Here is a 49,198-nt window from a genome sequence, read left to right on the forward strand (position 1 = left end):
CTACTTCGTTCTTCTTAGTTTTTATTTTCTTGTATGTGCATTTCCAATTTTCGTTATATATGTGCTTGGTGACTTAANATTAGTATATCATTGCAGCTTCTTCTTTCACTTCTCTTTTCGCGGTTTCTATTGCTGTTTCATCGTATTCTTTATGTCCTCCTAGCCTTACTACACCTAATGTATCGCCTTTACTCGTTGGACCAACTTGAAAAATAAATAGATTATTATAAAGAACATACGCGCCAGATGTTCTTACGTTTCTATTAATATCTATCAAAATTCCCCCTCCAAATCATTAAATCATTATGAAAAACTACCATTTAGTTTCATATGTATAATTTTTAGTTTTTGTATTTGTAACTTCTATTAGGCTTGTTCGAACCATTGTACATTCCTTTTATATAAGCTTCTTTTTCCCTTGAAAATTTTACTATTTTTTGATAACCTATTAACATTTCTTGCTTTGTAAAACCAGCCATTTCGATCCTCATTCCTATCTCTCTCTATTTTATACAAAATTAACCTTTTAAAATTATGATTCAACATATTCTTATAGAATTCTATATTTAATAAATGTGATACACGCAATTGTGAAATTGAAACATGCAAGAGTGTTAATTTGTCTTGATATTTACGGGCAAGTTTATAATAAAGAAAAAAGGCATAATTTATACGCCTTTTTCTTTATCATTATTTAATTGGATATGACACCTCTGTAACACAATTATTTTTCTCTATAAATTATCTACCTCGAATCTCAGCTTCAGCTTAAACCAAATATGTGAGAGTCGACTATTTTTAATGATTAAAATAACAATTAAATATATTATTTTTACATAATTAAAACTATATATTTTCATCCTTTTAACTACTCGATTTAATCATTATACTAGTTCTTTCGTTTAATTATTTGTCTCCAGACATTCATAAACTGCCATCATTTCTCGCTTATTCAACTCACGAATTCGATTAAATACTAGAATGTCTGCAACATCCTCAGTTCGTAAGCTTTCATCCACAACATCACTAACTTTTCCAGTTAACCATGTTTGTACATCTATGCCATCAACAATTTCTTTAAGCCCTTCATCATTAATACCACTTGCATTACAAGTTATACATGGAATTGTTAATTTAAACACGCCATCATGTAGATTATCTTCGGTTATAACTTTTTTTCCGTTACAGAATGGACATTGGTTGCTTTTTTTAATTTTATTAATTTGGGTAACTAATTTTTTATACCCAAATGCTTCATACACATATGTTAATTTTTTATATTTTCCATTTGTGAAATACTTATCTATGATAGTTTCTCTTGTTTCATTGATATTTTGGAAATCACAAATAGTCACTTTATTATTATTGCTGATTGATTCGATATTACCTTTAATTTCACCCCAGAATGGTAAAACATTTTGTAATACCATTTCATAGTTTGAAAAGCTTGCTTGTTCTAATTCAAACATTTTCAGTGCGACTTGTGTTTTCCTAGGCAGTAAAGAGACATCTTCTGTCATAATCATATTGTCACCTACGATAGATTTCAATTTGATGAGTACAGGTAAATCTCCTACAATTTTTATTATTTCATTAAGCGGCTGATTGATAATTTCACGAATATCTGTATCTCTAAATTTAAGTGGTTTATGGTGTTTTAATACAGTACCCTCGCAAATTGGACATGTCATCAATTCTTTAGACGTCTTAATTTCTTCTTTAATAGCTGTTTTTGAGATAACAATATATCCGCCAATAATTGTGCTAAATCCTACCCATGTTCTACGTGTCTTGCCTTTCTTATCATAAAATGACTTATCAAAATAGCCATACCAAAATGTATGCTTTTCTTCCTCAGACATATCATTATAGCTCTTTGACAAATCATGGCCAAGTTCATTTTTAATTTCTTCAAATAGAAATTCTATTTTTTCATATTGATAAAATTTTAATACTTTCATGATTTCCGGATCGAATAGACCATCCCAAAATGGAACATTTTTATCTTGAATTGTAATTTCTTTATCAAAAACTTCAATTTGAAGACGTCCCGAACATGATGGGCAATGATTGTCCTGGAAATAGAAATCAAAACTTCTCGTATCTTTATTAGTCGGATGAGCAGCTACAATATGATTGATCAATCCACCAATTTCATATAAGAAACTATATTGACTATACAAATGTCTTTCGAGATCAATAGCAACAACAGGTGCAATTGTATCAGATTCGTATTCACCGTAAATTAAACGAGCCATTGATGATAAGCTTTTTAATATGCCACCCTTATAGATGTTTTCTGCATTTTTAAAATAATCAATATTATTTCCTTCTAAGTAATTAATTCCATTTTGTTGATTCAGTGTTGAAGAAATATATATTTGCTCAGTATTATTCACACTGCTTTTTTGACGATAATAATCCTCATGACTTACTACATCAAGATGCTCTATAGATTCAAGCTGTCTTTTTCCAAAATCGACAATATAATCAGAGCTTTCTAACATGTAACTATTATGTTCAATCATAATGATAGAGACTGATTCATCTTGCAATATCCCTCTAACACTATCTATAAATTGATTTAAAATATTTTGTGATAAACCTTTTGAAGGCTCATCAAAAATAAATAATGTATGTGGGTTTCTTGTTTTTGCAAATAACTCAGAAACTAAATGAACACATTGAAACTCACCCGTTGATAATGTTTGTGTTTTTCGTTCTAATGTTAAATAGCCCAGTCCTAATTTAATTAGTAGGCTCAAGCGTTTATACGCAATATCTTCATTTGAAATTTCATCAATAATATCCTCAATTGAGCGCTCAAAAATATCATCAATTTCTTCACTATACTTTGTCAGTTTCTTTTTAATATCTAGGAAAGTTGCTACAGTTGATCGACTTGTAATCGATTGGTTTCGATCTTGTCCTACCATAACAAGTTTGTCTTTTGGATATCGCTTTTGAAAATCTTTAGCGATACATTCATTAACAAGTGTAGATTTCCCGCATCCAGATTCCCCTGTAACAGTTACAAGTCTATTTTTAGGAATCTGAAACTCAGTCATTTGGATATTTCGACAATATAATTCATGGAATGTATAATATTCTGTTGGCATTTCTTTATTTCGATCCCACAGTATTGGTTTTGGCCTTGGTGATTCTTTTACAATTTTCCCACCATATTTTCCACTACCAGGTCCGAAGAACATTTGCTCATCCGTTGTATCCAGTACTGTATCTGAATGATCAATGAGCCAAATTTGATTTTTGCACCCTAATTTTTTGATCTCTTCTAATATTTGTAACAATGTTTCGTGGTCAAGCCCCACGGAAATCTCATCAATAATAATTACGGCATTTTCACTTACTGCCATGAATTCAGCTAAGTAAAGTCGTGTTAATTCTCCACCTGACAATGTACCCATAATTCGATTTAATGTTAAATAGCCAATGTTCATATTGATAATATTTTGCAATATATGTTGTTTTGCTTCACTAATATTTAATTCTTCTGCCAATAAAAGAATAGATTCAACGCTTAAATCGTTAATATCCGAAATTGTATGTGATTTAGCAAATAACTCAATAGTACGTTGTTCAACTTCTTCACTATAACGTTTCCCCTTACATTTTTTACACTCAATATTTTTAGTAGTACCACGCCCTTTACAGCCAGCACACCAACCTAATTGATTATTAAATGAAAAGACTTCAGGAGAAAGATTAAATTCTTCCGCTAGTTTTTCACGAATCTCTTTAAAAACACCTGTATGGGTACCAATCGTCGAACGCGGATTGGAAGAAATTGATGATTTTCCTAAAAAAAGTACTAAAGGCATTTCTTCCATTTTAATTGCGCTAAAATTAGTTTCCATAATATTAGGAAATAAATATTGATATTCAGCCTTTGGCAATAAGGAAACTAGGCGCTTCTTTGATTCTTCACCGATTGTTTGACAAAGAGTTGTTTTTCCAGATCCAGATAAACCAGCAATACCAAGTGATTTATTAAACGGAATAACAGTATCAAGTTTATTTATGTTATTTGCAATTAGTTGATTTACTTTCATATTAACCTCTATTCTTATTTTTCCGAAAAATCATTTTTATAATATATTAATTACATAATAAATATTACCTATTATACAATTACCCTCTCACTTCATGAATCTTATCATTGTATTTTTCGAACCATTTTCTCCATTCGTTTTTAGAAAATTCTTTCTCTTCACCTTCTAAAACGGAAGAAAAAAGATCTAAACAAATATGCCAACCAGCTATATCTTTCGGTGTATGATCAGTTAATTCATGAATGTATTCTTTAAGAAGTAAAAGAGAACCATTTTCCTCTTTATGTATTTCAAATCGGACACGATCTTTATCCCATGTGAATTAGTACTGAATTTAGTTGGCACTCTAAAATATCAATATTTAAAAATGAACCATCCATCATGTCGAACTTTATAATTCCACCTGTTTTAAGGTTTTCAATCTGTAAATTAGACATCCATTTTTTAAGCTTGCCGTTTTCAGTTAAAACAGACCAAACTTCCTCTATTTTATTGGGAAATTGGCGTTCAAATTTTATAATATAGCCATCAGTTTGTTTCTCTATTTGAGCTAACATATTTATTGCCTCCTATTCTTATATAGAATGTATGTTCTTGTTTTATTTTACATGAATTTATGTATAAAAGAAATCTCTATGGGAATGAAATATTAATTTAATGTGTGAATGGTAACTTGAACATTGATTGATTGATTGATTTATTATATATTCTCTCCATGTGTTTATTACAATAGGCGTACCTCAACATTTTCACAAAAAAATTCAACATGAGAAAACGTAGATTTATTTACTTTATATGATTTTCCCATTAAATATTTGAAAGCAATTTCCTTTAAGGTAAATGGTGTTAAGAAGCGCTAATATAGTATTCAAATCAAGTTATGTAATGTTCAAAATAACTTATTATGTATGTCTGCTTCCTTGTTAAACATAGGATTACATCACAAATAAAAAAACGCATTTGCGACTAATGAAATGATAGAACTAACACCTACTTTAGGTGAATGACTTACCTTTTAATCGCGTCAACAATTAGCGATGGAAAACCAAGTTTATCGCCTCTATTTCTAGAATCATACCTTTTCGAACGGAAAATAACACCATCGTTTGCATCCCATTCATTGTAATAAAATTTACCATTTTCATCACAATATTCAAGTAAAACTACCTCGAATCCAGCGATTTCAAACATTTTCATTAATGTTTTATAATTATGAACGATTTTATGGCTTGCAGCTGGGTGGTCTTTCGGACCAGGTCCACCTATTTGAACTATATTTTGGTAGGTTTCATCTCGGAAAAATGCATCAGGGACTCCGCACCGAATATGACCTGATGGTTTTAAAAATTTATAACAAATTTCAGCTGCTTTTACACCCTCTTCAAAAGTAAGATGTTCCCATACATGCTCAGCTAAAATAGCTGAAATGGAATTGTATTCAAATCTTGCTTCCCAAGTGGTATTGTCTAGTAAATTAAGTTCATCTTCTTGAGTTTGAACCCAACCTGGATTATTATTAAATACTCCAGCTCCGACTACTACTTTAATTTCGTCTTGCTTAATTGCCATCACTTTCACCTCATAAATCTTTTTATGCATTAATATATTCTATGTTTACTATATATTTTCCTTTTTCAACTAAAGTGTCAGTTAGCTCAATAAGATAGGTAACAAAACTTCTGTTGTTTTTGCTTATCGCCCCACATGCAGCAAAAACGTTTATAGTGCAAAATAAAAAGCGAAAAGAATAATTCCTTCTGCTTTTTATAGCAATAAATACATTTCATATTGCGCTAAAGAATTCTTTTCAAATCCAGATTTCTTTAAAAACCCTTCCAGTAAATTGTTGTTTGGAAACCCAATTGATAAACTTGATAACTTTAATTCTTCACTTGCTACCTGTAATAATTTCGTCCCAACACCAATATTTCTATAATCTTTGTCTATGAAAATAAAACTAATTTTTCCTTGTTCATTTACACATACAGAACCTTTTATATCACTATCAACATATGCACCGTAAAATGTATGATTTGTTTTTTCGATATAATCAATATCATTTTGCCAATTTATATGGAAGTTTAACCATTTCTGAATTTCAACTTTAAATGTTGGAAATTCTAATTGTTTTACCTCAATATTTTTATTACCTTTATTCATTATTTCAGTTAAATCATTTAAATTATAATAAGAAAGATTATATACTTTTTTCATAACCTAATTTGTTATAAAAATGAATCGCCCGATCGTTTCCTACAATAACTTCAAGAAAAAGCTGCTTACATTTATTTTGTGTCGCTTCTTCTTTATGTAACTCAAATAACTTTTGACTTACACCAATGCCGCGAAACTCTGGATGAATCGCTAATGTTCCGCAGCGCATTGTTTTTATACTTTCATATACCTTAATACCACCAAGTATTACACCAACACATTTGTCACCGTCTAAAGCAAGAAAGGAGTGTTCTAACGAATTGCCTTCTGGCCCAAAAAACCTTTTTATAAAATCTTCTTTTGAAACATCCATTTTAATAATATAATCTGAAAATCCGTCCTTAAAAGCTTCGTACACTAAATCTATACTCACTTCACTACATCTTTTGTATTGAACCATATAAGTATAATCCTCCGCTTTGACTAGTTATATACTACATTCAAACACATGAAATGAATTCCCTTCACCATATCCATCCTTTATTTCATGAACAACAATTTGACTAAATCCATTAGCAATAAGTATATTTTCAAACTCTTTTAAATCATATAGTCTTATAGGAAAATCCATAATCTCAGTTTCTTCAATGTTTTCATCGTAAATGACTTCATATTTCAGTATAATTTTTAGAAGTTTTTGCGCCTTATCATATGAAACTTTTCTATACTCAACAATTAATTCATTATTAATTTCTTTTCTATTTGTCTCTATCCAATCTAGAATTTGTTCTGTCTCACGTCCTCCTTGCACAATTGTTAGAAGCAATTTTCCATTTTCCTTTAAGTTGTTTTTCATATTTTGAAGACTAATTTCTACTAAATTATCAGGTAACAGTGAAAATGAACCTATAGGAATCATAATAAGATCATATTTTTTATCACTATGGTATTCTTCTATTCTTTCTAGTGACACAACCGGTTTTAAGTTTAATTTTTCCGCTTTCTCTTTACACACTTTAAGCATATCTTCAGAAATATCGAACCCTTCAATATCCACACCATTTTGTATAAAAGGAATTAACATTCTACCATTTCCACACATCGGTTCTAACACTGTCATGTTTTTGTCTTTGGCAAAAGAAAGATAAAAATCCAATTCTTTTCCACTCGCAATTGATTTATCACTTTCATATATCTTTGTACAAAGTTCTCCATAATACGTAATCAATATTATTTCACCTCTTAATTTGAAATAAATGGACATTTCCCTACATATGTCTTACTATTTATTTGTTTTATAACAAACGGTGCAATATCTCCATTTTGGATTTTCATTCCTGGCATATCTACTAAACTCTCTTTTATATTTTCAATACCATTTCCCTCTATAACAAATGGTAATCTAACAATTGTCCAATCTACATCACTACTTTGTATAATTTCCAATTCTTTATATTTATCCCTCATCATCTTTGGAATAAATAATTGGAACAAATTAGCCCCTATTTTACTTACCATTCCCTTCTGATCCCCTTTTACATTTAAGGAGCCCCCAGAAATAAGAATATAACGTTTTATTTCATATTCCTTCATTACTTTTAAAATATGCTTCGTAACTGTACTAAAAATATAAGGCTCATTTTTTGGCTGACCTACTGCATTAATTACAGCTTTACACCCTTGAAGTAATTCCTTTATAGCTGAAAAATCACGAGCATTCCCAATGATATTCTCTATATTTTCACTAGATATCTTCATATTTTTAGGATTCCTTGTTAGTATTCGTACTTGATATCCCTTTTCTAACGCATGATTTACGATGAATTTTCCAGCTTTACCATTCGCACCAAGAATTGCTATTTTATTTGTAGTTTCCAATATTAAAACCCTCTAACTATCTACTATTTACTACAGTAATCTCATAAACACGTAAAAAAGTAATTAGATGCTCACACGCTCTTTCACACGCTAACATTTTAAAAACCTTTTGTTCTTCTTTCGTTTTATCATTCGCTTGATCTGAAGCAGCTTTTAAACATAAAAATGGTTTTTTATTTATATGACATACGTAAGCGAAAGCTGCTACTTCTTGATCAACCGCCAATGCTCCGTATACAGTATGCAGTAAATATCTCATTTCTGAACTACGAATACGTTGATCTCCAGATAAGAACGTACCGTAGTGAACTGGATCATAAGATCGTATTTTTTTTATTTTTCTTACAATTGACTTTGTTGTTTCAATAGGTGCTGTTCTGCCATCGTATAAATTAAAAACATCCTCACCTGAGCCAGCGGCAGTAACATCGTGTTGTATTGCATTAAGTGCCACTACAATGTGGCCATTTTTCACCTTATTTGATAAACTTCCGCATATCCCTGTCATAAACAACTCATCCGGCTGAAATTCACTAATTAATAATTGCACACAACTAGCACAACTTACTTTACCAACACCTGTTACAACTGATATCACTTCTAATTCATTAATAGAATGAAAATGAAATTCCCAAGCTGCTATCTTCTCTACACGCTCACTTGGATAATGTTGATGCAAATACGTAAGTTCTGGTTCCCATGCGGATACGATGGCGATACGTTTCATTACACGCTTCACTTCCCCTATTGTCATTTAAATAAGCTATCTATACTTTCTCGTTCATAATCTGGTACCCACTCTTTATACTCCTCATATAAATCCCGTATCATTTCTTTATTCTTCGCGATTACTTCACATCCTCTATCATCATAAATAAACATGATTATATCCTTTGTTACATTTATAAAAAATACATCTGGATATGAAATTTCTATTTTTCGTCCTAGGCGTGGGCGTAGGTCAGGGAAATCTTCATGATTAGCAGCTTGAATAAGCGGCTCATATTTAATATCTTCCGCAAAACATTGTAAAGAAAGTTGATATGTACAATATAAGTCAGCTTCTTCATCTTCAAATAGAAAAGGGAATGTTTCTTGTCTTATATGAAACTTTAAATCCCTCTTTTTAATAAATCTATTGTATACATTTATTTTCTGCGAATTTTTTATATTTTCCTGTTTAAATCGATAAACATTTGTGACTAAAAAGACGGTATCTTCTTTTGAAAATATATCTTTAAATAGACTTTTATTATACCTATATAGTTGTGTGAAATATTCCATATTATACGTGTTACCATCTTCTTTGAATTGATATTTATCTTTCCCAAAATCAAAATAAAGATGATTTTCCCACTGAAAGTATATGGACGGTACTAATGTAACTCCTGGGAATGTTTGATTCATATATTCTTTTAATTGCATTTTCATACCCTTTCTACTCTACAATTTCTTTTAAATGCCAATATGCTTCTTCTAGCCACGGGTGTATGACTTTTAATGTATCTTTTCTTTCCCACAAATATGAAATATATACAAAAGCAGCATGTTCTAAAGAGTTTCCTAAAGCTTTTTTTACATTTATTAAATATGTAGGTGTCCCTATTTGATCCCATTCTAATTTATCAGCAACAAATAGTACTAAATCCATCTTTGTAGCATGTTTACGCAAAGTAGTGTGGCAACAGATAGCATTTAAAACTTCTTCGTCCTCTATTTTAAATATCTCTTTTGCAATTACTCTCGATAATTTTTGATGAATAATCATTGGAAATTATCGTTCTTCTTGTAATATTTCTATTCCAAATTTTTCAGCAACTGCAATCCGCTCCTCGTTCGGAAAGATTGCACTAATATCATGTAAACACCCTACAATCACTGCTTTTTCTTCATCTTCATAAAATATTCCCGCAATTTTTCTTGCCTCATTTGCCACACGAATTGAATGTTTATATGTAAATTCTTTATTGTATTTTAATAGAAAAGCTTTAATGTCATTTTCTATTTTTCCAGTTGGAGTAAATGAATATATATCATTATATAACATAGCAAATCCCCCTTATAACTAATTTTCAATATAACGTGAAATTTAAATATCCTTCTTATTTTGTATTCGTTATAATTGTGTTAATTCCTTTTTAATACGTTACGTGAAATTTTATGTAGAAACATTACTACAAAATACATAAATGTTTGATATTATAGTAATGTTGATGATTCGCAAGGAAAGGAACTATATGATGAATAAAAACATATTAATTATTGATGATGATAAAGATATTGTAGAATTACTCGCTGTTTATTTGCGAAATGAAGGTTATAACATTTATAAAGCTTATGATGGTGATGAAGCATTACAAATGATATCTACATATGAAGTTGACCTTATGATTTTGGATATTATGATGCCAAAACGAAATGGATTAGAAGTTTGTCAAGAAGTTCGTGCAAATAATACTGTACCTATCCTTATGCTTAGTGCAAAAGCTGAAGATATGGATAAAATATTAGGACTTATGACCGGTGCAGATGATTATATGATTAAACCATTTAATCCACTAGAATTAGTTGCTAGAGTGAAAGCATTGTTACGTAGATCATCTTTCCAAAATGCTGCCACATCAAAGAATGAAGATGGTATTATTCGCATTCGTACAGTTGAAATTCATAAACATAATCATACGGTTAAAGTAAATGGTGAATATATAAAGCTCACCTCTATCGAATTCGATATTTTATATTTACTTGCGAGTAATACTGGAAGAGTATTTAGCTCTGAAGAGATATTCGAACGCGTTTGGAATGAAGACGGTTATGGTTCTAATAAAACGGTTATGGTCCATATTAGTAATTTACGCGATAAACTTGAAACCGTAATGAATGGCGAAAAACTAATTCATACGGTTTGGGGAGTAGGATATAAAATTGAGAAATGAAGCATTTGATATATTAAAAGATATACCAAAGTGGAAGATTATTTTTTGGCTTTTATTAGCTATCACTCTTACACCTATTACCGAATTAATTATATTTCGCCTCGTAACGAGTGTAATTGAGAGTTCACTTACTCTAAGCGAACTAGGTAAAGAATTCATTCGAATTTTTGGTTATGAAAAATATAGAGGGATAAAGGAATCTTTATGGATGATGATCGTTTCTTATTTGTTTTTATTTTCTATTTTCTCATCCTATCTTTACATTTTTTATCGTCATGAAAGAAAGCTTTACTATGAAACTTGTATTAAAAAAATGATTGAAGAAATTCGATATATTGCGAGTGGAAACTTTAATCATAAAGTTTCTATTGTACAGCATAATTATTTAGAAGAACTAGCAACTGGCGTTAATCAAATTGTTGAACAGTTAAAAGTATCAATTGATGAAGAAAGACAGGCGGAACAAGCAAAAAGCGAACTAATTACAAATGTATCACATGACTTACGAACGCCTCTTACATCTATAGTTGGATATGTGAATTTAATCCATCATGATAATTATAGAGATGAAGTGGAATTGCGTCATTATATACAAGTCATATACGATAAAGTAACCCGTCTCAACGCATTAATGAATGATTTGTTTGAATATACACGTGTTCAAAATAAAGAGTTAAGTTTAAATTCTGTTCCTATTGATATTGTAGAATTGCTTGGACAATTAACTGTCCAATTTCGGATACAGCTTCAAGAAGCTAATATTGAATGTCGCCCTTCTTTCCCATCTCAAAAGCTAATGGTACTCGCTGATGGGGATAAATTAGTACGTGTGTTTGAAAACCTAATCATAAACGCTATTACTTATGGAAATGATGGAAATCATATTGATATTACAGCTTACGAAAGCAATAATACGATCGCAATTGATATAACAAATTACGGACAAGCTATCCCAAGTACTGATTTACCTCATGTTTTTGAACGTTTTTATCGCGTAGAGAAATCACGATCGACAAACACCGGTGGATCTGGGCTCGGATTAGCAATTGCAAAAAGTATTGTCGAACTGCATAAAGGAACAATTGAAGTATATAGTGATGATGAAAAGACAACTTTCACTGTAAAATTACTTCCATATAAATGTTAATAAGGCATATTTTTAGGTTCAATTTCTTATCTAATAAGAAATTGAACCTTTAATTTTCCATCAAAATCCAAAATTAAAGAATTCCTTAAAATTCTTTAGAAATTCTTTACCTTTTCTTTCTTACTAATTAAGCATTCCTTCTTACAATAATATTATTGATGTAATTGTAGGAGGATCGCGTATGCAATTTTTTAAAAAAATAACAATTTTATTATTATCTTTTCTTATTACTGCACTTATCGTTTTATATTTTTATCTTTATGTAAATGGTCCAACTATCCGAGCTAAATCAGCTATTTTAATAGATACTAATTCTGGTGAAATTGTTTATAAAAAAAATGAACGTACTCCTATTCAGTCGGCCACTTTATCTAAATTAATGACAGAGTATATTGTGATGGAACAACTTCATGATGGCAAAATACAATTAGATGAATCTGTGAAAATTAGAAACGAAGTTTTTCAAACAGAAACAAGTCCGATCCAAGTAACATCGAAGGATAACACTACCGTTCGTGACTTACTTCATGCTTTGCTTTTAACCGGAAATAATCGTTCTGCGCTTGCACTTGCAGAACACATTGCCGGAAATGAAGATAATTTTACATCGTTAATGAATGAAAAAGCAAAACAACTAAAGTTATCACAACAATCTCCATTTTTAAATTCAACCGGAATAAATAGTGAAAAGAATAGACAATCAACTACAACAGCAATAGACGCAGCTGAAATAGCTGCACAATTAATAAAAAATTATCCAGATGTATTAAATATTACTAAACAAACCTCTTACCAATTTACCTTCAACGATGTTCAAGTTTTCAACACAAATAAAATGATTTATTCTCTTAATAAAAACATTAAATTAAAAGGTGTTGATGGCTTACAATCTAGTTTGTCAACTAGCGGTAATTACAGTTTTGTTAGTACAGCAAAACAAGGAGACACACGGTTTATTTCTGTAATATTAGACACCAATGAAGAAAATACGGCTTTTGTTGAAACAAAAAGTTACTTCAATACGGTTTTGAACCTACCTCATATTCTGCACTCCAAGCTTTCAAAGACACTATTACATCTTGGACCATTTTACTTCAGTTTAAAAATTTAATCATACAAACGGTTATACTCTTTTTAATCATTACGATCTTAATGTTTTTACATATACGTCAGAAAAAATCCGAGGACTTTAACTAACCGTTCTCTTTTATATAAAAAACCGACTTGCATTTAGCAAGTCGGTTTCTAAATCTATAATCCTCTTCCAATTAAATTCGCTGAAACGGGCTGAAGATTTAATTCTCTTGCCCATATTGATAGCTGACCTATATGATGAATTTCATGTACAATTACATGCCTTAAAACTTCACCGTATTTATATGTTTTATCTGTCCATGAAGCTTTCAATATTTTTGATTCGAAGTCGCCAGACCATAACTGCAAAAAGTTATCTAATTCTCGTCTATATAAATCAGATAATGCTTTCACTTTTTGGATTGATTGATAATCTTTAAACTGTGGTTCGTTATCCTCTTTTTCTTGAAGCGCACTAATCCAGCTATACTCAACATCTACAATATGGAAAAGTGTTTCTAAAATACTTCCAACACCTCCAACACGTTTGCGAAGCAATTCCTCCTCTGTAAGCTGTTCACACCACTTAAACCAATCATCTCTTACTTGCCAATTATATTGAAATAAAGTGTACACATTTATCTCTCCCTTACCTCAATGATCCACTTAATAGCATCTATGATATAATGTGGATCATCCTTTTGAATATAGTGACCACTATGTTCTGCAATTATAAATTTATTTTTGCTTGATAATTGTAATAACTCTTCTTGCAATTGTAACCATTTCATTTGTGCATCTGCTGAATAAAAAGATTTTTTACCAGCAGCTAACACGACAAGTGGAATATCACTCATTGACTTACAATGTTTATCTGCTTCACCTAGACTAAACATAAACTCTTCGTATGAGCTTTCATATATAAATTGCTTATAGTAAGCTTCTTGAAATTTAGAAGACATTATTGGCAAAAAATCCTCTTTATAATTTTCTGGTGTCGAATCAACTAAAACTACTCCCATCGTATCTTCAGGATAAAAAGTCGTGAATAAACGTACATTTATACCCCCAAAGGAATGTCCTACAAAAATATAGGGTGGCTTAAGTTGTAATTGCTTTAAGCAATCTCTTAATTCTTTTACCATTTCAGAACTAATACGTCGCTTAGAACTCTTCCCACTTTTTCCTAATCCAGCTCGATCATATGTGAGTACCGTCCCATATTCCGTCAGTCCTTCAGCAATATGATCCCATGCCTTTGAATAATCGCCATAACCTGCTTCCATTATAATAACAGGGTGCTTCTTCTTTCCTTGGAATATTTTTGTAAATATTTTAAGGTCATTAACTTGTACATATTCCTCTATACATTTAACCATTCACAATCACTTCTCTTCGATTAAGTTCCTCTATTATTTGATCAATTATTTCACTTATAGATAAAGATCCATCCAATACAATATCCGAATTCGGCTTAACAGTATGAATTGCCTCTAAATAAGCTTTTCTCGCATGTGTCATGTAATGTTTCAAATTATTATGTATTTCACTCATTGTATCTTCTTTAAAATCTCTCAAAATTCTTCTAGCCATCGCAATATCTAAAGGTGTATCGACAAATATAGTTATACCAATTAATTGTCCTATTTCTCTATTTAAGTATGCAAAAGGATAATCTACAATAATATAATCTAAACTACTATCTTGTATAGAACGCTGAATATCATTCATTAGCGGTGTAAGTACCCATTCATCGTAATTAGCTCCATCATCAATCCATTTACAAATATCAACAGGACAGTTATCAAAATTATAACTATCAAAATATAAAGCCTTTGAGTTTTTCAACTCATGAGCTAAACTTTCTGTTATGGTAGTTTTACCTCCTCCTGAAACAGCTGCAATTGAAATTATTTTAGTTTTTTATTCACGCTTCCCACCAAACCCCTTTTGTTAACATAATATAATTATAAAATACTATTTTTTATTGTTCCATTCATATTCTAACATACTCATTTCCCATAAATTCCAATACGTTTTTCCTACTCTTTTTGACTCTCTTAATAAACCTTCTTTTACAAAACCTATTTTTTCGTAACAAGAAATAGCTGACTTATTAAAGTCATAAACACCAAGAGTTACTCTATGTAGTTTTAATTCATCAAAAGCAATACGAAGTACGGCTTTCATCATATGTTTCCCTATAGAACGCCCTCTCATTTTCGTATTACCAACTAGCACTTTTCCAATTCTAGCAGACTTATTTATATTATCTATTTGTCCAAGAGAAATATGACCAATAACTGCTTTAGTCTCTTCATCTATTATTTTGAATGCCAGTGTATTTGCACGTTCTGTATATTTCTCTAATTGCTGTTCATTTAAAGGATATGTAAATGCATTTCCCGACCATTGTATTAAAAATTCTTCGGAATTAATCCAATTTATTAATTGTTTGAAATCAGATCTTTTAAAGGGCACTAATTTAATCACTCTCATTCTCCTTTCGTACATCACTCTTTATAGCCTCAAACCTATTTCTATATAAAGAATATATTCTCCTTTTATACGCAATTAAAATAAAGCCATTCATAAGAATGGCTTTACAAAAAAACAGCATAACTATGCTGTTTTCCTATGTCAACAATAGTTCAATCGCTTCAATTTTACAAACAGAAATAATTACCGTAATTACCCCAGCACTATTAGCAAGCTTTACAACATCGCAAGTTACTGAAGAAACAGTTCCTTCATAATTATTTCCTATTGTAGTAATACGCACTGCGCTGTTTACTAATTTTTTAAGTTCATCTCTAATTCCTTGTACACAGCAACAATCGCATTTTTTATTTTGTTCTTTTTTACATTCTTCGAAAGCATCCCAACAATCATCTTTTTTACATGTACACTTCTTTTTACAATTATTAAATCGAGAACCCAAAACCTCACCCCCTAATCCTTTCTATTAGTAAAGTATGTCCACAAGCTTAAAAGTGTACGAGACAAACACATAGAAAGGAAAAAACAAACAATTGTATTAGACATTCTTTTCTTTGTTAACTATAAAAATAGGCCTCTAACAATTAGAGGCTTGTTTAATGAGGGGACTTGGATTTAATTCTGCTTAATTTAAAGTTTAGACAACCTCTTTATCAAACTAATCTTTTTTTAATAAGCCAACTCCATTAAGAGTCACCAGCTTTTCCTATTACTTCACATATACATAGGCTTTGTTTGCAGTAATATAGTATGTTGTTCCTTTGGTGTTGTGAAATATACATTCAGAAAAGCGTACTCCAAAATAAGATATTATTTAAAATCATAACGTTTCCTTCAACAAGTGTTTGTTGATTAATATCATAACCAGTAGTTCTCTCAACTATCTCTTGAAAATTAGCTTAGTTTGTATGAATTCTATATCTAGCAGAAAGCACTCTATCATATACAGGTAAAATAATAGGTTAATAAACAAGCCATTCTTTCACTAAAACATAGAATAGTATGAATACTATTAAAGGGAGGTATAAAAGAATGTCCTGGAAAAATGATTGCTGGAGTTCTAAGAAAAAGCATTGTTGTGATGATGATTGGAGTTCTAAGGAAAAGCATTGTTGTGATGATGATTGGAGTTCTAAGGAAAAGCATTGTAATGATGATTGGTGGAAATCTAAAGAAAAGAATCATTGTGATGATGATTGGAGTTCAAAACGAAATAAGTGTCGTTGTAAATGTTTCTTTATTTGTTGTCATTGTAAAAGAAAAAATTGGTAATTCATTCAATGTCAACTTAAAGGAAAGAATATGTCTTTTGTGACCGATAAATACTAGAATGTAATATACAAAAAGCTGACTAAGCATAGTCAGCTTTTTGTATATTAACACGTAGAGATTTAAACAGGCATATATAATTACTGATTGAGTGGGGATTGAGAAAAAATAAGCTAACTCTTATAACACCCCTAATCTATTTTGTTAATAAAAAAGCGAAAACCAAACTACAGAGCAATATAACAATGCCCTTTCTAGTTTGATGTCCGCTGGTTCTTCCAGTAGGACTAAATGTATCATTATTATTATAGAATTTTCTCACATTTTAGTATAGTTCTTATTAAAAAAGGATTATTTTATATAGATTACTATAAGCATCCATAAAGCCAAGGCGCCAATGATAGCGAGCGCTATACGTGTAGATAGTACCCTTAATTCAAAGTCTGTTTTCTTGGAGGGTTCAGGATATGCAATTATGTAGATCCCCTTTAATAATGCAAGCCATGCAATAACCGTTAGAAACCCCTGCCCATACATTATGTAGGATTACAGTACCTAACCCTAGGAAAATCGATAGAAAACCGTACATAATACCCAATCCTCTGTCTTCAACAACTAATTTTTTCAATTCACGTAGTACTGATGGACGTACGAAAAGTATTCCCGATACGATAACCGTTATCCATCCCCAAAACAATCCTAAAAAAGCACTAGTTTCCATCATTAGTTCCCTCCCCTCAATTATTTATATTTCAGATATTCCCTCTTTTAGAACAATTCCAACACCTATATATAGGCTAAATCCTGCTCTTTTTTAATACAAACATGGCATATTCAATGCCCATTCTTAATCAACATATTTCCCTACGAAATGAAATTTTTATATCATTCATCATCTATCCGAATCAACCGAAGTCGCTATGTACTATTACCGTACACTTTTTCATAGTTTGGAGCTAATATGCACCGAAGCCGATTTAATGATTTATTCACCTTTTCACTAACCTCTAAAATTGTCCCCTCTATAATAAAATAATCACCTTGATACGATGTATACTCGTTTGTCCCCTGGAATCATCATTATTCCCCTCCCTATTAAAATAGCGTTTTTGTTGCAAATGATGCTCTCATTAATTTGGACGCATTTACCAGTATTTTAACAAAAAAAAATTCATGATATCGTTAATTAGTCGAGTACGTCATCACTTGATGATTACCGTTAGGAGCCTCGCAGACAATCGGGGTTTCTTTTATTTAAATAATGATTTTGTTTAAACTTTACAAAACTCACCTATATTAATAAAATATCTTCTAAAATTCCTATTGAACATTTATAATACTTTTAAACGGTTTAAATTCTACAATCAGTAATGGAGGCATTTTAATGGGAAACATCCCAAAAGTATCATCACAACAATCAAATCCTAAGATACCCTCACAGCAAGTGAACCCTAACACCCAACAAGGTAATAATAAAAAAACAAGACGCCGTATTATAACTACTTTAGCTTTTATATTACCTATAATTTTTGTCCTTCAATATTCTCTTAATAACCAACAAGAAATGATTAAAGAAAAACAAATCACGGTTAATACGGAGCAACAAAAATTATCTTCTTTAAAGAAGGATGGTCATACCCTTAAAAATGATGTTAAAGTTTTAACAGGTAGTGAAGAAGAAGTTTTAAAATTCGCAAGGAAACTGTATGGATTTTCTAAACCGAATGAAACTATATTTCAAATAACTGAGTAAAATTACACTGCATTATCCAAAAGGCGATATGAAGATAATCGCCTTTTTATATTTAATTTCTAAAGTAATCATACTAATCTCTCTTTCTATCAAATAACTATTTTGTTTAATTTATTAAAATACAACCGCTTGTCCATTGCACTTTGCTCTGTCAGTACATTTACTATTAGTAATACAATTTTTTAGAGGTGATAAATAATGGACGAGTTTTTATCTTTTGTTGCACTTAATCCGGGTTCTATTGGACCTACACTTCCACCTGTTCAACCCTTTCAATTCCCTACCGGTCCCACAGGTTCTACAGGAGCTACTGGTTCAACTGGACCAACCGGACCAACCGGACCAACTGGATCAACTGGATCAACCGGATCAACTGGATCAACTGGATCAACCGGATCAACCGGATCAACCGGATCAACTGGACCAACTGGACCAACTGGACCAACTGGACCAACTGGACCAACTGGACTTAATCTTCCTGCAGGGCCTGCATCTATTACCTTGACTTCTAACGACACCACAGCATGTGTATCCACTCAAGGAAATAATACTTTATTTTTTTCGGGTCAAGTATTAGTAAACGGTAGCCCTACTCCAGGAGTAGTAGTCAGTTTTTCATTTAGTAACCCTTCTCTTGCTTTCATGGTTCCTCTTGCTGTCATTACCAATGCTTCAGGTAACTTTACCGCTGTATTTCTAGCCGCTAATGGGCCTGGAACAGTAACTGTTACTGCTTCACTTCTTGATTCTCCTGGAACAATGGCTAACGTCACTATTACCATTGTGAATTGTCCGTAATGGTTTTATTTTTAAGGACTAAGCAATTTCTGATAAGATGAGCACTGATTTACAGTGCTCATCTTATCATTGGGATGTTCCTTTCAAATGAAATTTCGTAGCATCCAACGAATGGGCTCTAGTTACCACAAATAGAAATGTTCAAGTAATCTCCATTTGTTATCCGTTGTCCTTTTTGAAAGAACCTGTTCCATACAATCGGTTCTATTTAATCTACACCCTACTAAAATAATGCTTTTATTAAGAACTAACGATCTTTATATTTCTTAAGCTTACCATCACTAGTAATTTTTATAATTAGTTAATTTCTCAATATAGTTTATGTATATAAGTCCATTCAAAGATACATAATACCCACGTAACTATAAAAAGGGAAAATACTTGATAAATCCAAACTTTTGCTTTACCCTAATCTCCCTCCAGATGGCGACATATAAATATTCGCCCTTTGTCATCACCTGGTTGTAATTAGTATCTCTCCATTAAATAGACATGCCACAGTATCGTATTTTGATAAAAACTATTAAACAGACATACTTAATATTAATAGTAGAATTTTACTACTTCAAATTTACTTCTTCTCTCTTCTCTTTTTATAAAATTAAAAATGAGCTCTATTTAAATAGAGCTCATTCCTAATTTTATAATTTACTAGACTGTATCCCCTGAATATACGGAACAACTTCAGGATTTACAAGTGAAGATAAGTCTCCTAATTCTTTCCCTAAGTAAGCAGCCTTAATGACGCGTCGCATTACTTTAGAATTACGTGTTTTTGGTAAATCCTCTACAACGTGGATATCTTTTGGACATAATGCTTTTCCGATATGAGAATTTACTAAACTCATTAATTCTTTCTTTAATTCTGCTGTAAATATTACACCATCTCGTAATACTACAAAGCAATGACAAACCTCACCTTTTACTTCGTCAGGTACACCTATTGCAGCTGCTTCTATTACATTATTATGTTTCACAAGAATAGATTCATATTCAGCAGGCCCAATACGTTTTCCAGCAATGTTTAACGTATCATCTGAACGCCCCGTAATAATATATTGCTCACCGTCATAAATGACCCAGTCACCATGAACCCATTTATTTTCAAATCGTGACCAGTATGTGTTTACATAACGCTCATCATCTTCCCAGAAACTTTTCGTCATACCTACCCAAGGTTTTTCTAAACATAATTCTCCGACTTCATCACGAATCGGTTTACCTTGACCATCAAGTACAACCGCTGCCATTCCTGGTAAAGATGCGTTAAAACTAATCGGTGCAATCGGCTTAATTAGGACGTTCCCAAAAATCCCACCTGAAATTTCAGTTCCCCCTGAATAGTTACAGATTGGAACTTTCCCTTTTCCAACCGTTTCAAACAGCCACATCCAAGGGTCTGGATTCCAAGGTTCTCCTGTTGATGCGAATACTTCTAAACTCTTGAGTGAATGTTTATTTACATATTCATCGCCTTTAGCCATTAACGCACGGATTAATGTCGGTGAAATACCTAGGTGAGTAATTTCATATTTATCGACTGCCTCCCATAAACGATCTGCCTCTGGGAAGTCTGGAACACCTTCGTACATAACCATCGTTGCTCCATTAATAAGAGAGCCAAATAGTAAAAATGGTCCCATCATCCAGCCCATATCAGTTACCCACAATACACGGTCGCCTTGTTTTATATTCATTCCAAATCCTGCATCAAATGCAGATTTTAGCGGGAAACCAGCATGCGTGTGTACTGTCCCCTTCGGCTTACCAGTTGTTCCTGATGTATATATAAGCATTAATGGATCATCACTGTTCATTTCTTCAGCATGTATAAATGGTTTTTCTTTTTCTAACGTACTCCATGAAAAATCATAATTATGCGGTGTAAAATCATTTCCTGCATGACGAACAATTACAACTTTTTCAACAGTTGGGCAATGCTCACAAGCTTTATCTACTTCATCTTTTAAAGAAACAATTTTCCCGCGGCGTGAAAAGCCATCTGCGGTAATAATCATTTTTGAACCCGCTGCTTGTACACGTGTCATTACTGCATCAGCAGCAAAACCTGAGAATATTGGTGAAATAATCGCTCCAATTTTCATTACCGCTAACATAGCAACAACTGTTTCAGGAATCATTGGCATGTAAATTGTTACACGATCACCTTTTTCAATACCAGCATGTTTCAAACCGTTGGCAACACGGCTTACCCAGCTGTCAAGCTCTTCATATGTAAATGATTTCGAAGTTCCGTTTTCCCCTTCATACATAAGTGCTGCTTGTGTTTTCGTTTTATCGTCTGCAAGCCAGCGAGATAAAGCAGATTCTACAACGTTACAAGTTCCCTCAGTATACCACTGTGCAAACGGTGTACCATTTTCTAAATCTAACACTTCTGTATATGGTTTCATCCACTGATAGCCAACTGCTCTCTCAGCTTCTCCCCAAAACCAAGCTGTTTCTTCAATTGACTTATTATAAAAAGCTTCGTAATCTTCATAGCCTAATGATTTCATCCAACCAAATAAACGCGTTTTTTCTTTATATTCTTCTGTTGGAAACCAAACTGCTTGTTTCATGTTTTCCCCTCCTTGACTTTTTGAGCAAGAAAGCCCTAAATAGGGCTTTTAAACTGGATATACAGGATGTTTACGATCCGTGAATACTTGATATTTACTCATATACATTTCGAATCGTCCTTTTAACTCTTCACGTAAATTGTTTGGATGAACAATACCATCAATCACCATCTCAGATGCTAAATGATAAATATCAATATCTTTCTTATACTCTTCACGTTTTTCAGCAATGAAGCTTGCACGCTCTTCTTCTGGTAAAGCTGCAATCTTATTTGCATATACAGCATTGACCGCCGCCTCTGGACCCATTACTGCAATAGAAGCTGTCGGTAATGCTAAGCAGCAATCTGGTTCAAATGCTGGACCTGCCATTGCATATAAACCAGCACCGTATGCTTTACGAACAACGATAGAAATTTTCGGTACAGTTGCTTCACTCATTGCAGAGATCATTTTTGCACCGTGACGAATAATACCAGCACGTTCTACTTTCGTACCAATCATAAATCCAGGTACATCCGCAAGGAATAATAGTGGGATATGATATGCATCGCATAAATTAATAAACTTCGCTGCTTTATCAGCTGAATCATGGAATAAAACGCCGCCCTTCATACGCGGCTGATTTGCAATAATGCCAATTGGCTTACCGTCAATACGAGCTAAACCTGTAATTAGTTCTTGGGCAAATAATTTTTTCACTTCAAAGAAAGAACCTTCATCAATTACTCTGTTAATGAGATCTTTCATATTGAAAGGAGCATTTTGGTTTTCTGGAATGATTTCTTCTAACGTTTTATCGAACTGTTTCGGTTCTTGAGGTGTAATCAAAGGAGTCTTTTCTAAATAGTTACTTGGAAAATAAGAAATATATTGTCTTGCTTGCGTAATTGCATCTTCTTCTGTTTTACATAAAACATCTCCGCATCCTGATACTGAGCAATGCATACGTGCTCCGCCCATTTCTTCTAAAGTTACCTTCTCACCGATAACCATTTCAGCCATACGCGGAGACCCTAAATACATAGAAGCATTTCCTTCAACCATCATAACAACATCACAAAATGCTGGAATATATGCGCCACCAGCTGCTGAAGGTCCAAATAATAAACAAATTTGCGGAACTTTACCTGATAATTTCACTTGATTATAAAAGATTCTTCCTGCACCGCGGCGTCCAGGGAACATTTCTACTTGATCGGTAATACGTGCCCCAGCAGAGTCAACTAAATAAAACAATGGCACACGTAATTTTTCAGCCGTTTCTTGAATACGTAAAATCTTTTCAACTGTACGTGCTCCCCATGACCCGGCCTTTACAGTCGAATCATTTGCCATTACGCATGCAGTACGACCATGTATTTTACCAGTCGCAGTTACAACTCCATCAGCTGGTAATCCTGTTTGTTCACAATTTGCAAATAGTGCATCTTCCACATATTCACCATTATCAAATAAAAGAGCTAAACGATCTCGAACAAAGAGTTTTCCTTTTGCTTTGTTTTGTTCATGATATTTCGGTGCCCCGCCTTGCTTAATTGTTTCAACTCGTTCTTCAAATGAATTAGATTGTTGTTTTTGATCTAACATATTTACTCCCCCTTATACATTGGTTTGCGTTTTTCCTTGAATGCCTGTAATCCTTCTAATCTATCTTTCGTATGGATTACGCCCTCATACGCCTGTTTTTCCATTTGTAATCCGGTATGTAAATCTACTTGAATACCATTTGAAATTGCTTCTTTTGCTAATCGAACAGCAATTGGACCATTATTAGCAATTCGATCTGCAATTTCAATTGCTTTCTCTTCTAGTAAATCAGCTGGTACTACGAACTCTACTAAACCATATTCTTTCGCTTCTTGCGCCGAAATACGTCTTCCTGTATAAATTAATTCTTTCGCTCTACCGACTCCAATTAATCTTGGTAAACGCTGCGTACCACCTGCTCCAGGTATAATTGCAAGAGAAGTTTCAGTAAGACCTAGACTTGCAGTGTCAGAAGCAATTCTAAAGTCACAAGCTAAGCTTAATTCAGTACCTCCACCTAGTGCGATTCCATTAATAGCAGCAATAACTGGTTGTGGTAATTGTTCCACCATCTCCATAGTAGAACGAATCATACCCACAGCATGGCGAACTTGTTCTTCACTCATGCCAGCGCGTTCTTTTAAATCAGCACCAGCACAAAATGCTTTTTCACCAGCACCTGTTAGAATTACTACACGAGTATTTGACTCTTCACTTATTTGAGTTAATATGTTTTGTAACTCTTCTAATAACGCTAAAGATAATGAGTTTGCTTGTCTTTCACGATTTAACGAAATCTTTACAACGTGAGGTGTTACATAATCAACTGAAATGTTTTGTAATTGTAGCATCTTCTCACCTACTTATCGTTTTATGTTGAAGCGCTCTATACACATGACTCGGTAATTGGATATTTAATTTACTTTGAATAAATTGACTAGCTCTTAATAACTTCTCTTCATCAATATTCGTTTGGACACCTAACTTATGGAGCATATGAACTAAGTCATCAGTAGCAACATTACCTGATGCTCCTGGTGCATAAGGACATCCTCCGAGCCCACCACAAGAACTATCAAACGTTGTAATACCGTGTTCTAAAGACTTAACTACATTTGCCAGTGCCATTCCATACGTATTATGAAAATGCATGGCAAACTGTGAAGCATCATACTTCTTTAATAAATATTCTAATACTTGATCTACTTGTAATGGATTCGCTACACCAATCGTGTCACCAAGAGAGATTTCATAAATACCGTATGAAAATAGTTGATTACATATTTCGTCAACCGCTTCAATACTTATATCTCCTTCATAAGGACATCCAAATACAGTAGAAACATAACCTCTTACCTTTTTCCCTTCAAATGTTGCCTGTTTTGTTATATCTTCAATTACAGCTAATGCTTCTTTAATTGATTTATTAATATTACTTTTATTATGAGATTCACTTGCTGATAAAAAAACATTCACCTCATCTACATTTTGCAAAAAAGCTCGTTCCAAACCACTTTGATTTGGAACAAGCGCTGCATATGTAACATTTGGATCCCTTTTTAGCTCAGAAAATACATCACTTGCATCTGCTAATGCAGGAACCCATTTAGGGTGAACGAATGAGGAAACTTCAACGTACGATAATCCTGCTTCTGTAAGTAGTTGAATCCATTTTACTTTATCTTTTGTGCCAACAATCTTTTTTTCATTCTGTAAACCATCACGTGGCCCGACTTCTTTAATGACAGCAAAATTAGGTAGTTTCAATTCGCTTCCCCCTATATCTCCCTATTCAATTTCTAGTAATACATCTCCTTCGTTTACAAAGTCGCCTTCTTGCACGTTGATTTTCATAACAGTTCCGGCTTCTTCTGAAACGATTGGAATTTCCATTTTCATAGATTCCAAAATGACGACATCCTGCTCTTCCTCTACTGTATCTCCTACTCCTACAACAATTTTCCAAACATTTCCTGCCATCGATGCATATACTTTCGTCATCATTTTTTCCCCCTTAATATTCATAACTCTTATTTTTTAACAAGTTGTTTCGTTACAAAACCCGTTGTATAAATACCACTTTTGAACACATCGTCTTCCAATACTTGTAGTAACATTGGTGTATTCGTTTTAATACCTTCTACTTTTAACTCTTGTAGCGCATCCTGTAATTTTGATATCGCTTCTTCTCGAGTTTCACCATGAGCGATTACTTTCGCAATCATTGGATCATAGAACGGTGTAATCGTTACTTGATTCTCCAAAAAGTGATCAATACGTACATTTGTCGGTAAAGATAGATCTGTAATCTTCCCAGGTGATGGGAAGAAAGTTTTCGGATCTTCTGCATAAATACGAGCCTCGATGGCATGACCACTACGTTTTACATCATCTTGTGTAAATGATAGCTTCTCACCATATGCAATAAGTAGTTGTTGTTCCACTAGGTCTAACCCAGTAATTTCTTCGGTAACTGGATGTTCTACTTGTAATCTCGTATTCATTTCTAAGAAATAAAAGTTTTTTTGATCATCTACAAGAAACTCAACTGTCCCAGCATTCGTATAACCAAGAGCTTTAGCAGCTTGTACAGCAACTTCTCCCATCGCTTTTCGTGTACCTTCATCTAAAAATGGTGAAGGCGCTTCTTCAATCACTTTTTGATTTCGGCGCTGTACTGAACATTCGCGTTCCCATAAATACACTGTATTACCATGTGAATCTGCTAAAAGCTGAATTTCAATATGATGTGCATCTGCAATATATCGCTCTAAATACATTTCTCCGTTACCAAAGAAGTTTTGCGCTCTTGTCTTATTACTTTCAAATGCTTTGGTGAGCGTTTGCTCAGTTTCCATCAACTGCATTCCAATGCCTCCGCCGCCCGCGGATGCCTTAAGCATTAATGGATAACCAATTTGTTTTGCAATTTCAATTGCCTCTTCAGCAGTTTCAATATTTGTAGTAATACCCGGAACTACTGGTACATCTGCTGCTTGCATCGCTAAACGTGATTCAATTTTACTTCCCATCTTAGTAATGATTTCTTCTGAAGGACCGATAAATACAATTCCTTCTTCTTTACAGCGAATCGGAAAAGATGGATTCTCTGATAATAATCCGTATCCTGGATGGATTGCTTCAGCTTTTGACTTCTTAGCTATTTCTATAATTTTTTCAAGGTTTAAATAGCTTTCTTGGACACGCGGGCCGCCTACTAAGTAAGATTCATTTGCCATTTTTACATGAAGGGCATTTTCATCAGCCTCAGAATAAATAGCAACAGTGCGAATGCCAAGTTTTTGACAAGTTTTTATAATGCGGACTGCGATTTCCCCGCGATTTGCAATTAATATTTTTTGAAACATAGTGATTCCTCCTTTTTATCTACATCCTAAATGTCTTGCAATTACGAGACGTTGAATTTCAGAAGTACCTTCACCAATTTCTAACAGTTTTGCATCACGAATATGTCGTTCAACTTCATATTCACGCATATAGCCATATCCACCATGAATTTGTACTGCATGATTCGCTATACGACTTGCTGCTTCAGATGCAAACAATTTTGCCATAGCCGCTTCTTTACCGAAAGGTTTATCATTATCTTTTAACCAAGCTGCTTTATGTACTAAATTACGCGCTAATTCCACTTCAGTCGCCATATCAGCTAATTTAAATTGAATCGCTTGGAAATTAGAAATCGTTTTTCCAAATTGTTGACGTTCTTTCGCATATTGCAGAGCACGTTCAAATGCAGATTGTGCAATACCTACTGCTAATGCCGCAATTGAAATACGTCCTCCATCAAGTGTATATAAGAATTGTTTAAATCCTTTATTAACATCACCAAGAATATTTTCTTTCGGTACACGTACACCATCAAGTACGATTTCACAAGTATTAGAAGCACGAACACCCATCTTATCGTAAGGACTTGAGATTGTTAATCCTTCACTTGTAGTCGGTACAATGAATGCAGAAATACGTTTTTTACCATTCTCTTCAAAACCGTTGATAGCGGTTACAATAATTGTATTTGCGTACTCTGCATTTGTAATCCAACACTTTTCGCCACTAATTACATATTCATCGCCATCTAAAATAGCTTTCGTTTGAGTGCCACCTGCATCAGATCCAGCGTTCGGCTCTGTTAATCCGAAAGCACCTAATGTTTTACCTGACGCCATTGGAACTAAATACTTTTGTTTTTGTTCTTCTGTACCGAAATAATAAATTGGAGAAGCACCTAATGAAATTGTTGCAGCATAGCTTAAACCAGTACCACCACAAGCACGACCAATTTCTTCAACTGCTAGTGCGTACGATACAGTATCGCCACCTGAACCTCCATACTCTTCCGGGAATGGGATGCCTAATAATCCTAGTTCGCCCATTTTTTGAAATGTTTCATATGGAAATTCCGCAGTTTTGTCATAATATACAGCTTTCGGTGCGATTTCCTTTTCAGCAAAGTCACGTACCATTTCTTTAATCATTTGTTTTTCGCGAGTTAGAGTAAATTCCATTACGCTACACACCCCTTATCGAATATTGAGTTTCGACAGCGTGCGAGTTACTACTACAAACATTACTTCTTAAAAGACATGAATATTAGTTAGACAATTGCTATAATTCTGTCATAACTTAATTTTAAAACAGATTCTGTACCAATGCACAAAAAAATTCCTACATTGTTCTACAACAACATAGGAATTTTCTTGTCGAATTATGTATTATATTGTTTAATAATCTCTACCTTTTCCCAAATCAGAAATTTTTACTAATGCTTCAGCGTATGGTTCGAAATATGTTTGTCTTCATAAATACTTTTCATCAAATCGAATAGCCCATGTTTTTAAAATTACAAGTAAACTACTAAGAGGGATTTTCTTTTCAAAATACCTCTATAGCAACTCTAAAAAATGAGTTTTTCTTGTTTTTTAGAGTTGTTTTAAAATATCCGAAAATGTGCTCACATACATTTACATTTGATGAATAGCGGGGCGCGCGCATAAATAATTCATTTAAAGTCTTCTCATAGTTGTCAAATACAACTTCAACCATTTCATTTTTAAAAATTTGCAATAATACGCCCTAATTCTTTTTGTTTCTCCTGATTTTATACCATAAATATATACTAATAATCTAATTGAAACGCTACAAGTTCTTTTATGTTTTTAGTATATTTAATCATTTTGTAATGCGCGATTGTAAAAGAAATACTCTCTTATAATAAAATTCGACAATCTACCTTCTTCTTCAATTAGAAGATGTGAAAATTTTTTTATTACTGCTCCGCCTAATTATCCAGTTCCTTTTCCTTTTACTGGTCCTTTTTCAAAACTAGAATAAATTTCCACATAAAAAGTGCCATAACTTGGCGAACGATTCTTCAAAATAAAACCGTCAACTTCAAATAATGTTTGTAAAAACGCATTTGAAAATTGCTCCATGTTTTCAGTTACATCTTCTCATGTCGACGGTTGCACAAGTTTATTCAAACCGTTTTCTTCTACAATTCGTATCGTTTCACGAGGGACGCCTAAACCAATCTCTACTTCAGGACAAACAAGGGATAAATGTAACAAATGGCTGCAAGCTTCGAATTCTTATATCTTAAATAATCTCTCCACTATAGCGACAGGCATCTAATTCTAAACATTTACTTACAACAATTGTCGGTTTAGCAAATTGATGCATCACATTACCTCCGTGGCGTAAGTCCATACAATATAAATTGAATCGTATTTTCAATTTCCACTTCATCATCCCATTTCTCTTCAGGCAATAATAAAAACCTCGTTAAGAGAAATCCTAGTACAGCTGATAAAGTAAGACGTAATACGGAAGATGGTGGCATTTCAATAATTTCCCGTTCTTCTTGAAACTTTACAATTAACTTTTTAAAATGTGAAAGCAGTTCTGTTTCTACTAATTGTTGTATTTCACTTTTTAGTTCCGGCTGAAATGGTACTTCTTGAATTAGTATTTTTATCATTGGAAAATGCTTTTTGGCAAATTCAAACCTATTATGAATTACTACTCTTAAAAGACCTTCATACGATTCATAATTTGTTTTAAATATTTCCTTGGCAAAAGCTTGTATGAAAAATGGCGCAGCGAACTTTGTTAAGGTCGGCATCACAACTGCAAACAATAAATCTTTTTTCGTCTTATAGTAGCGGAAGATTGTTCCTTCCGCTACACCCGCACGCTTTGCAATTTCACTCGTTGAAGTTGAGGCGTATCCTTTTTCTCCAAACATATCAACAGCTGCCTCTAATATACGCATTTGACGTTCATTACGTTTATCAGTATTCGTTGCGGCAACTAATTCTTCCAGCCAATCCTTCTTCATTTATAATGCTCCTTTTTATCTTCATTATATTTTGCGATGTTTTTTTAAAGCAAATACATTTCCTACTGCAAATAATAGTGAAAAAAGAAGTAAAACAGTAAGATCTAAAGCAATTTCTGTAAACCCTTGATTCCGAATCATTATTTGTCTCATTGCGTCAGCACCATATGTGAGTGGGAATAATTTCCCTAACATTTGTAACCACTTATTCATGGATTCCATTGGAAACAATCCAGAAAAGAAGACTTGAGGTACAATTACAAGCGGTATAAACTGAATCATTTGAAATTCATTATTTGCGTATGCCGATAAAAATGTCCCTAATGTTAGTGCAGTTAAAGATAGCATACATGTAGTAAGTAGCGTTAGCCATATAGAGCCAGCTACATAAAGGTCTAAAATATAAACTGAAAAACTTACGATAATAATAGATTGTATAAATGCAAAAATTCCAAAACCAATAATATATCCTACAACTATTTCCCATCTTCTTACCGGAGTGGATAATAGCCTTTCTAAAGTGCCACTTAAACGTTCTCTTACGAAAGATACTCCTGACAATATGAATACAAAGAAAAATGTAAAAAAACCGATTAATACTGGCCCAAGCCCATCAAACATCGTAAAGTCTTTAGAACCATGTAAATACTCCACTTCAGGTTTCATAATCGATACATCATTCTTCTCTGTGCTCTTTTGCAATACTTGCAGTACAGCACGATTTTTTGATGAATCACTGCCTTCTAATAGAAGATTCATTTTTCCATTCTCTAAATAGATCACTGCATCCACCTTTTGCTTTTCTAATTCAGAATATGCCTTTTCTTTTTCATATTCATAAATTGATGCTTCTTGATTCTTCATCGCCTTCACTATTGGAGCCGGCACATCCACAACAGCGATATGTGGTATATAATCTTTTTGTGTAAACACGAGAGACAATAACCAAAGTAATAACATTGGTGCCCCAAACATCATTGCTAAAGAACGTTTATCTCGAAAAAATTGACGGATGATTCGGATGACTACACCATTAACTCTCATGATTCAATCACTCCTTCTAACATAAAGACATCTTCAATTCGTCCAGATGATGTTTGTTTTTTTAATTCCTCAGGTGTACCAATCGCAACTAACTTCCCTTCTCTAATTAGCCCTAGACGTTCGCAAAACTCTGCTTCATCCATAATGTGCGTTGTTACAATAATAGTTGTCCCTTTCTTTTTAAGATCATAAAACTTCTCCCAAATCGACTTTCGAAGAATAGGATCTATCCCAACTGTTGGCTCATCTAAAATCAATATTTCTGGTTCATGAAGGAGTGCTATCGCCAGTGATAGACGTTTTTTCATTCCACCTGAAAATTGCTGTACTTGCATTTTCATATGCTCAGTTAATTGTACAAGTTCAAAAACTTCTACAATTCTCTCTTTCTTACGCTTACCTTTTAATCCATACATTGTTGCAATAAAATCTGCATTTTCATATGCCGATAGTTCTTCGTATAATGCATCAGCCTGAGCCATATAACCAATTCTTTTCATGCCATTTAAATTAGGCATGTTTGTATTAAAAACAATTACATCTCCTGTAGTTGATTCATTAATACCTGCAATCATTTTAATGAGTGTTGTTTTCCCTGATCCGGAAGGTCCGACCAATCCAAAAATTTCTGCCTTTTCTACTTGCAATGAAAGGTTATACAAAACTTCTTTTTTCCCAAAACTTTTTGATACATCTCGTAAAATAATTGAACTTTGTTGCACTCTAAATCCCCCTTTTCTATAAAATGAGTGAGTACTCACTTTTATTTTACTCTTGAGTTATTATATGTCAAACTTTACTAATAAATATTTTTTCTGTTAATAACTAAAACAATGAAACAGAGTCGACATTAGAATACTTTTTCTGAAAGTCGACTCTGTTTCATTGTAAATCATTCGATTTTGTTTATGTTTTTAAATTTAAATACTTTCTAATTCTAGCAACATCTAATGAATATTCGATAACTATTTGCTGTATTGGCAAAATAACTGTTTCCGGATATAAATGTGCATACTGTAAAGTTTCTGCATACTTTTCTAATCTTTTTTCTAAATACTTTACAATTTGTTCAGGATGACTTACTAATAAAGACTTACAATAATAATGAATTTGTTCCTCAATCGCCGTATATTCCTCAATTTCAAATTCTTTATGCATTTGTACACCCCTTTATATTTTAATTACGTCTAATATTGACCATTTCAATTCGACACTCTTAATTTTTGATTATTTAAACTATAACAACTTATTGAGTCAAATTTTGTTACTTTATGTAGCGAGGAGAAAATTTAACAAAATTGTAATGGAAACTTGTACTGAAGAAAAATTAGCTTTAAATTATTCCCCTGAACAAAAAAGCCGTACAGATTAATTTAACTGCACGACTACAATCTCGGGTCTATTAAAGATTCTTTGCGGAATGGTACTATTACCTAATCCTCTACTAACTATCATTGATGTACTTTGTTTTTCATATAAACCCGCTGTATATTTAGGTAATATACCTTGATTAGGAGCAACCAACCCACCTATAAATGGTAGTCTTACTTGTCCGCCATGGGCATGCCCAGATAAAACTAAATCTATTTTTTCCTCAGTATACACATTTAAAAATTCAGGTCTATGAGAAAGTAGTACCTTATATCCATCTGGATTTACTTCATTTTTCGCTTTAGCAATCTCATTTTTCACTATAGATCCTTCATTATGATTTCCACTAGTAAACTCAGGATCATCTATACCTAACAAATATATTTCCTGTCCGTCTTTTTGAATGTTTATATGTTCATTTCTTAAAACAGTGACATGATGCTTCTTCAATTCTGTCTCTAAACTGTTATATTGCCCTGACCACTTTTCATGATTCCCTGTCACAAAATATACCGGATACTCCTTTACAAGCTCTCGTACTACTTGCAAACTAACTTCTGCATCGTATGATTTACTATCTATTAAATCACCCGTTATAGTAATAATGTCCGGTTGAATACTTTTTACTTTTTTAATTAACACGTCTTGATTATCACCAAACATTTTATTATGTAAGTCTGAAAGCTGGAGAATTTTAAAGCCTTTAAAAGAGGAGGGGATTTTACTAGATGTTATTTTAATTTCACTTACACTTATTAAATTGTTCTGCAAATATAAAAATATACTAATACCCGCTAATGTACCAATAATAAATATGATTCTATTAATATTTTTTTCATAGTTTCTCCTAAAAGGTTTTCATTAATTTAACATATAGAATTATTTCTCTAATTATTTTCAGCACCAAAATCCATAACTATTTCCTTACTACTTTATTACCTTAACTTGTATTAATCTGTTTTCCATAACGATAACACAAATATCGAGTTCGGATCACCATAACATTGGAACCTTGAATGGCTTCGTATGTCTTCCTGTTATATATTACCTTAGGAAAGTTTGTACTTACTTTTGATATTAACGCTAATGTAACCTTAATAGAAAAAGAATCGGCCATTTCAACTTATAGACATGCCCTTTTATTAAAAAATTTTCACAAGCATGATGCTTCGATAAAAAACAAAAAGGACTGTATTTGATATTATCCCCTTTAGGTAGACAGTGTAAAAAGACCATGAACATACATGGATGTTACACTATTACTTGGAGGGGATTTTTCATGACTAAAAAAGGTTCAACATTTAATACCTATTCAGAAGAATTAAAGTTATCAGCTGTTCAAAGTTATTTAAACGGTGAAGGAAGTTACAATATGATAAAGGAAAGATATCAGATTAGAAGTTCTACCCAGCTTAAAAATTGGGTCAAAAAATATAAAGAATGTGGTGAGATTACAGATACTCGCGGGAAAAATGGGGGAATGAAAGGTATACCAAACCCTCTAAAAGGAAAACGTGTTTATTTTAAGACGATTGAAGAGGAACGTGACTACTATAAAGCGCAGGTTGAATATTTAAAAAAGCAGTATCCAAATCTATAAATGGAGGCGTACTAAAACATAAAGAGAGATATCATATCATTGAATCATTAAAGACAAAGTATCCAGTTATATGGCTTACGAAATTTGCGGGTGTACATCGTTCCAGTTACTATAAGTGGATTCATACCAAAGGTATGGAAAACATACGACTAAAATCCGAGAAACGACTAAAAAAGGTAATGCGATCTATTCACGTAAAGCACAAAGAATATGGTTATCCACGTATGAAAATCGCTTTACAGGAAGAGGGATATTTTATAAATCACAAAAAAGTATATCGCTTAATGAGTGAGCTCAATATTCAATCTATTATTCGAAAGAAGCGTCGCTTCTTTAAAGGGAACTATTCCAATGTTTTTCCGAATGTTTTAAACCGTGAATTTAAAGATCGCCAACAAAATGAGGCACTTGTTACAGATATTACTTACCTACGATTCCAAGAGGGATTTCGGTATCTTTCTGTTGTCCAAGATATTTATAATAACGAAGTTGTTTCTTGGAAAATATCCAAGCGGAATGATAATGAACTTGTATTAGATACAATTGAAATGGTGGCACAAAAAAGAGATGTGCGTGGAACCATTCTCCATTCAGATCAGGGATTCCAGTACACATCTCATGCCTACAATAAACGACTTTCCGATTTAGGTATCATTGGTAGCCACTCTCGCAAAGGAAACTGCCATGATAACGCTTGTATCGAGTCATTTTTCTCCCATTTTAAATCGGAGATGTTGTATTTGAATCATTTTAAAACAGAAGAAGATTTAATACAAGCAATTGAAGAATATATTTACTTTTATAACTATAAACGGTTCCAAAAACGACTCAACCATCGAGCGCCGATAGAATATCGAATCTCGATGGCTGCTTAGTCTTTTTAACATTGTCTACTTGACAGGGATAAGACCATTCCAGTCCTCTTTGTTTTTTAATGTTATCAATTTAAAAACCTTCAGCATACACATTTTGATAAAGTCTCAACCTGTCTTGTTAGTTTAGTAGGCATTTAGCTTTTTTCTCTTCCCTTATATTTATTATCTCCGAATCTGTCCATTCCCACGAATCATATATTTTGTGGAAGTCAATGCAGGAAGCCCCATTGGTCCCCTTACGTGTAGCTTTTGCGTACTGATGCCGATTTCTGCGCCGAAGCCGAATTCAAAACCATCAGTAAATCGTGTCGAAGCATTATGGTAGAGTGCCGCAGCATCGACGGATGTGAAAAACTTGCTAACGTTTTCTTCACTCTCTGTAATAATCGCTTCAGAATGCATGGATCCATAAGTATTGATATGATTAATCGCTTCTTCAGCAGAGGAAACTATTTTGACTGCTAGCGTGAGAGATAAAAATTCTGTCCCCCAGTCTTCTTCTATAGCGGGTACAATAGAAGCATCAATTGCCAATACTTTATTATCTCCACGTAGTTCTACTCCTCTTTCCTTTAACGAAGAAAACAGTTCGTTACCAAATCGATGTCCCCAATTTTCATGAAGTATAATCGTTTCAATTGCATTACATACAGATGGACGCTGCGTTTTGGCGTTTATGATAATATCAAATGCCATTTGTTTATCTGCAGTTTCATCAATAAAAACATGACAATTCCCTGCACCAGTTTCCAATACCGGAACAGATGCTTCTCTCACTACAGTATCGATTAACTGTTTACCACCTCTTGGGATAAGAACATCCAAGTACTCGTTTAGTGTAAACAGCTGCTTTGCACTATCTCGCGTTGTATCTTCTATGAGCTGCACACTTTCTGGAGGCAAGCTTGTTTGTTTGAGTGCTCGGTGAATAACGGCAACGATGGCTTTGTTAGAATTGATAGCAGAAGAACTACCACGTAATATGACTGCGTTTCCTGTTTTCAAACATATTGTAGCAGCATCTACCGTTACATTTGGCCTTGCCTCGTAAATCATCCCAACAACACCAAGTGGTACACGCATCTCCTGAATAGATAGTCCATTTGGTCGCTCCCATTCGCTTACACATTCTCCAACAGGATCACGTAATTCAATTAGCTGCTTAATTCCCTCTGCCATATCAATAATACGCTGCTCATTAAGCATAAGACGATCAAGAAGAGAATGAGAAAATCCTTTCGCCTTACCCTCTTCAATATCCCGTTTGTTTCCCTCTAAAATATAAGCTGTTTCTACTATTAGCCTTTCAGCAATTGAAGCAAGTGCTTCGTTTTTTGATTGGTTGATTTAAGCACAAGATCCCTAGCAATTTCTTTCGCTTTTTTCCCTTTGCCAACACTTCATTCATTTTTATTTCCTCCTTTTTAAAGATTACAGTTTGAGAGCCCTTTAACACCAGTATCTAAATCTTTCTTGTATTAGAATTAAAGCTTAAAATGAAACCCAATGATCCCTATGAATGACTTCATAATTATGCCTTTCGCCTCTTGCTTGAATATCTTGGCTTTGCATACCTTTTACAGCCCCTAGTTCCTCTGCGTTATATGTGCATTGTCCTTTTCCAATTACGCGCCCTTGTTGCGTGATTACTTCTACGACTTCACCCACTTTGAAAAATCCTGATACATTCGTAACACCAGCAGGAAGAAGACTCTTACCATGCTGAATGATAGCAGTAGCTGCTCCGGCATCTACTTCAATTTGTCCGCTAACAAGCGAATGCAAGGCGATCCATTGCTTGTTCATCTTCATTTCTTTTTGAGGAGCATTTCCGACATACGTTCCATCACCTTTGCCCTTCAAAACATCTACAAACTTCTCTTGTCCACGTCCTGTTCCGATAAATACACTCACGCCAAGAGAGAGTGCTGTCTTCGCAGCATCAATTTTTGATTTCATACCGCCAGTCCCAAGTTTTGATCCAGCATCTCCTGCAAGAGAAGCGATTTCTTCCGTAACTTCAGGAAGGAAATAATATTTTTTCGCATCTGCATTTTTCTGAGGATTTTTGTCATATAAACCGTTCACATCCGTAAAAATCATAAGCATATCCGCCGAAACAAGCCCGCTTACTAAAGCTGACAGCATATCATTATCACCGAATGTCAGCTCCTCTAAAGAGATGGAATCATTTTCATTAATTATTGGAAGAGCAGAACGGTTTAGTAACTCTCCTAAAGTAGCGTAAGCATTACTATATTGTTCTTTTCTAGAAAAATCACTTCTCGTCAGCAAGAGTTGCGCAGTAACGATACCATACTTACGGAATTCCTCCGTGTACGCCTGCATTAACAAACTTTGTCCGACAGCCGCAGCAGCCTGTTTTCCTTTAATTGTCACAGGTCTGCTAGGATACCCTAGAGCAGAAAAACCTGCAGCGACGGCCCCAGATGTAATTAACAAAACTTCATGCCCTTCCTCTTTCAATCGAGCCAATGCGGCAACATGATCTGAAAGTTGTTCTTTAGAAATGCCTCCATGACTATCTGCTAGAGAGCTACTCCCAATCTTTACAACAATTCGTTGTTTTTTCACTTTTGTATCCCCCAAGTCTAAAATCAAATTTTTTTATAAATTACACTTCTATTCATACAGCTTGCAGCGATTTCTATTCTCACCAATGCTGCACCTAGCCTATTAAAGAGCAAAATAAAAATGACCGCTTCGCCCTTAATAAAATAAAAAGGACGAAACGGTCATTGTTCCGCGGTACCACCTTAATTGATATACATAGATATCCACTTGGCGCCTATAACGCAGGCGTACGCCTAAACTTTCATTTAAGACTCAGGGATAGGTTCGATACATTCTATACGAGGAATCTTTCAGCCGGTGAATTCCACTCTCTTTCGTAAGAAGACATATGTACTAATTCCCTTCAACGATTTTCGATCTAATTTTTTTATATTATGCGATATTGTTTGTTTTTGTGTCAAGAGATATTTTGAAAAATTATTAGTGCGACAAGTTTTTAGTATAAAATTATGAATATCACCACTTCTTAAAAATGTGGATTTAACTATACCTTATCGTTTATTCATCAACATACAGCCTTCTAGCATGCAACACATAGAGCTAGTTATGTTACAAATCCTAAAACTTCTCCTCATTCCTTATACAAAAAATAGAATGTATTGCTATTATCAAACACAATCTTTGATGTTATCAAGTGTAGACAATACAAAATATTAAATTTTACTGCATGTACTTATATAGTTTCAAATAAAATTAATTTATTTATTTTTAGTATTGCAAAAAGGACTATACTCTCTTAAAATATTTCTTTATATTGTATGGGATATTATTTAACTTTTTCAGAATAATATTTTAAAACCGATAAAATTGATTATAAAAGGAGCCAGATCGAGTTATTATGGACAAACAGATTGGATTCATCGGATGTGGAAATATGGGGATGGCTATGATTGGTGGGATGATAAACAAAAATATACTGCCTTCAGAAAAAATAATTGGTTCAGATTTAAACGTTTCAAATTTAAAAAATGCTAGTGAAAAATATGGCATAACTATAACTTCTGACAACAATGCGGTAGCTAAAAATGCTGATATTATAATTTTGTCAATCAAGCCCGACTTATATTTACCAGTAATTAACGAAATAAAAGACCAAATAAAAAACGATGTAATAATCGTAACTATTGCTGCCGGAAAAAGCATTATGAGTACTGAGGATGCTTTTGGTAGAAAGTTAAAGATTGTAAGAGTAATGCCTAATACACCAGCTCTTGTTGGCGAAGGAATGTCTGCACTGTGCCATAATGAACTGGTTACAGAAAAAGATTTAGAAGATATATTAAACATTTTTAATAGTTTTGGTCAAACAGAGATAGTAAATGAAAAATTAATGGATGTTGTAACTTCTGTAAGTGGTTCTTCGCCAGCCTATGTATATATGTTTATAGAAGCCATGGCGGATGCTGCTGTATTGGAAGGAATGCCAAGAGATCAAGCATATAAATTCGCAGCCCAGGCTGTATTAGGTTCTGCGAAAATGGTACTAGAGACAGGAATACATCCAGGTGCATTGAAAGATATGGTTTGTTCTCCAGGTGGAACGACTATAGAAGCTGTAGCAACATTAGAAGAAAAAGGTTTAAGAACAGCCATCATTTCAGCTATGAAGCGTTGTACTCAAAAATCTGTTGAATTATCTAGTCTAACGAAAAACAATTAAAATAAAATTTACCAATTGCGTACGCCTTAATTAAGTTGTATACCATATTCACATTTAGTTTAGATAATCCTCATTATAAGTAGTAAATAAAACGGACGAATTCATACTTGCTTGAGTTTGTCCGTTTTATTATTTATTATTCTTAAATAATTTCATGCTATTTGTTACCCTCTAGCCTTCCCCGCATAAGACTCTGTATAAAATTAGGTAAAGAAATGAGAAAACTTAGAGTTTATTACCTAAGAATATTGATTACAACTTTAGCTGCCTCTGCAATTAGTTGATTATCATAGGTAGCCTCTTTCTCATCTTTACTAGATAAAATTGCGATAATAATGGGTGCTCTATTTGGCGGCCAAACGATAGCAATATCATTTCGTGTCCCATAACTTCCAGCTCCTGATTTATCTCCAACTATCCAGTCAGTTGGTACGCCTGCACGAATAAGTTTGTCTCCTGTAGCATTTCCTTTCATCCATTCTGTAAGAATGTTACGTTTATGAGCTGGAAGCGCATTTCCGACCGTAAAAGCTTTAAGATTCGTAGCAATTGCTTTCGCTGTACTAGTGTCACGAATGTCTCCTGGAATAGCCTCGTTTAACTCTGTCTCAAAGCGATCAGCCATAGTAACCCGATCACCCATCTGTCTAAGCGCTTTTTCATATCCTTTAGGTCCACCTATTTTATGAAATAGAATGTTCCCTGCAGTATTATCACTGGAACGAACAGCGGCCTCAGCAATTTCTCCTAATGTCATTCCAGTATCTACATGTTTCTCTGTAACGGGTGAATATTCTACTAAGTCGTCTTTCGAATAAGTGATAACTTCATTTAACTTCTCAGTTGAGTTTTGCTGTAGCAACACTCCTGCCGCTAACGCCTTGTAGGTTGATGCAAAGGCAAATCTTTCGTTAGGTCGATAAGAAATTGTTCGATTTGTACCAGTATCAATAGCATACACACCTAATCGAGCATCAAATTCTTTCTCAAGTTGAGAGAATTCTTGATACGTCGCATGATTTTTATGTTTCACTTGCCCTGTCTTTTCTTTCGCTTCAACTTGCAATGCCCCTCCTGTTGTAAAAGTTTCTAAGCTTGTAAGACCTAAACCTAATATGCCAGCACAGATCCCTATTATTAGCATCCTCTTGTTTTTCAAAATCATCATTCCTTTCAAATTTTCAATACTGAAAACAAGTGGTAAATTCAATACACTGTATCCAATTTGAACACCTGTTTTTATACGTACACATAATAGACCATCTAGAAAACAAGTTTGTTCCATAAATTTAAAACCTTTTAACTAGTAGCCAAGATATTAACAAAAGTAAGAGATAGCAACTATGTTAGCTGCTATCTCTTATTTTAAATCTTCTTTTTTATTTAACTTATTAAAGTTTTTATATAAACAGGGGCTCTTCCCCTGAGAAAAGTGCACATATTTTTCTAATTTTGATTCGAACTATCTGTACTAGCAGCTTCACCATGTATACGTTGCTGTTTTAAATCAAAGTATGCATCTAAAACTTCCTTTCCAATTATAGAATTAATTCCATTTTTATCATCATGAAGCCATGGGACTACTACAGAAAATGCTACTTCTGGATTATCATATGGAGCATATCCAACTAATGTTAAGTTGTAACATTCCATACGTTCTCCTTTTGCATTTCTACCAATAGGATCATCTCCACCATATACAGTTTGAGCTGTCCCTGTCTTTCCTGCTGGTTTATATGGAGCATTTTTGAAATACTTCACTCCAGTTCCATCACCTTCTTGGAATACCCATCTAAAGCCTTCTTTTATCCGATCAATATGTTCTTTCTTCATATCAACTCGATTTAATACGACAGGCTCTATAGAGCGTATAACTTTGCCAACCTCTTCTTCTTTTATTGATTGTTCTCGTATTTCTTGTACAATTTGGGGCTGCATACGATATCCACCATTTGCAATCGTTGAAATATATTGTGCCAATTGCAATGGCGTATAAGTATCATACTGACCGATAGAAAAATCTAGTAAAAATCCAGGTTGACTATCTACTTTTCTAGTTTGTCCAATTATTTCATTCGGTAAATCAATACCTGTTGGGACCCCTAAACCAAATTGTTTAAAATAATAGCGCATCGTATCAAATGCTTCTTGTTTAATATCCAACGAACCATTTGGTACGTAATTAACTCCCGCAATTTTTAAAGCTGTCTGGAACATGTATACATTCGAAGATACTTGTAAAGCTCGTAAATCATTAATATTACCAAATCCGGATACATTCCACGATTTCTTAGCTTGTGTACCTTTAAATTTCATCGGTGCATCATAAAATTGATCTCCTGGATGTATTGCCCCTGTCTCATATCCAGTTAATAAAGTAGCACCTTTTACAGCTGACCCTAGCTCATACGAAGTTGTCATGTTACCTAATGCCAAATCCTCAATCTCTATTTTACCTTCTTTTTCTACAATCTTTTTGCCTGCCATAGATAAAATCTGCCCATTATTTGGGTTCGTCATGACGACAAAAGCTCGGTCCAACAGTGGCTCTGAACTCTTAAAAGCTCTCAAATTTTTCTCAATACTTTCTTCCACTTTCTTCTGTAATTCCATATCAATCGTTAATGTTAAACTATTACCACTTTTTCCTTTCGAGATTATTTCTGCGCTAACAATGTTTCCTGATTTATCAGTAATGTTTTTCACTTCTTCTTTTGTGCCGTGTAATACATCTTCATATCGTTGTTCAATATAACTTTTTCCTACACGATCATTACGGTTATATCCACGTACCAAATAAGAATCTAAGTTTTCTTTCGGTAATCCTTCTTCACTACTTGTAATATTACCTAACACGGAACGAAATAAATTACCATTTACATAATTACGTTCCCAATCAACTGTTGCATCTACTCCTGGAAACTCCGCAAGGTTTTCACTTATGCGCGCATACTCTTGATCTGTTACATCCTTTTTAATAATTTGTGGTGTTAGTTGATAACCTGAACTCATTTTACTTTTAATAGCTAACACTTTTAAATCTTGTGCTGTTAATTCTGCCAATTCCACTTCTGTCACACGACTTCGTCTTAAATCTTCAATTTTTTTGTCTAGCTCTTTTCCCTCTATTCCCTTTTCTTTAAACTTTCCTATGTCTTTTTTAGTGATCTTTGATTCCGCACGTTTTGTATTCAATTGCATCCAGAAATCTTTTTTATCAATATCAGTTAATTTATTTATATCTTGCTCAGGCATTTCAAGTACTATTGCCAAGTCTTTTGCTGTTTTTAAAATGTCTTTACTCGTTATCCCCTTCACCCTTGTATACGCAATCGTACGAAGAGATCGATTATTAACAACCATTTTTCCTTCTCGGTCTAGAATTTGTCCACGTGGAACCGGAATACTAGTTGTTTCATTTTGACTGTTTTCCACTTGGTTCTTATACGCCTCTCCTTCAACAATTTGTACCTTTCCTAGCTGCATAATAATAGCCGAGAATAGCAGAAAGATGAAAAGGAACATTATATTTAATCGAATAGATATATATGTTTTCTGCTTATTTCCTTTTTGTTTTATCATAAATCCTCCATATAATTCTTCTGAGAATTGCTTCTAATACTTAGTAAATACAAAAAGCGTTCCCTATATATTAGATACCGCTGGCCGGTTATAAATATCGTCTCAACTTTTTTGCTAAATCCTTGTAAGCATCCATTCCTTTTGGTTTAGCCGGGTAATTAATAAATCTCCCTTCCTGTTACTTTTTTGTAGCTTGCATTAGAAATGCTAAACTGTATAATGACTCATATTAAACTTACACGTAGACTTACTATTAACTTTTCATACTGATTGTTCCTTTCTGACTGCTGTAATACTTAATAGACAACCTTAACAATAAAGTTGTTCCACATTTACAAAAAAATAATTAACTATAAGATGAAATAAGCTAAAAAAGGGAGGGTTTTATGTTACAGAAAAAAATAAAAAGATGGAGATTTTTTGCGATTCTTTCTTTTGTAGGTTTGATTTTACTAATTTTATTAAAAATCAACTTCATTTCAATTACTATCGCAACTTCTTCAGCTGACAGAGGCAAAATTTTTGATCAAAATGGTGTAATACTAGCTACAAATAAGAAAGTTAAGTCTCTATATTGCACCTTTAAAGAAGAAAATCTATCGAATCAAGATACATCAAACACATTAGCTTTTTTCAATCAATTTTCAAACGAGTTTCAACATGACATTTCTACAGAGGACATAAAATCGCAATTACAACAATCTTGTAAAAAGCAGACTATGAATGATATACCGTTATACTCTGATATAACTGAGAATGAACTTGCATTCATAAACAAAAACAAACCCAATAATGTAATAATCAAAGATGAATTGATTCGATATTACCCCAAACATGAAATGGGTTCACAGGTAATTGGGTATGTAGAAAATGACTTTAATTCTAACAATGGACGTGTTGGGAAAAGCGGAGTTGAGCTTCAATATGAAAATGATTTAAAAGGAAAACCAGGAAAAACTCTGATTTTTAAAATGAATAATAAAAAGTTCTTTTGGAACATTCGAAAAGTACAAAACGGAAAAGATGTCAGGCTATCTTTAGATTCTAAGTTGCAGCAAAAAACAGAGGAAGCACTAAGATCTCAAATTAAGAAAATACCTGATGCTGATGCTAATGCTGGCTATGCTATAGTGAGCGATGTAAAAACTGGTGCAATTTTAACAATGGCCAACTCAGCAGTTTTTGATCCGAATACATTATATACACAAGTATCATCTAAAAAAGAAAACATCAAATCACTTTCACAAAATAAAGCAATTCAAAAATTAAAGTATGGTGAATCCTATGTAAATATGGCCTCTACTATAAAGCCACTTACTATTTTAATTGGATTAAACGAAAAGCTTTTTCAACCTGAAGATACTTATTTAGATAAAGGTAGTTTTCAATATGATAATCAAAATAACATTATTAATGCTCCCGGAACGCCAACAGGTGAAATTACACCGAGTCAAGCTATCATTAATTCTTCTAATACATTTATGACAGCAAAAGTAGCTCTACCGTTATTCAACCAAAATAATGGGAATATAGAAAAGGTAGCAAATATATGGACAGATTATTTAAAGCAATTCGGTCTTCGCTCTAAAACGGGTATTGATTTACCCTCTGAAGAAGACGGGCAATATGAATTTCATCCATCTAGTAAGTTTGAAAATGGAGTCTCTGCTTTATTAAATGCCTCTTGGGGAGGAAATGAAGTGCATTCCCCTCTTCAACTTGCTCAATATGCAGCAACTTTGGCAAGTAAAGGTGATAAATATAAACCTCAAATCGTAAGTGCTATTATTGGTCCGGACGGTAAGGACACAAAAAAGTTTAAACCGATCTTAGAAAGTTCAAATCATTATCCTATGAAATTTTGGAGTGTCATGCAAGCTGGGATGAGTCAAAATATAGAGGAGATTAAAAACTTGCCCTTTCATGTCGCAGGTAAAACAGGTATAACAGGCTTTCCGAGCGAGCAAGAAAAAATGATAAATCATTCTCTTTTCATTGCATATGCTCCTACCGAAGATCCACAAATTGCTATTTCTGTTGTAATTCCTGGTGGTAAGACAGAAAAAAACAGTGCCGCTCTCGTTACATCAGAAATTTTAGAATCGTGGAATTCACTTCAAAATGAAAATAAAAACAAAGAGGAAGGTTCATTAAAGTGAACCTTCCTCTTTTACCATATAGATTCTATATTCGCTATTTTCCATATACCTTCATCATTCTTTTCGAACATGAAAGAATATTTAATATCAGTTAAAACATACTCTTTTTGTACATATCCAGTATTACCGTTAATAGTCGATATTTTTATATATCCATCATTTTGCACTTTTTCCGGGATCCAAGCTTTTACCATTTCATTAGATACTTCATATAAAACTTTTGATTCTAGTTTTGGTTCAGCTAAAATTTTCGTTTTGGTTCCAGTAACAGTTGCATATATAAAATGTTCTTGCTTTGGTTGGTTACTTTCTGTCAATCCACTTGGTACCTTGTATACCTTCTTTGTATCATTTGCAAACTCTCCTCCCATTGTAAGAGCAACTTGCAACTCATGAAAAATATTTTCATCAAACTTCAATTCATCCTTCTTATAACTCTTCCCTTTAAATAGAACTTCATCATTTAACGCTCTGTACAGATCTTTTTCATTTTTTGAGTTTGTACTTCGAAATAGTTCATTCATAAATTGTTTTAATGATGGATCTTGAGCAGACTCATCTTTTGTTTTAGGCTTAATTTGAGTACTACTTTGTACCGGTGATTTATTATCATCAAGCCAAGGTTGTTGAACAATAAAAAATAACATTGTACAAACGAAAACAACTACAATAGGTAATGCTTTTTTACGAAACGGTCTTTTATGTTTTACAAAATCCCTTTCATTATTTTCGTATATAGACTGCTTAATTTTAAAAATAAATTCTTCTTCATCTTTACGATTCTCCATTGGACCTTTTTTTAATTTTCTATACCAGTCAGGATTTTGTTTATTGTTCATCACTACTACCCTCCCCTATTAATTTTGAAACCTTACTTCTTGCTCTACTTAATCTAGATTTTACAGTTCCAATGGATACTCCTAGTGTTTCAGCCATTTCTTCATAAGATAATTCATATTTTGCGTCCAATATTATTATTTCACGATGCTTTTTAGGTAGTTTTAATACAACCTTCCACACATCATTCATTTCTTCTTGCTTAAAAAACTCTTGTTCTGCCGACAGGGATTGCTTATCGTCACTAAAAAATCCTATTAAAGATATCCTTTTAAAAATAGGAGGATTTCAAATAGTTTATTGCCGTATTTCTTGTAATTTTTAATATCCAAGTTTTAATAGATGACTCCTTTCGAAATGAATTCCAATTTTTATATACCTTTATAAATACATCTTGCGTGATATCATCTGATAAGTGTGGATCTTTCGTAATAATAAATGAATAATTCCATACATCTTGCCAATATTCTTTTATAACATAGTCCAGCTCATCATGATTACACTTTTCAATAAACTTCTGTTCCATTTCCACACCTCAAACTTATTTGACTATACATAAAACTGCCCTCACTTTTATTATGGTTTCAATATATAGACAAGATACAAGTTACATTTGTTCCATTGTTTAGCTTTTTTTCGACAGAATAATACTACTAAAAAACAAGTAAAGCATACAATGATAAAAGTCCACACAATACTTCGCTTGTATCACCTGTTTTTCCCCAGAACATGCTTATTTGTGTGCACTATTTATTTTTTACTAAATAACTGTTTTATTAAAGATTAAAATTTCCCTCACTTGTCCATTTCAATTTGTTCTACTCTAATATTTACTATTAGCAACCTCGCCCTTTCAGAAATGAAAATAAAGATGAAGTATCAACTTTCTAGAGCCACAACGAAAAAGCATTCTCGACTAGTAAGAATGCTTTTTCGAACCTTAATTATTCTTGATTTCTCCAAATTTATACCTTTGATTTTAACAAACATATACTGAATCTTGTAAAAGATATACCTTTTAATAAGGTATTATTTCTGAAAAACATGTTTTACTTTTTCGCCCGGAACATTACTCCCCCCTCTTCCTTTTACATCTTCGATCATCATGGTAACAATCATGTCTGGCGCATTTGCATCAAAAGCTGCAAACCATCCAAGCTCTTTTCCGTCTGCTTCTTTCGACTCTTTCAGTTCTGCTGTACCAGTTTTACCAGCAAGAGTTACACCATCAACCTTAGCAATTCTCCCCGCGCCATCAGGGTCATTAATCACTTTTATTAATGCACTCTTTAATATCTCTTGATTCTTTTTAGAAACCACATTTTCTTTCCAATTCCCTGCTACTTTTGCTTCTTTTAAAAGATGTGGCGACGGAATATTTCCTTCATTCACAATTGGCGCATATGTTAATGCTAAATGAAGTGGTGTCATTAATACTTGTCCTTGTCCGTATCCCGTGTCTGCTAGTTGAATATCATTTTTTATCCCATCTTTTGCAATTATTGAAATAGGAAATTCGTATTCGATTGGTAATTTTTCATGAAATCCGTATTTCTTAAATTCATTTACATACTGATCTTTTCCCATTTTCAAGGCTTGTTGAGCAAAATAAATATTATCAGAGTACTTCATTGCCTTATCAAAATCAACTGGACTAGCTTCCTTCACACGTGTTACATAATAATTTCCCCAAGATGGATCTTTTGTCCACTTTAATCCTTGAATTTTAAATTCTTCCTTAGGATTTATTGTGTTTGTTTCCAAACCAATTGCACCTGTAATCGTTTTAAATACGGAACCTGGTACAAATGCTTGTGTGAAACGATTCATCATTGGCAGTTTCGAGTCGTTATTCCATACTTCTCGTTGGGCTTTTGATGCTCCTCTAACTATTGTATTTGGATTATAAGCAGGGCTACTTACAAGTGCGATTGTTTCACCCGTTTTAGGATTGACCGCTGCACTAGATCCTGCTTCATTTTTCATCTCATTAAAGATTTTTTCTTGAATTGCAGCATCAATTGTTAACGTAACATTTTCTCCTTCTTTTACTTCTTTTTTTGCTACGTTTTTAATCTCTTTCCCATTCTCATCTTCTATAAATACGCGTCCACCCTTTTCACCACGCAATTTATTCTCAAGTACTTTCTCTAAACCCGTCTTACCTACTAAATCATCTGCTTGGTAACCTTTTTTTTGAAGCAATTTTAACTCCTCTGCATTCACCTTTCCTATATATCCAGTTAAATGTGCGGCTGCTTCTCCTAATGGATACGTACGAATATTTACCGGGCGAGATGAAACCCCTTCTAATTCAATATAATCATTCTGTCTGGTTCCCTCTTTTAAAATACCAATTGGTACAAAGGAGTCTGGTTTTATCCATTTCGCTGCGAGCTTCTGATTGACCTCTTCTGTAGACATATCAAGTAATTGTGCTACTATTTCTTTTGTTAGCGCTGCCGTTTCGCCTAGCTTCTCTGGAATAATTCCAACCTCAGTCGCTTTACCATTCGTTGCAAGCCCTTTTCCATTTCGATCATATATTTCTCCGCGTTTTCCTTGTTCTGTTTGCATACGTACTTTGTAATCTTTTTTCATACCTGGGAAAATGAAGTCTGGTGTCCAATCTATTTTCCAAGATTCCTTATCTTTCACGAGTTTTGCTTCATGGATGAATGAAACAGTTCCTCCATCTGTATCCATATTAACTTCAAAAAGAAAAAGTTCTTTATCTTTAGTATTCTCTCCTTTCGTTTTAACTTTTAAATTCTTAACTCCAATACCCTCATAGATTTTTTGATATTTCTCTGCGAAATCCTTTTTGGAAATCGTCTTTTTTGCATGTTCTGATAAATGATCATACATATTTGCAAATTTTTTATCATTCCATAAATTGATATATTCTTCAAATGCTTGTTTTGGCGGTTCGTTTTTATTACATCCTACCAACATAACTGCAAAACAAAAGAAAAGCAGTATCCATAATTTTTTCAATTCAATCTTCTCCCTTAGTTAAAAATGTTTTAACGCTTAATAGACAGTGTAAGTTATGAAATTGTTCCATATTTACAAAAAGATTAAATTTATGGTTAAGCTGCATTACGAGAGGGAAGATTTTAAGTTTCTTCCAAACATAAGGAGCGAATATATTTAGCGAACGTTATCATTATTAGTGTTGTTTTAACAATTTCATTTAAAATACCTTTTAGTTCATTTTCACCGATCTTATCTTTTTTTCTTTATAGATTTTTGATACAAAAAAAGAATCCTTATACTAAGGATTCTGCAACAGAAAATAACAAAAATATAAACAATAAAAAGAATTACTTAAAGTATAATTTATAAGCACTCTATATCCTTCTTTTTCGCACCAAAAACCCCTGTACAGCATGCGACAGGAGTTTAGGGGTTCTGTTGC

39 protein-coding genes, 9 pseudogenes and 1 other annotated feature are annotated in these 49,198 nt (G+C 33.3%); of the genes and pseudogenes, 9 read left to right on the top strand and 39 right to left on the bottom strand.

All coding sequences use genetic code 11. The features are described from left to right. Positions 1-79: 79 nt before the first annotated feature. The 11 genes and pseudogenes from CDB3_RS11585 to yqeK form a co-directional block, all read right to left on the bottom strand. Positions 80-277 (bottom strand): hypothetical protein, encoded by a 198-nt coding sequence (locus CDB3_RS11585; protein ID WP_372708536.1) that lies wholly within the window; start codon positions 275-277, stop codon positions 80-82. Between the two features lie 64 nt (positions 278-341). Beyond that, positions 342-479 (bottom strand): hypothetical protein, encoded by a 138-nt coding sequence (locus CDB3_RS31645; RefSeq protein ID WP_179139693.1) that lies wholly within the window; start codon positions 477-479, stop codon positions 342-344. 423 nt (positions 480-902) lie between these two features. Further along, positions 903-4,073 carry an ATP-binding cassette domain-containing protein gene (locus CDB3_RS11590; protein WP_128854591.1) on the bottom strand — a complete coding sequence of 1,057 codons (3,171 nt, stop codon included), beginning with the start codon at positions 4,071-4,073 and terminating at the stop codon, positions 903-905. Positions 4,074-4,152: 79 nt separating this feature from the next. Beyond that, positions 4,153-4,630: pseudogene (locus CDB3_RS11595) on the bottom strand (SRPBCC family protein). Positions 4,631-5,081: 451 nt separating this feature from the next. Then, positions 5,082-5,642: a class I SAM-dependent methyltransferase gene (locus tag CDB3_RS11600; protein ID WP_128280093.1), complete on the bottom strand. Its 561-nt coding sequence runs from the start codon at positions 5,640-5,642 to the stop codon at positions 5,082-5,084. 195 nt (positions 5,643-5,837) lie between these two features. Further along, positions 5,838-6,687, bottom strand: a pseudogene (locus CDB3_RS11605) (GNAT family N-acetyltransferase). A 27-nt stretch (positions 6,688-6,714) separates the two neighbouring features. Further along, entirely contained in the window at positions 6,715-7,455 is a 741-nt protein-coding gene (locus CDB3_RS11610; protein ID WP_128854592.1) for a class I SAM-dependent methyltransferase, read from the bottom strand. Positions 7,456-7,469: 14 nt separating this feature from the next. Beyond that, positions 7,470-8,105, bottom strand: coding sequence for an SDR family oxidoreductase (locus CDB3_RS11615; RefSeq protein ID WP_128854593.1), 636 nt, complete (start codon positions 8,103-8,105; stop codon positions 7,470-7,472). A gap of 16 nt (positions 8,106-8,121) precedes the next feature. After that, the gene (gene mtnN, locus CDB3_RS11620; protein WP_128854594.1) at positions 8,122-8,859 is read right to left on the bottom strand and encodes a 5'-methylthioadenosine/S-adenosylhomocysteine nucleosidase; all 738 of its coding nucleotides are present in this window, start codon (positions 8,857-8,859) and stop codon (positions 8,122-8,124) included. Next, positions 8,856-9,530 carry a DUF3885 domain-containing protein gene (locus tag CDB3_RS11625; protein WP_128854618.1) on the bottom strand — a complete coding sequence of 225 codons (675 nt, stop codon included), beginning with the start codon at positions 9,528-9,530 and terminating at the stop codon, positions 8,856-8,858. The genes mtnN and CDB3_RS11625 overlap by 4 nt, the downstream gene beginning before the upstream one ends. Positions 9,531-9,543: 13 nt before the next feature. Then, positions 9,544-10,152 (bottom strand): annotated as a pseudogene (yqeK, locus tag CDB3_RS11630) (bis(5'-nucleosyl)-tetraphosphatase (symmetrical) YqeK). A 193-nt stretch (positions 10,153-10,345) separates the two neighbouring features. Between yqeK and CDB3_RS11635 the strand changes: the two are divergent. The 3 genes and pseudogenes from CDB3_RS11635 (at position 10,346) to CDB3_RS11645 (ending at position 13,385) form a co-directional block, all read left to right on the top strand. Further along, the gene (locus tag CDB3_RS11635) at positions 10,346-11,041 is read left to right on the top strand and encodes a response regulator transcription factor (RefSeq protein WP_128854619.1); all 696 of its coding nucleotides are present in this window, start codon (positions 10,346-10,348) and stop codon (positions 11,039-11,041) included. Further along, positions 11,031-12,188, top strand: a complete 1,158-nt coding sequence (locus tag CDB3_RS11640) for a sensor histidine kinase (RefSeq protein WP_128854595.1) — start codon at positions 11,031-11,033, stop codon at positions 12,186-12,188. The genes CDB3_RS11635 and CDB3_RS11640 overlap by 11 nt, the downstream gene beginning before the upstream one ends. Before the next feature lie 181 nt (positions 12,189-12,369). Continuing rightward, positions 12,370-13,385 (top strand): annotated as a pseudogene (locus CDB3_RS11645) (D-alanyl-D-alanine carboxypeptidase family protein). A 54-nt stretch (positions 13,386-13,439) separates the two neighbouring features. Here the strand turns inward: CDB3_RS11645 and CDB3_RS11650 are convergent. From CDB3_RS11650 to exsK, 5 genes are all read right to left on the bottom strand, one after another. Further along, positions 13,440-13,898, bottom strand: coding sequence for a DinB family protein (locus CDB3_RS11650; protein WP_128854596.1), 459 nt, complete (start codon positions 13,896-13,898; stop codon positions 13,440-13,442). Between the two features lie 2 nt (positions 13,899-13,900). Beyond that, positions 13,901-14,641 carry an alpha/beta fold hydrolase gene (locus CDB3_RS11655; protein WP_128854597.1) on the bottom strand — a complete coding sequence of 247 codons (741 nt, stop codon included), beginning with the start codon at positions 14,639-14,641 and terminating at the stop codon, positions 13,901-13,903. Continuing rightward, the gene (locus tag CDB3_RS11660; protein WP_128854598.1) at positions 14,634-15,176 is read right to left on the bottom strand and encodes a nucleoside/nucleotide kinase family protein; all 543 of its coding nucleotides are present in this window, start codon (positions 15,174-15,176) and stop codon (positions 14,634-14,636) included. Before CDB3_RS11660 ends, CDB3_RS11655 begins: the two co-directional genes overlap by 8 nt. A gap of 63 nt (positions 15,177-15,239) precedes the next feature. After that, positions 15,240-15,755: a GNAT family N-acetyltransferase gene (locus CDB3_RS11665; protein WP_128854599.1), complete on the bottom strand. Its 516-nt coding sequence runs from the start codon at positions 15,753-15,755 to the stop codon at positions 15,240-15,242. Between the two features lie 142 nt (positions 15,756-15,897). Beyond that, positions 15,898-16,203, bottom strand: a complete 306-nt coding sequence (gene exsK, locus CDB3_RS11670; RefSeq protein ID WP_128854600.1) for an exosporium protein ExsK — start codon at positions 16,201-16,203, stop codon at positions 15,898-15,900. A 603-nt stretch (positions 16,204-16,806) separates the two neighbouring features. On the opposite strand from exsK, the gene CDB3_RS11675 reads away from it, so the two are divergent. Further along, positions 16,807-17,076 carry a hypothetical protein gene (locus CDB3_RS11675; protein WP_128854601.1) on the top strand — a complete coding sequence of 90 codons (270 nt, stop codon included), beginning with the start codon at positions 16,807-16,809 and terminating at the stop codon, positions 17,074-17,076. A 305-nt stretch (positions 17,077-17,381) separates the two neighbouring features. On the opposite strand, the pseudogene CDB3_RS11680 reads toward CDB3_RS11675, so the two are convergent. Beyond that, positions 17,382-17,751 (bottom strand): annotated as a pseudogene (locus tag CDB3_RS11680) (hypothetical protein). 663 nt (positions 17,752-18,414) lie between these two features. Between CDB3_RS11680 and CDB3_RS11685 the strand changes: the two are divergent. Together CDB3_RS11685 and CDB3_RS32295 are read left to right on the top strand one after the other, a co-directional pair. Then, positions 18,415-18,783 (top strand): FtsB family cell division protein, encoded by a 369-nt coding sequence (locus CDB3_RS11685; protein WP_128854602.1) that lies wholly within the window; start codon positions 18,415-18,417, stop codon positions 18,781-18,783. 198 nt (positions 18,784-18,981) lie between these two features. Continuing rightward, a pseudogene (locus tag CDB3_RS32295) lies at positions 18,982-19,038 on the top strand (exosporium leader peptide-containing protein); the annotation flags it as partial. Positions 19,039-19,055: 17 nt separating this feature from the next. On the opposite strand, the gene CDB3_RS32300 reads toward CDB3_RS32295, so the two are convergent. The 15 genes and pseudogenes from CDB3_RS32300 to CDB3_RS11755 all read right to left on the bottom strand — a co-directional run bounded on the left by CDB3_RS32300 (position 19,056) and on the right by CDB3_RS11755 (position 33,297). After that, on the bottom strand, positions 19,056-19,304 hold the full coding sequence (locus CDB3_RS32300; protein ID WP_256869762.1) for a hypothetical protein: 249 nt from the start codon (positions 19,302-19,304) through the stop codon (positions 19,056-19,058). Positions 19,305-19,349: 45 nt separating this feature from the next. Further along, positions 19,350-19,565 (bottom strand): hypothetical protein, encoded by a 216-nt coding sequence (locus tag CDB3_RS32305; RefSeq protein WP_002085442.1) that lies wholly within the window; start codon positions 19,563-19,565, stop codon positions 19,350-19,352. Positions 19,566-20,222: 657 nt separating this feature from the next. Continuing rightward, the gene (locus CDB3_RS11695) at positions 20,223-22,163 is read right to left on the bottom strand and encodes an AMP-binding protein (protein ID WP_128854604.1); all 1,941 of its coding nucleotides are present in this window, start codon (positions 22,161-22,163) and stop codon (positions 20,223-20,225) included. A gap of 48 nt (positions 22,164-22,211) precedes the next feature. After that, entirely contained in the window at positions 22,212-23,753 is a 1,542-nt protein-coding gene (locus CDB3_RS11700) for an acyl-CoA carboxylase subunit beta (RefSeq protein ID WP_128854605.1), read from the bottom strand. Positions 23,754-23,755: 2 nt separating this feature from the next. Continuing rightward, positions 23,756-24,544 (bottom strand): enoyl-CoA hydratase, encoded by a 789-nt coding sequence (locus tag CDB3_RS11705; RefSeq protein ID WP_097829190.1) that lies wholly within the window; start codon positions 24,542-24,544, stop codon positions 23,756-23,758. A gap of 4 nt (positions 24,545-24,548) precedes the next feature. Further along, positions 24,549-25,460 (bottom strand): hydroxymethylglutaryl-CoA lyase, encoded by a 912-nt coding sequence (mvaB, locus tag CDB3_RS11710; protein WP_128854606.1) that lies wholly within the window; start codon positions 25,458-25,460, stop codon positions 24,549-24,551. A gap of 21 nt (positions 25,461-25,481) precedes the next feature. Continuing rightward, a complete protein-coding gene (locus tag CDB3_RS11715; protein WP_001985297.1) occupies positions 25,482-25,697 on the bottom strand; it encodes an acetyl-CoA carboxylase biotin carboxyl carrier protein subunit in 216 nt (71 codons plus the stop codon). 26 nt (positions 25,698-25,723) lie between these two features. Continuing rightward, entirely contained in the window at positions 25,724-27,061 is a 1,338-nt protein-coding gene (locus CDB3_RS11720; protein ID WP_128854607.1) for an acetyl-CoA carboxylase biotin carboxylase subunit, read from the bottom strand. 15 nt (positions 27,062-27,076) lie between these two features. Further along, positions 27,077-28,222, bottom strand: a complete 1,146-nt coding sequence (locus CDB3_RS11725; protein WP_128854608.1) for an acyl-CoA dehydrogenase — start codon at positions 28,220-28,222, stop codon at positions 27,077-27,079. A gap of 216 nt (positions 28,223-28,438) precedes the next feature. Continuing rightward, a pseudogene (locus CDB3_RS11730) lies at positions 28,439-29,309 on the bottom strand (YbgA family protein). Positions 29,310-29,400: 91 nt separating this feature from the next. After that, complete coding sequence (locus tag CDB3_RS11735) at positions 29,401-30,054, bottom strand: TetR/AcrR family transcriptional regulator (RefSeq protein ID WP_097829187.1); 654 nt, start codon at positions 30,052-30,054, stop codon at positions 29,401-29,403. A 24-nt stretch (positions 30,055-30,078) separates the two neighbouring features. Continuing rightward, entirely contained in the window at positions 30,079-31,098 is a 1,020-nt protein-coding gene (locus CDB3_RS11740; protein WP_128854609.1) for an ABC transporter permease, read from the bottom strand. Continuing rightward, positions 31,095-31,820, bottom strand: coding sequence for an ABC transporter ATP-binding protein (locus CDB3_RS11745; RefSeq protein WP_128854610.1), 726 nt, complete (start codon positions 31,818-31,820; stop codon positions 31,095-31,097). The genes CDB3_RS11740 and CDB3_RS11745 overlap by 4 nt, the downstream gene beginning before the upstream one ends. Positions 31,821-32,004: 184 nt before the next feature. Beyond that, the gene (locus tag CDB3_RS11750) at positions 32,005-32,256 is read right to left on the bottom strand and encodes a hypothetical protein (protein ID WP_071745955.1); all 252 of its coding nucleotides are present in this window, start codon (positions 32,254-32,256) and stop codon (positions 32,005-32,007) included. Between the two features lie 210 nt (positions 32,257-32,466). Continuing rightward, positions 32,467-33,297 carry a metallophosphoesterase gene (locus tag CDB3_RS11755; RefSeq protein ID WP_128854611.1) on the bottom strand — a complete coding sequence of 277 codons (831 nt, stop codon included), beginning with the start codon at positions 33,295-33,297 and terminating at the stop codon, positions 32,467-32,469. 451 nt (positions 33,298-33,748) lie between these two features. Between CDB3_RS11755 and CDB3_RS11760 the strand changes: the two genes are divergently transcribed. Further along, positions 33,749-34,944, top strand: a protein-coding gene (locus CDB3_RS11760; RefSeq protein ID WP_372708537.1) for an IS3 family transposase whose coding sequence is annotated in 2 segments (ribosomal slippage) — positions 33,749-34,043 and positions 34,043-34,944 — 1,197 coding nt in all. Because the reading frame shifts where the segments join, the coding sequence is not laid out codon by codon here. Positions 34,945-35,106: 162 nt separating this feature from the next. On the opposite strand, the pseudogene CDB3_RS11765 reads toward CDB3_RS11760, so the two are convergent. Next, positions 35,107-36,352, bottom strand: a pseudogene (locus CDB3_RS11765) (glutamate-5-semialdehyde dehydrogenase). An 83-nt stretch (positions 36,353-36,435) separates the two neighbouring features. Then, a complete protein-coding gene (gene proB / locus CDB3_RS11770) occupies positions 36,436-37,539 on the bottom strand; it encodes a glutamate 5-kinase (RefSeq protein ID WP_016129458.1) in 1,104 nt (367 codons plus the stop codon). A 145-nt stretch (positions 37,540-37,684) separates the two neighbouring features. After that, positions 37,685-37,895 (bottom strand) — a binding site (T-box leader). 482 nt (positions 37,896-38,377) lie between these two features. Between proB and proC the strand changes: the two genes are divergently transcribed. Further along, entirely contained in the window at positions 38,378-39,199 is an 822-nt protein-coding gene (proC, locus tag CDB3_RS11775) for a pyrroline-5-carboxylate reductase (protein ID WP_128854613.1), read from the top strand. Between the two features lie 235 nt (positions 39,200-39,434). Here the strand turns inward: proC and bla are convergent, their stop codons facing one another. Then, entirely contained in the window at positions 39,435-40,364 is a 930-nt protein-coding gene (gene bla, locus CDB3_RS11780) for a class A beta-lactamase Bla1 (protein WP_483861146.1), read from the bottom strand. Positions 40,365-40,645: 281 nt separating this feature from the next. Further along, positions 40,646-42,781 (bottom strand): peptidoglycan D,D-transpeptidase FtsI family protein, encoded by a 2,136-nt coding sequence (locus tag CDB3_RS11785; protein WP_128854614.1) that lies wholly within the window; start codon positions 42,779-42,781, stop codon positions 40,646-40,648. Between the two features lie 386 nt (positions 42,782-43,167). On the opposite strand from CDB3_RS11785, the gene CDB3_RS11790 reads away from it, so the two are divergent. Beyond that, complete coding sequence (locus tag CDB3_RS11790) at positions 43,168-44,940, top strand: peptidoglycan D,D-transpeptidase FtsI family protein (protein WP_128854615.1); 1,773 nt, start codon at positions 43,168-43,170, stop codon at positions 44,938-44,940. Positions 44,941-44,951: 11 nt separating this feature from the next. Here CDB3_RS11790 and CDB3_RS11795 read toward each other — a convergent pair whose 3' ends face one another. The 3 genes and pseudogenes from CDB3_RS11795 to CDB3_RS11805 form a co-directional block, all read right to left on the bottom strand. After that, positions 44,952-45,779 (bottom strand): SH3 domain-containing protein, encoded by an 828-nt coding sequence (locus CDB3_RS11795; protein ID WP_128854616.1) that lies wholly within the window; start codon positions 45,777-45,779, stop codon positions 44,952-44,954. Beyond that, positions 45,769-46,303, bottom strand: a pseudogene (locus CDB3_RS11800) (RNA polymerase sigma factor). The gene CDB3_RS11795 and the pseudogene CDB3_RS11800 overlap by 11 nt, the downstream one beginning before the upstream one ends. Positions 46,304-46,806: 503 nt before the next feature. Beyond that, complete coding sequence (locus tag CDB3_RS11805; RefSeq protein ID WP_128854617.1) at positions 46,807-48,774, bottom strand: penicillin-binding transpeptidase domain-containing protein; 1,968 nt, start codon at positions 48,772-48,774, stop codon at positions 46,807-46,809. Between the last annotated feature and the right edge of the window lie 424 nt (positions 48,775-49,198).

Source organism: Bacillus sp. CDB3, assembly GCF_002081505.1.
GTDB lineage: Bacteria > Bacillota > Bacilli > Bacillales > Bacillaceae_G > Bacillus_A > Bacillus_A cereus_AT.

Excerpts from the sequence above, each read along its gene's own strand:
- CDB3_RS31645 (WP_179139693.1), bottom strand. The coding sequence starts at position 479 with ATGGCTGGTTTTACAAAGCAAGAAATGTTAATAGGTTATCAAAAAATA.
- CDB3_RS11590 (WP_128854591.1), bottom strand. The coding sequence starts at position 4,073 with ATGAAAGTAAATCAACTAATTGCAAATAACATAAATAAACTTGATACT.
- CDB3_RS11600 (WP_128280093.1), bottom strand. The coding sequence starts at position 5,642 with ATGGCAATTAAGCAAGACGAAATTAAAGTAGTAGTCGGAGCTGGAGTA.
- mtnN (WP_128854594.1), bottom strand. The coding sequence starts at position 8,859 with ATGACAATAGGGGAAGTGAAGCGTGTAATGAAACGTATCGCCATCGTA.
- CDB3_RS11625 (WP_128854618.1), bottom strand. The coding sequence starts at position 9,530 with ATGCAATTAAAAGAATATATGAATCAAACATTCCCAGGAGTTACATTA.
- CDB3_RS11635 (WP_128854619.1), top strand. The coding sequence starts at position 10,346 with ATGAATAAAAACATATTAATTATTGATGATGATAAAGATATTGTAGAA.
- CDB3_RS11655 (WP_128854597.1), bottom strand. The coding sequence starts at position 14,641 with ATGGTTAAATGTATAGAGGAATATGTACAAGTTAATGACCTTAAAATA.
- CDB3_RS11675 (WP_128854601.1), top strand. The coding sequence starts at position 16,807 with ATGATTGCTGGAGTTCTAAGAAAAAGCATTGTTGTGATGATGATTGGA.
- CDB3_RS11685 (WP_128854602.1), top strand. The coding sequence starts at position 18,415 with ATGGGAAACATCCCAAAAGTATCATCACAACAATCAAATCCTAAGATA.
- CDB3_RS32305 (WP_002085442.1), bottom strand. The coding sequence starts at position 19,565 with ATGGTAATAGTGACGTTAGCCATTGTTCCAGGAGAATCAAGAAGTGAA.
- CDB3_RS11695 (WP_128854604.1), bottom strand. The coding sequence starts at position 22,163 with ATGAAACAAGCAGTTTGGTTTCCAACAGAAGAATATAAAGAAAAAACG.
- CDB3_RS11700 (WP_128854605.1), bottom strand. The coding sequence starts at position 23,753 with ATGTTAGATCAAAAACAACAATCTAATTCATTTGAAGAACGAGTTGAA.
- CDB3_RS11705 (WP_097829190.1), bottom strand. The coding sequence starts at position 24,544 with ATGCTACAATTACAAAACATTTCAGTTGATTATGTAACACCTCACGTT.
- CDB3_RS11715 (WP_001985297.1), bottom strand. The coding sequence starts at position 25,697 with ATGATGACGAAAGTATATGCATCGATGGCAGGAAATGTTTGGAAAATT.
- CDB3_RS11720 (WP_128854607.1), bottom strand. The coding sequence starts at position 27,061 with ATGTTTCAAAAAATATTAATTGCAAATCGCGGGGAAATCGCAGTCCGC.
- CDB3_RS11725 (WP_128854608.1), bottom strand. The coding sequence starts at position 28,222 with ATGGAATTTACTCTAACTCGCGAAAAACAAATGATTAAAGAAATGGTA.
- CDB3_RS11735 (WP_097829187.1), bottom strand. The coding sequence starts at position 30,054 with ATGAAGAAGGATTGGCTGGAAGAATTAGTTGCCGCAACGAATACTGAT.
- CDB3_RS11740 (WP_128854609.1), bottom strand. The coding sequence starts at position 31,098 with ATGAGAGTTAATGGTGTAGTCATCCGAATCATCCGTCAATTTTTTCGA.
- CDB3_RS11750 (WP_071745955.1), bottom strand. The coding sequence starts at position 32,256 with ATGCATAAAGAATTTGAAATTGAGGAATATACGGCGATTGAGGAACAA.
- proC (WP_128854613.1), top strand. The coding sequence starts at position 38,378 with ATGGACAAACAGATTGGATTCATCGGATGTGGAAATATGGGGATGGCT.
- bla (WP_483861146.1), bottom strand. The coding sequence starts at position 40,364 with ATGATTTTGAAAAACAAGAGGATGCTAATAATAGGGATCTGTGCTGGC.
- CDB3_RS11785 (WP_128854614.1), bottom strand. The coding sequence starts at position 42,781 with ATGATAAAACAAAAAGGAAATAAGCAGAAAACATATATATCTATTCGA.
- CDB3_RS11790 (WP_128854615.1), top strand. The coding sequence starts at position 43,168 with ATGTTACAGAAAAAAATAAAAAGATGGAGATTTTTTGCGATTCTTTCT.
- CDB3_RS11795 (WP_128854616.1), bottom strand. The coding sequence starts at position 45,779 with ATGAACAATAAACAAAATCCTGACTGGTATAGAAAATTAAAAAAAGGT.